48 protein-coding genes and 2 tRNA genes (1 of these 50 only partly in view) are annotated in these 57,671 nt (G+C 43.7%); 39 read left to right on the top strand and 11 right to left on the bottom strand.

Annotation, left to right across the window (positions count from 1 at the left end; translation table 11 throughout):
- The 7 genes from EQO05_RS03160 to EQO05_RS03130 form a co-directional block, all read left to right on the top strand.
- Positions 1-726, top strand: the 3' portion of a protein-coding gene (locus EQO05_RS03160) for a dihydroorotate dehydrogenase electron transfer subunit (RefSeq protein WP_128503662.1). 54 nt of this gene lie to the left of the window's left edge; 726 of the gene's 780 nt are visible here — the last part of the coding sequence; the start codon falls outside the window, past its left edge; it ends in the stop codon at positions 724-726.
- A 73-nt stretch (positions 727-799) separates the two neighbouring features.
- Positions 800-1,534 (top strand): fumarylacetoacetate hydrolase family protein, encoded by a 735-nt coding sequence (locus EQO05_RS03155; protein ID WP_128503660.1) that lies wholly within the window; start codon positions 800-802, stop codon positions 1,532-1,534.
- Positions 1,534-1,839: a hypothetical protein gene (locus tag EQO05_RS03150; RefSeq protein ID WP_128503658.1), complete on the top strand. Its 306-nt coding sequence runs from the start codon at positions 1,534-1,536 to the stop codon at positions 1,837-1,839. Before EQO05_RS03155 ends, EQO05_RS03150 begins: the two co-directional genes overlap by 1 nt.
- Positions 1,840-2,122: 283 nt before the next feature.
- Positions 2,123-3,838: a glutamate--tRNA ligase gene (locus EQO05_RS03145; RefSeq protein WP_128503656.1), complete on the top strand. Its 1,716-nt coding sequence runs from the start codon at positions 2,123-2,125 to the stop codon at positions 3,836-3,838.
- A gap of 1,084 nt (positions 3,839-4,922) precedes the next feature.
- Positions 4,923-6,827: a disaggregatase related repeat-containing protein gene (locus tag EQO05_RS03140; protein ID WP_128503654.1), complete on the top strand. Its 1,905-nt coding sequence runs from the start codon at positions 4,923-4,925 to the stop codon at positions 6,825-6,827.
- A 497-nt stretch (positions 6,828-7,324) separates the two neighbouring features.
- A complete protein-coding gene (locus EQO05_RS03135; RefSeq protein ID WP_240664303.1) occupies positions 7,325-8,269 on the top strand; it encodes a hypothetical protein in 945 nt (314 codons plus the stop codon).
- A 400-nt stretch (positions 8,270-8,669) separates the two neighbouring features.
- On the top strand, positions 8,670-10,562 hold the full coding sequence (locus tag EQO05_RS03130; RefSeq protein ID WP_240664302.1) for a hypothetical protein: 1,893 nt from the start codon (positions 8,670-8,672) through the stop codon (positions 10,560-10,562).
- A gap of 386 nt (positions 10,563-10,948) precedes the next feature.
- Here EQO05_RS03130 and EQO05_RS03125 read toward each other — a convergent pair whose 3' ends face one another.
- Positions 10,949-12,046 carry a nitrous oxide reductase family maturation protein NosD gene (locus tag EQO05_RS03125; RefSeq protein WP_128503648.1) on the bottom strand — a complete coding sequence of 366 codons (1,098 nt, stop codon included), beginning with the start codon at positions 12,044-12,046 and terminating at the stop codon, positions 10,949-10,951.
- A gap of 316 nt (positions 12,047-12,362) precedes the next feature.
- Here EQO05_RS03125 and EQO05_RS03120 point away from each other — a divergent pair, with 316 nt between their 5' ends.
- The 3 genes from EQO05_RS03120 (at position 12,363) to serA (ending at position 16,309) form a co-directional block, all read left to right on the top strand.
- Complete coding sequence (locus EQO05_RS03120) at positions 12,363-13,733, top strand: Single-stranded DNA binding protein (protein ID WP_128503647.1); 1,371 nt, start codon at positions 12,363-12,365, stop codon at positions 13,731-13,733.
- Entirely contained in the window at positions 13,711-14,589 is an 879-nt protein-coding gene (locus EQO05_RS03115; protein ID WP_240664301.1) for a DNA-binding protein, read from the top strand. Before EQO05_RS03120 ends, EQO05_RS03115 begins: the two co-directional genes overlap by 23 nt.
- A gap of 148 nt (positions 14,590-14,737) precedes the next feature.
- On the top strand, positions 14,738-16,309 hold the full coding sequence (gene serA, locus EQO05_RS03110; protein WP_128503645.1) for a phosphoglycerate dehydrogenase: 1,572 nt from the start codon (positions 14,738-14,740) through the stop codon (positions 16,307-16,309).
- 372 nt (positions 16,310-16,681) lie between these two features.
- On the opposite strand, the gene EQO05_RS03105 is transcribed toward serA, so the two are convergent.
- Complete coding sequence (locus EQO05_RS03105; RefSeq protein ID WP_054297840.1) at positions 16,682-17,257, bottom strand: hypothetical protein; 576 nt, start codon at positions 17,255-17,257, stop codon at positions 16,682-16,684.
- 16 nt (positions 17,258-17,273) lie between these two features.
- Positions 17,274-18,377 carry a hypothetical protein gene (locus tag EQO05_RS03100; RefSeq protein WP_054297841.1) on the bottom strand — a complete coding sequence of 368 codons (1,104 nt, stop codon included), beginning with the start codon at positions 18,375-18,377 and terminating at the stop codon, positions 17,274-17,276.
- Positions 18,378-18,803: 426 nt separating this feature from the next.
- Here EQO05_RS03100 and EQO05_RS03095 point away from each other — a divergent pair, with 426 nt between their 5' ends.
- A complete protein-coding gene (locus EQO05_RS03095) occupies positions 18,804-19,307 on the top strand; it encodes a DUF2240 family protein (protein WP_128503641.1) in 504 nt (167 codons plus the stop codon).
- A 162-nt stretch (positions 19,308-19,469) separates the two neighbouring features.
- Here the strand turns inward: EQO05_RS03095 and EQO05_RS03090 are convergent, their stop codons facing one another.
- Positions 19,470-21,098, bottom strand: a complete 1,629-nt coding sequence (locus EQO05_RS03090; protein ID WP_128503639.1) for an alpha-keto acid decarboxylase family protein — start codon at positions 21,096-21,098, stop codon at positions 19,470-19,472.
- A gap of 606 nt (positions 21,099-21,704) precedes the next feature.
- Here EQO05_RS03090 and EQO05_RS03085 point away from each other — a divergent pair.
- From EQO05_RS03085 to EQO05_RS03025, 13 genes are all read left to right on the top strand, one after another.
- Positions 21,705-22,085 (top strand): 50S ribosomal protein L18e, encoded by a 381-nt coding sequence (locus EQO05_RS03085; protein ID WP_128503637.1) that lies wholly within the window; start codon positions 21,705-21,707, stop codon positions 22,083-22,085.
- A 10-nt stretch (positions 22,086-22,095) separates the two neighbouring features.
- Positions 22,096-22,518, top strand: a complete 423-nt coding sequence (locus tag EQO05_RS03080) for a 50S ribosomal protein L13 (protein WP_128503636.1) — start codon at positions 22,096-22,098, stop codon at positions 22,516-22,518.
- A 13-nt stretch (positions 22,519-22,531) separates the two neighbouring features.
- A complete protein-coding gene (locus EQO05_RS03075) occupies positions 22,532-22,936 on the top strand; it encodes a 30S ribosomal protein S9 (protein ID WP_128503634.1) in 405 nt (134 codons plus the stop codon).
- Between the two features lie 4 nt (positions 22,937-22,940).
- On the top strand, positions 22,941-23,129 hold the full coding sequence (locus EQO05_RS03070) for a DNA-directed RNA polymerase subunit N (RefSeq protein WP_128503632.1): 189 nt from the start codon (positions 22,941-22,943) through the stop codon (positions 23,127-23,129).
- Positions 23,130-23,204 (top strand) — tRNA-Pro (locus EQO05_RS03065). It begins immediately after the preceding gene.
- A gap of 112 nt (positions 23,205-23,316) precedes the next feature.
- Positions 23,317-23,499 (top strand): DNA-directed RNA polymerase subunit K, encoded by a 183-nt coding sequence (locus EQO05_RS03060; protein WP_128503630.1) that lies wholly within the window; start codon positions 23,317-23,319, stop codon positions 23,497-23,499.
- Positions 23,500-23,569: 70 nt separating this feature from the next.
- Positions 23,570-24,310 (top strand): 30S ribosomal protein S2, encoded by a 741-nt coding sequence (gene rpsB / locus EQO05_RS03055; RefSeq protein WP_128503628.1) that lies wholly within the window; start codon positions 23,570-23,572, stop codon positions 24,308-24,310.
- Positions 24,311-24,372: 62 nt separating this feature from the next.
- Positions 24,373-25,176 carry an MEMO1 family protein gene (locus EQO05_RS03050; RefSeq protein ID WP_128503744.1) on the top strand — a complete coding sequence of 268 codons (804 nt, stop codon included), beginning with the start codon at positions 24,373-24,375 and terminating at the stop codon, positions 25,174-25,176.
- A gap of 303 nt (positions 25,177-25,479) precedes the next feature.
- A complete protein-coding gene (locus tag EQO05_RS03045) occupies positions 25,480-26,385 on the top strand; it encodes a mevalonate kinase (protein ID WP_128503626.1) in 906 nt (301 codons plus the stop codon).
- A 79-nt stretch (positions 26,386-26,464) separates the two neighbouring features.
- Positions 26,465-27,253 carry an isopentenyl phosphate kinase gene (locus tag EQO05_RS03040; protein WP_128503624.1) on the top strand — a complete coding sequence of 263 codons (789 nt, stop codon included), beginning with the start codon at positions 26,465-26,467 and terminating at the stop codon, positions 27,251-27,253.
- The gene (gene fni, locus EQO05_RS03035) at positions 27,250-28,347 is read left to right on the top strand and encodes a type 2 isopentenyl-diphosphate Delta-isomerase (RefSeq protein WP_128503622.1); all 1,098 of its coding nucleotides are present in this window, start codon (positions 27,250-27,252) and stop codon (positions 28,345-28,347) included. Before EQO05_RS03040 ends, fni begins: the two co-directional genes overlap by 4 nt.
- Positions 28,348-29,318: 971 nt before the next feature.
- Positions 29,319-30,662 (top strand): RNase J family beta-CASP ribonuclease, encoded by a 1,344-nt coding sequence (locus EQO05_RS03030; protein ID WP_128503620.1) that lies wholly within the window; start codon positions 29,319-29,321, stop codon positions 30,660-30,662.
- A gap of 35 nt (positions 30,663-30,697) precedes the next feature.
- Entirely contained in the window at positions 30,698-31,663 is a 966-nt protein-coding gene (locus EQO05_RS03025) for a polyprenyl synthetase family protein (RefSeq protein ID WP_128503742.1), read from the top strand.
- A 573-nt stretch (positions 31,664-32,236) separates the two neighbouring features.
- Here the strand turns inward: EQO05_RS03025 and ppdK are convergent.
- A complete protein-coding gene (gene ppdK / locus EQO05_RS03020; protein ID WP_128503619.1) occupies positions 32,237-34,888 on the bottom strand; it encodes a pyruvate, phosphate dikinase in 2,652 nt (883 codons plus the stop codon).
- A 326-nt stretch (positions 34,889-35,214) separates the two neighbouring features.
- Here ppdK and EQO05_RS03015 point away from each other — a divergent pair, with 326 nt between their 5' ends.
- The 3 genes from EQO05_RS03015 (at position 35,215) to EQO05_RS03005 (ending at position 37,759) form a co-directional block, all read left to right on the top strand.
- Positions 35,215-35,475, top strand: coding sequence for a Gar1/Naf1 family protein (locus EQO05_RS03015; RefSeq protein ID WP_128503617.1), 261 nt, complete (start codon positions 35,215-35,217; stop codon positions 35,473-35,475).
- Between the two features lie 189 nt (positions 35,476-35,664).
- Positions 35,665-36,678 (top strand): transcription initiation factor IIB, encoded by a 1,014-nt coding sequence (locus tag EQO05_RS03010; RefSeq protein WP_128503615.1) that lies wholly within the window; start codon positions 35,665-35,667, stop codon positions 36,676-36,678.
- Positions 36,679-37,102: 424 nt separating this feature from the next.
- Positions 37,103-37,759 (top strand): LysE family transporter, encoded by a 657-nt coding sequence (locus EQO05_RS03005; protein WP_128503613.1) that lies wholly within the window; start codon positions 37,103-37,105, stop codon positions 37,757-37,759.
- Positions 37,760-37,890: 131 nt separating this feature from the next.
- Here EQO05_RS03005 and EQO05_RS15895 read toward each other — a convergent pair whose 3' ends face one another.
- A complete protein-coding gene (locus tag EQO05_RS15895) occupies positions 37,891-38,349 on the bottom strand; it encodes a hypothetical protein (RefSeq protein ID WP_240664300.1) in 459 nt (152 codons plus the stop codon).
- Between the two features lie 305 nt (positions 38,350-38,654).
- On the opposite strand from EQO05_RS15895, the gene EQO05_RS02995 reads away from it, so the two are divergent.
- The gene (locus EQO05_RS02995; protein ID WP_128503611.1) at positions 38,655-39,665 is read left to right on the top strand and encodes a class I SAM-dependent methyltransferase family protein; all 1,011 of its coding nucleotides are present in this window, start codon (positions 38,655-38,657) and stop codon (positions 39,663-39,665) included.
- 147 nt (positions 39,666-39,812) lie between these two features.
- Positions 39,813-39,884, top strand: a tRNA-Thr gene (locus EQO05_RS02990).
- A 232-nt stretch (positions 39,885-40,116) separates the two neighbouring features.
- On the opposite strand, the gene EQO05_RS02985 is transcribed toward EQO05_RS02990, so the two are convergent.
- The gene (locus tag EQO05_RS02985) at positions 40,117-41,448 is read right to left on the bottom strand and encodes an erythromycin esterase family protein (RefSeq protein WP_128503609.1); all 1,332 of its coding nucleotides are present in this window, start codon (positions 41,446-41,448) and stop codon (positions 40,117-40,119) included.
- A gap of 240 nt (positions 41,449-41,688) precedes the next feature.
- On the opposite strand from EQO05_RS02985, the gene EQO05_RS02980 reads away from it, so the two are divergent.
- From EQO05_RS02980 to EQO05_RS02945, 8 genes are all read left to right on the top strand, one after another.
- Positions 41,689-42,240, top strand: a complete 552-nt coding sequence (locus EQO05_RS02980) for a hypothetical protein (RefSeq protein WP_205793667.1) — start codon at positions 41,689-41,691, stop codon at positions 42,238-42,240.
- 656 nt (positions 42,241-42,896) lie between these two features.
- Positions 42,897-43,829 (top strand): M4 family metallopeptidase, encoded by a 933-nt coding sequence (locus EQO05_RS02975; protein WP_205793665.1) that lies wholly within the window; start codon positions 42,897-42,899, stop codon positions 43,827-43,829.
- 66 nt (positions 43,830-43,895) lie between these two features.
- The gene (locus EQO05_RS02970) at positions 43,896-44,213 is read left to right on the top strand and encodes a protealysin inhibitor emfourin (protein WP_128503605.1); all 318 of its coding nucleotides are present in this window, start codon (positions 43,896-43,898) and stop codon (positions 44,211-44,213) included.
- 135 nt (positions 44,214-44,348) lie between these two features.
- Positions 44,349-45,362 carry a zinc metalloprotease gene (locus EQO05_RS02965; protein ID WP_128503603.1) on the top strand — a complete coding sequence of 338 codons (1,014 nt, stop codon included), beginning with the start codon at positions 44,349-44,351 and terminating at the stop codon, positions 45,360-45,362.
- 210 nt (positions 45,363-45,572) lie between these two features.
- Entirely contained in the window at positions 45,573-45,902 is a 330-nt protein-coding gene (locus tag EQO05_RS15755) for a hypothetical protein (protein WP_205793664.1), read from the top strand.
- Between the two features lie 19 nt (positions 45,903-45,921).
- Complete coding sequence (locus EQO05_RS02955) at positions 45,922-47,172, top strand: M28 family metallopeptidase (protein ID WP_240664299.1); 1,251 nt, start codon at positions 45,922-45,924, stop codon at positions 47,170-47,172.
- A gap of 579 nt (positions 47,173-47,751) precedes the next feature.
- Positions 47,752-50,220, top strand: a complete 2,469-nt coding sequence (locus EQO05_RS02950; protein WP_128503601.1) for a PAS domain-containing protein — start codon at positions 47,752-47,754, stop codon at positions 50,218-50,220.
- A gap of 202 nt (positions 50,221-50,422) precedes the next feature.
- Positions 50,423-50,602, top strand: coding sequence for a 4Fe-4S binding protein (locus EQO05_RS02945; RefSeq protein ID WP_128503599.1), 180 nt, complete (start codon positions 50,423-50,425; stop codon positions 50,600-50,602).
- Between the two features lie 111 nt (positions 50,603-50,713).
- Here EQO05_RS02945 and EQO05_RS02940 read toward each other — a convergent pair whose 3' ends face one another.
- From EQO05_RS02940 to EQO05_RS02930, 3 genes are all read right to left on the bottom strand, one after another.
- The gene (locus EQO05_RS02940) at positions 50,714-51,190 is read right to left on the bottom strand and encodes a DNA-deoxyinosine glycosylase (protein ID WP_128503597.1); all 477 of its coding nucleotides are present in this window, start codon (positions 51,188-51,190) and stop codon (positions 50,714-50,716) included.
- Between the two features lie 131 nt (positions 51,191-51,321).
- On the bottom strand, positions 51,322-52,122 hold the full coding sequence (locus EQO05_RS02935) for a winged helix-turn-helix domain-containing protein (protein ID WP_128503595.1): 801 nt from the start codon (positions 52,120-52,122) through the stop codon (positions 51,322-51,324).
- 168 nt (positions 52,123-52,290) lie between these two features.
- Positions 52,291-53,145: a winged helix-turn-helix domain-containing protein gene (locus EQO05_RS02930; protein ID WP_205793663.1), complete on the bottom strand. Its 855-nt coding sequence runs from the start codon at positions 53,143-53,145 to the stop codon at positions 52,291-52,293.
- A gap of 892 nt (positions 53,146-54,037) precedes the next feature.
- Here EQO05_RS02930 and mtaC point away from each other — a divergent pair.
- Positions 54,038-54,814 carry a methanol--corrinoid protein MtaC gene (gene mtaC, locus EQO05_RS02925; RefSeq protein ID WP_128503593.1) on the top strand — a complete coding sequence of 259 codons (777 nt, stop codon included), beginning with the start codon at positions 54,038-54,040 and terminating at the stop codon, positions 54,812-54,814.
- A 10-nt stretch (positions 54,815-54,824) separates the two neighbouring features.
- A complete protein-coding gene (gene mtaB, locus EQO05_RS02920) occupies positions 54,825-56,210 on the top strand; it encodes a methanol--corrinoid protein co-methyltransferase MtaB (protein ID WP_128503591.1) in 1,386 nt (461 codons plus the stop codon).
- A gap of 684 nt (positions 56,211-56,894) precedes the next feature.
- On the opposite strand, the gene EQO05_RS02915 is transcribed toward mtaB, so the two are convergent.
- Positions 56,895-57,539, bottom strand: coding sequence for an HAD family phosphatase (locus tag EQO05_RS02915; RefSeq protein ID WP_128503589.1), 645 nt, complete (start codon positions 57,537-57,539; stop codon positions 56,895-56,897).
- Positions 57,540-57,671 lie beyond the last annotated feature (132 nt).

Below are 57,671 nucleotides of genomic sequence, written 5' to 3'. Positions count from 1 at the left end.
AGGACTTTCTTTTTCGATTATCAGTTTGAGACTATGAAGCCCGGACAGTTTGTAATGGTCTGGGTAAGGGGCGTGGACGAGATCCCCATGGGACTCTCAAGTAAGAATTCCATAACTGTCCAGAGAGTCGGCGAGGCGACCTCAAAGCTCTTTGAATTGAAAGAAGGGGATTCTTTCGGGTTAAGAGGACCTTTTGGAGTCGGTTTTTCCCTGCCTTCGAAGGAAGAAAAAACCCTTATTGTTGCAGGCGGGGTAGGATCCGCTCCTCTTGCTCCTTATGCTGAGGCAGCCAGTGCTGCAGGCTCTGAGATGCACACGGTTCTTGGAGCGCGGAGTGAAGGTGACCTGATTTTTGAAGAGCGCTTTGCAGAAGCAGGGAATGTTTACATTTCTACGGATGATGGCTCAAAAGGAACAAAGGGCTTCGTAACCGATGTGCTCAGCCGCCTCGACCTTTCGGCTTATGATAGAATTGCAGTCTGCGGGCCGGAAATAATGATGGCTTCGGTTTTCAGGCTGCTTGAAGACAGGAAAGTTCTTGCGAAATCTGAATTCAGCCTCCACCGTTATTTCAAATGCGGGATCGGAGTCTGTGGGGCGTGCTGTATAGACCGGTCCGGACTAAGGGTTTGCAGGGACGGGCCTGTGTTTTCAGGCGTGCAGCTTCTTGATTCCGAGCTGGGAAGATACACGCGGGACGCCAGTGGGCGAAGAGTTAAAATTTAAGTTTGAATATATCCCTTTAAAAAATGAAGGGAAGCAGACGAAACCATCCCGAAAAGCAGGAGAAAACAGAGACATGATTGGAAGGTTCAGATCAGGAGATGAGATTTTTTATGGAGAAATCGAAGATGGACGCGTCTATCCGAAGGGAGGGACTCCCGCAGGGATCTTTGAGCTATCGGAACTTCGCGTCCTTCCACCTGCGTCTCCCTCCAAAATCGTATGTGTCGGCCTGAACTACCGGGACCATGCTGAAGAACTGCACATGGAAGTCCCGAAAAACCCTGTTCTCTTTTTAAAGCCTCCGTCAGCTGTTATAGGGCATGAGGACAAGATAATTTATCCGGCATCAAGCTCCAGAGTGGAATATGAAGCCGAACTGGCAGTCGTTATAGGCAAGCGCTGTAAAAATATCTCAGCCTCAAAAGCCGAAGACGTAATTGCGGGTTATACCTGCTTTAACGATGTGACAGCGCGGGATCTTCAGCAAGAAGACGGACAGTGGACAAGGGCAAAGAGTTTTGACACCTTTGCAGCTTTCGGTCCATATCTCGCTTTTCCTGACGAGCTTGATATTACGGATGCAAAGATTGCCTGCAGGGTGAATGGTGAAACGAGGCAGGCTTCCAGCACTTCAAACCTTATTTTTGATATTCCTTATCTTATTGAATTCATCACCGAGATCATGACCCTGGAAGTGGGAGATGTTATTACCACAGGGACGCCGCCCGGAGTTGGAGAACTTCAGCGCGGGGATATTGTTGAAGTTGAAATCCAGGGAATCGGAACACTTAGAAACGAGGTTGTCTGATGCTGCTTGAGCATATCGGAACTGAACTTGACCTTATCGAGCGCCACCTGCTGGTGCTCAAAAAAGTGATTGAAGAAGCTCCTATCGGAATCCTGAAACTTGCAGAAGTTACCGGAATGCAAAACCATAAAGTACGCTACTCCCTCAGGGTTCTTGAGCAAGCTAACCTTATCAAGCCCTCAGCCCAGGGCGCAGTGCCCGGCGATGCTGTTCCGAAATTCCTGGAAAATTTTGAACCGGAGCTTGAGAAAATCAATGAGAAATTATCCCGCATCCGGGAAATTGAAACATCAATTCCCAAATAAAATCCTCTGAAACAAGTTCCCTGGAAAACTATCATGCAAACCGCTGTCCAAAAACCGTTGACCCACGACCATTGATCCGAAACCGTTGCGCCGGTTTATCACGCCGCTTTGCCGGTTTAGATAAAGCATGCGTTTTTGATCAAACTTTTTTGAAAAAGTTTGCGCTCAAGCCTTTTTTGAAAAGGCTTGTGATCATGCGTCGTAATGTTCAATCGTTTTCGATAACCCTTTTCTGAAAAGGGTTGTAATCATTCAATACAGTTTTATTTTTGGAGAAACTCCTATGACTTTAAGTCCTGAAGACCTTAAAACAATTGAAAAATATGCTTATCAAAACGCTGTAAAATATGGGAAAGCTCCCCAGCCCAAAGCTGTAATGGGTAAGGTAATGGGGGAGTGCCCTCAACTCCGATCCGATCCGAAAGGAGTGTCGGAAGCCCTTGAAGCCATTGTTGCTGAGATTAGCAAAGGGAATCCTGAAACATGGGAGTCAAAACTATTGGAAGTTGCCCCTGAGCTTATTGAAGCCCTTAATGTAAAAAAAGAGCCAGACAAAGGCTTAAAACCCCTTGAGGGGGCAGAAATTGGCAAAGTTGTTATGCGCTTTGCCCCGAATCCCAATGGGCCTGCTACCCTGGGCAGTGCGAGAGGCATGGTAGTTAATTCCGAGTACGTGAAGATTTATAAAGGAAAATTCGTCCTGCGTTTCGACGATACCGATCCTGATATAAAAAGGCCTATGCTTGAGGCATATGATTGGTATCTTGATGACTTCAAATGGCTCGGAGTTGTGCCCGACCAGGTGGTTTATGCCTCAGACCATTTCCCAATATATTACGATTACGCAAGCAAACTTATCGAGATGGGCAAAGCTTATGTTTGCTTCTGTAAAGGGGGAGACTTCAAACAGTTCAAGGATGCCAAGCAGGGTTGCCCGCACAGGGATGTCAGCCCTGAGGAGAATCTTATGCACTGGAAAAAGATGCTGGCAGGGGAATATGAAGACCAGCAGGCAGTGCTGAGGATCAAAACCGATATAGAACATAAAGACCCCGCTTTGAGGGACTGGGGAGCTTTCAGAATAAGAAAAATGTCGCATCCCCGCCCAGAGATAGGGAATAAGTACGTTGTCTGGCCCCTTCTTGATTTTGCAGGCGCGATCGAAGACCACGAACTGGGAATGACCCATATCATCCGTGGCAAAGACCTTATAGACAGCGAAAAACGTCAGGGTTATATCTATAAATACTTCGGCTGGAAGTACCCGAGAACAACTCACTGGGGCAGGGTCAAGATTCATGAGTTCGGGAAATTCAGCACGAGTACCCTGAGAAAAGCTATCGAAGCAGGGGAATACAGCGGCTGGGATGACCCGAGGCTTCCCACAATCAGGGCAATCCGGCGCCGTGGTATCCAGGCTGAAGCCCTCAAGAAGTTCATGATCGAGATGGGAGTCGGGATGACCGACGTAAGCATAAGCATGGAATCTCTCTATGCCGAAAACCGTAAAATTATAGACCCCATTGCAAACCGTTATTTCTTTGTCTGGGATCCGATAGAACTGGGAATTATAGATGCCAAACCTGCCGTTGCTAAAGTTCCGCTTCACCCCACTGACCACGCCAGAGGATTCCGGGAAATTGCGGCAGAAAATAAAGTGCTTGTCTGCCAGGATGATGTCGAAAAGCTCGAAGTAGGTTCTATCATCCGCCTGAAGGATTTCCTCAATATCGAAATCACCTCCCTTTCCCCGTTACAGGCAAAGATCTCCGATATTTCTCTTGAAGCCCTTAAAAAAGCAAAAGCAAAGATTATTCACTGGGCTCCGCTTGACGGAATAAATGTGAAAGTACGCGGCCCCGAAGGCGATATCAATGGAATCGGTGAGCACGGAATCGCAACCGAACTTGACAAAATAGTGCAGTTCGAACGCTTTGGTTTTTGTAGAATTGATTCAGTAGATAAAGAACAAGTCGTGGCTTATTTCGCCCACAAGTGATTTTCGGAAAGAAAAGGAGCAGAGAACTGTCCTTTTTCTTCCTTTTTCTTTTATCTGCTTTCGGTTAACTTTTTTATTTTCCCGGCAGTTAGAAAGTATGAATTAATCAGTTTCTTTTTTTAGAACACACATTTGAAGCATGCTAGTATTACTACCCGAATTGTGGAAAACTTGAATTTTACGATAATTGGATTTTTGGTGTTAGTAGAAATATTCAATCAGATCCGATTATTTAATAACTTTCTATCTTTACATGAATTATGCTCTCCAAATTTATCTACAAAAAAGCAAAAATATTTTATAATATAATTGGTATAAATCGTAGTTGTCAACCTGGTAATTATATAATAGATAAATGAAAAGTTTTAAAAAGGGTTGACCCGGCCAGAGGCCGCAATTAGTGAAATTGGAGGTATTGACCAGAAGGAGCAAAGTCCTGTGGTCAGTAACATATTTTAAGTGATAGAAGCCAAAACTTCTAATTTCCGGCTCCAACTCCAATGACTGATCCCTATAATGTGATTGGAGAGTGAGACTCTGTGTGCAAAGTGTCCGCCCCACAAAAATCGCAGAGAACCGAATTGGATAGATTCAAAAATATTACGCAGACGTAATTAGAATCTTGAATTACCGTATAGACCCGGCATAATTAGATATTGGATATAGACTCGGTCTAATTAGATAGTTCGGAAAAACATTACGAGTAACGTAATATGGAATTTTGAGAAATATCTGGGATAAAGTATACAAATCCTGGAGCATTTGAGTTTACTCAAATTCTAAATCCAATCCAGAGGCGATACAATGCTAAAAAAAGAATTCGGGAACCCTATTCCTGACAGCATGTTTTATTTAAAAACCGTATCATCTGTTGGAGAAATACACAATTATCCTGTAGTTTTTTGAGTTTTCTCAAATTCAAGATCCAACCCAAAGGTGATACGATGCTAAAAATGAAGCAGGAAACCCTATTCCTGACAATATGCCTTAGTTTAACAGCCGTATGCGCTTTGGGGAAAAACGTACAATAACTATATAAATTTCTTGAATTTGCTCAAATTCCAACCAACCCAAAGGTGATACGATGCTAAAAAGACAGATAGGAACCCTGTTCCTGGTAACATGCCTTATTTTAACAACCGTACCCGCTGCGTTAGGCGCACAGAATACAGTAACTGTAAATCCGTCTGGGTCAGATGCCCAGACTGCAATTAATAATGCAATAAATTCCGTAGCATCAGGAGCAACATCAAGTAACCCTGGAGTTGTCCTCCTCAGTGCTGGCACTTATAAGATAAGTGCACCTATAGTTTTGAAATCTAATGTAGTACTGAAAGGTTCAGGCGACGATACAATAATCTTTGCCACCGGTTCAGTTTGTAACTCCGAAGGAGCACCTGGATACATATTCGGATCAGGCGTTTCTAACGTTGAAATATCTCATCTTCAATTCCAGAGTACGGCAACCGGACCTAAAGACGGAGGTCACGGAGGATATAGAAACTGCATAAGATTCACGTCTGTGAGTGACAGTAAAGTACATGACATTTTATTCGATCGATATCTGTATGGTGATGGTGTCAGAATCAGTAAAAGCTCCGGAATAGAAGTATATAATTGCAGAATACAGTCCTCAGGACACGACGGTGTATCATTCCTGTCCGGAACTAAAGATTCCAGAATGTATAACAATTATGTTGAGGTTCAGACCAACACAGGTGTCAGGATAGATAATTGCGCAAATATTGAAGTGGACCATAATACCTTTACAGGCAGTGCCGGGTCTGGCTGGTGCTGCGTTGAGCTGGAGAATAAGCTGACAAACGCAAATGTCCACCACAACATTATGCATGATTTCAAAGGATCAAGCAGCAGTGCAGGCATTGGAAATGTTCACGCAAGCGGTTCAATTAGTGTTCATGATAACGTTATGTGGAACGTGTCGCCTTACGTCCAGGTAGGCTCAGGCACAAACATACTGGGACCATCTGACCACAACGTTGAGAACTGGGTAGCAAAAGGATACGGATACGGCTCTCTTGGCAGTTCTTCGGGTACACAGGAGACCACAACCGTAAGCGCTGCATCTGAAACCGATGCTCAGACCGCAACTAATGAAACTGCTGTAACAGAAATAGAAGAAAATGAAGTTGCAGTTAGCAGTAATCAGACAGCAGCCAATGAAACTGCTGTAACAGAAACAGAAGAAAATGAAACTTCTGTATCAACAGCAGTTAATGAGACTGCTGCATCAACAGTAGTCAATGAGACTGCTGCAATAACAGGGGTTAACGAAACTTCAGCATCAACAACAGTAAATGAGACTACTACAACAACCGAAGTTAATGAAACTCCCGCTACAGAGGATGCTTCTGAACAGGTAACTGGAACTGATAACACATCATTTACAGAAGAGAATATTGCAGGCACTGTCATTGACAACAGACTCAAGGAAGCCGCTCCTGATACGGTGTATCAAGACAAAGAATATATTGACATTGGAGACAGGCCTGGAATAGGAAAGTACAGAAACCTGCTTCTGTTTGACCTGAATGAATATAACGATGCTGAGAATATTAGCAGTGCAACTCTGTCTCTCTACTGGCACTACCCGGAACTGGAAAGACCAGAAGATACGGTTATAGAGATATACAGACCAGCTGCAGACTGGAACCCTGAAAGTGTAACCTGGAACAGCAGGGATAATGGGGTGGCATGGACACAGCCCGGTGGAGACTGGTTTGATAGGAATAATGTCTCTCAGGGAGATGCACCATACGCTACAATAACTCTGAACGGAAGCGATATGCCGGATAACAGGTACTACGAGCTGAACGTAACCGATCTCGTAAAAGAGTATATCAGTGGCGAATATGAGAACACAGGATTCCTGATAAAAACTCGTACCGAAAATGCAGATTACGTAGCATTCTACAGTAGCGAGACGGAAGACGAAAACCAGCGTCCGATGCTGACTATAAAAGAGTGAAGCATAACAGAAAATCCGAATTTCAGGAAGAAAACTCAAAGATACCGGAGTTTGAAAGATCACATAAGCTCCCATCCAGATCTTTCAATTCTTCCTGCCTACTTCTTCACACAGGGAGCAACATTAAGAATCCTGCACAGATATACCGTAAAAAAGAAAGTACATGTCAGCTTGACAATTATTATTCAGAGCTTCCGTATCGTTTCATTAATTCTTTTTTGAACTTATCTGACACCTTAAAAATGTCTTTTCCCCATTTTCATAGTGAGAACCAATTATTCCTTAACCTTTCTAATATTTAAAAGATAATTGATCTTATGAACATCATTGAATTTATTTTTATATATTTAGATATTAAAAATAAAAATTTAACTATAGTTTCTAAGACCTTAATAATTGAATTAAATTGTTTAGTTTAAAACTTAGAGATGAGTATAGTGAAGAAAATAAAGACAATTTATAGGGTAAGCTTAATTTCAATAGCTTTAGTCTTGTTTTTGGTTGCCTGTACAGCATCGGCAGTTACTGCGGAAAGCGTTTCACCTGCTGTTACTGAAACATATATAAGTACCAGCGGATTCGCATACAATCCTGCTATCTATGGTGACAAGATAGTATGGCAGGATAACCGCAATGAAAAAACTGATATCTACATGTATGATCTTTCCACTAAAACGGAAACTCAAATAACCAACACTGAACAGACAGACGGAAACCCTGCCATTTATGGTGATAGGATAGTATACTCTAGCTATGGAGATCCGGAAATTTGCATATGTAGTATTTCCACTAAAAAGGAAACTCAAATAAACATTAGTGGATATGCGGAGAATCCTGTAATCTATGGTAACAGGATAGTATACTCCAGTGATCGCAATGGAAACATTGATGTCTACATGTATGATCTCTTAACTAAAAAGGAAACTCAGATTACTTCCAGTCCAGATGCTCAGACATATCCCGCTATCTATGGTAACAGGGTAGTGTGGCAGGACGATGGGGGGGAGGATGATGGTTGGGTAAATCATGGCATCTTCATGTACGATATTTCTACCAATAAAAAAATGAGAATTAGTCCGACTGAATTAGCATACTATCCTGCAATTTACAGTAACAGGATAGTATACGCCAGTACTCGCAATGGAAACACTGATATTTATATATATGATCTCTCCACAAAAAAAGAAACTCAGATTACTTCCAGTCCAGATACTCAGACGCATCCTGCTATTTACGGTAACAGGATAGTATGGGTGGATACTGGTGGAGAGGATGATGGGTGGGAAAATCATGGTATTTTCATGCACGATATTTCCACAAATAAGAAAATGAGAATTAGTAGCAGTGGACATACATCCAATCCAGTTATTTACGGTAATAAAATAGTATGGGGATATTCAGTTGATTGGGGAGCCGACGATGTTTATATGGGCACTATTTAAAACGCAGAACCAAAGCGTATAAAATGTTGAAGATAAAGGGAAGTGGGGACTCATTAATTTAAGATATTCAAGTGAACTTGAGGATCAAGTGAGTTTGAAAAGCCCAAAGTCGTTTGCTGACTATTATTACGGACTTTTAAACGCGTTGGTAACACTTTTTTGAATTTATAAGAGATACTGAAAATTTTCCTTTTACATATTTACTTTATTTTTCTAATAAAGATTTTTTACTTCTGGAAATATTCAATTGCGTAAAGTCAATCTTGCATATAAGCCATCCAATAAATTCAACTTTTATAAATATGAAAGTTAAAAGAAAAAAGTTAAGTATACCGCCTAAATTCGTGGTAATTGAATTAATTTTCCTGAGTTTAAAATAGAGATGAATATAGTGAAGAAAATGAACACATTTTATAGGGCGAACTTACTTTTAATAGCCTTCGTCTTGTTTTTGGTTGCCTGTACAGCATCGGCAGTTACTGCGGAAAGCGTTTCACCCACTATCACTGAGACTCAAATCACTACCAGTGGATCAGCTAGTGATCCACATATCTATGGTGATAGAATTGTGTGGCAGGATGATCGCAACGGAAACTCAGATATATACATGTACGATCTCTCCACTAAAAGGGAGACTCAGATCACCACCAACGGATCAGCACATTTTCCTGATATCTACGGAGACAGAGTAGTATGGCAGGGTGACCGGATATACATGTACGATATTTCCACTGAGAAAGAAACTCAGATCAGCACCAGTGGATCAGCTCATTACCCTGCAATTTACGAGGACAAAATAGTGTGGGGAGATTATAGTGGAGGTTCTGATATTTACATGTATGATCTTTCTACAGAGAAGGAGACAAAGATCAGCACGAGCGGATTCGCAGAAATGCCTGATATCTATGGGAACAAGATAGTATGGGGGGATGCATCTGGAACAGAGATTTACATATATGATCTCGACACCATGCTCGATATTGGCGCAGGAGGCTATGCTAGAATATACGGTGACAAACTAGTATGGGATGATGGACGTCAAGATAATCCTGATGCAGATCCAATCTCTAATATACACATGTATGATCTCTCTACTGAGAAGGAAACTCAGATTACCACCAGCGGATCAGCTAGTAGTCCCGAGTCCCATGGTGATAGAATAGTATACACCGATGCTCGCAATGGGGATGATAATATCTACGTTTATGATCTCGCCGCCAGGAGAGAAGCTCAAATCACCACTAGCGGATCTGCAGTCGCTCCGGCAATCTACGGTGACAGAATTGTTTGGGAAGAATCTCGTAATGGAAACAACGACATTTACATGGCTACCATTACCTGGACTGAAGAGCCGCCTGTTGATGACAATAACACGGATGACAGCAACGAAACTCAGGTCACTATCAGTGGTTCGGCATACAATCCTGCCATTTACGGTGATAGGTTAGTATGGGAAGATTATCGCAGTGGAAACGCAGATATCTACATGTACGATCGTACCACTGAAAAAGAAACTCAGATAACCAGCAGTCCAGATGCTCAGACGCATCCTGCTATCTATGGTAACAGGGTAGTGTGGCAGGATGATGGTGGTGAAGATGACGGATGGGTAAATCATGGTATCTTCATGTACGATATTTCCACCAATAAGAAAATGAGAATTAGTCCGACTGAATTGGCATATGATCCCGCTATTTACGGTAACAGGATAGTATACTCCAGTACTCGCAATGGAAACACTGATGTCTATATGTATGATCTTTCGACCTCCAAGGAAGCTCAGATTACTTCCAGTCCGGATGCTCAGACAAATCCTGTTATTTATGAGAACAGGGTAGTTTGGCAGGATGATGGTGGGGAGGATGACGGGTACATAAATCATGGCATCTTCATGCACGACATTTCCACCAGTAAAAAAATGAGAATTAGTCCTACTGAGTTAGCATACGAGCCTGCTATTTACGGTAACAGGATAGTATACTCCAGTACTCGCGACGGAAACACTGATGTCTATATATATGATCTTTCCACCTCCAGGGAAACTCAGATCACCAGCAGCCCAGATAAGCAGGCAGCTCCAGCTATCTATGAGAACAGGATAGTGTGGCAGGACGATGGTGGTGAGGATGACGGATGGGTAAATCATGGAATCTTCATGTACGATATTTCCACTAATCAGAAAATGAAAATTAGTCCTGCTGAGTTAGCATACCAGCCGGCTATTTATGATAACAGGATAGTATACGCCAGTACTCGCAATGGAGAGTCCGACATTTACATTCGCACTATTTAAAAAGCAGAACCAAAACCACGTGTTGCTGCATTTTCAGCTTCTCCATGATCAGGAAAAGCTCCACTGAAAGTTCAGTTTACTGACAGGAGCGCAAACTACAGTAAAACAGGAGATGTACTGTCAGCTTGACAGTAAAGAACGCAGAATGCAGCAGCACTAAAACAATGTAAGGATATTTTGTGGCAAAATAATGAATTTTTAAGATGAAAAGGGAATAAGAAAATCAGGTTAAGGATAGTGGGATGTCCCACTATCCTTTTCGGAGATCTATAGTTTTCTTTCAACTTTTTTGATTTTTTCTAATTTTATTTCAACATGCTCTCATGAAATTCGTTACTATTGCTTCTCTATCCTTCCGGCTTTACGTCTTTATTATCCTTTCTTCTTTACCTGTTCCGTCTCAGGAAATAAGCCGCGCCTATAGCTACCGCAACAATTCCAGCCCCCGGACCAGGGGATTCAGCTTCTTCCTGAACTTCTTCATTGGTAGTGTTTTCAGTTGCCGTTTCTGCTGTTCCTTCGGTCTCATTTACCGGTGTTTCCGGACGGGTTGCATTCTCCCTGCCAGCCAGTCCCTGCTCATAAGCACCGGGATTCAGTTTGCTCTCAAGAGCTTTAACGGCATTTGGCACCTTCGGGAAAAGCGGGGATTTATCAATTCCTCCGCCTGTGATGTTATATGAGGTGTCGCAAATCCCGTTGCTGTTTTCATCCACGCAGGTCTCGCTGAAGCCTTTGCCTTCAGGGTCAGCCCAGAAATTTCCGGCAATATAAGGACCCCGGACGATATTTTGTCTTGTTACGAGCGGGCTCTGCCAGACATTTTCTGCATTTACGGCTTTGTCTTCAACGTTTTCGGCATTTTTGAAGTAGTTGTTAGAGATAAAGTTCCCGCTGCTCGCTTCAAGGGAGATCCCGGGACCGTAATTATAGGCAATTACGTTGTCCAGGATGTCGTTTGAGTTTGAGCTTTCAAGCTTTATTCCCTTTTCATTAAAAGTGATGAGGTTGTTGCTTATGGTATTTCTCTCGGAACCATTGAGGAGAATACCGTATTCGGCTCCAAGGACCCTGTTGTTATTGACATAACAGCTTTTAACCCCTGTGAGCAGGATTCCTGCTTTCTCCGAACCTTCGATGCTAAATCCGCTGAAAGATGCCCGGTCCACGCTGATTTCAACAGTGCTTTCCAAAGGATTGGCTGCTTTTATGACTGTTTCTTCTGGCTTTCTTGAGTCTGACCAGATCCGAACCTCTTTATTTATTTTAAGGTTCTCAACATACGTTCCGGGGCTTACAAAAATCGTGTCTCCGGCTTCTGCGGCATCTACTGCAGCCTGGATAGAGATATAATCCCCTTCTAGAGCTGAACTTACTTTCAAATTGGAGGCAGAGACAGCCGTGCAGGTGAAGAGAACTGCAAGAATAATCGCAAGTGCTGTCAGCTCAAAAACTCTCGAATACTTTCCTTCTGTTCCTCTCATATTAGTTCTCCCTTAGCTTTTTTAAGTTCCCATTACCTTTAATCAGGTCTTAATTTTTTAGAAAAACAAAATCTCTCTTTATGAGGCTTATTATTGATATTTAGTAAAAATTTCCTCAATACTTTGTCAGGAAAGAGATTTTCTCCCGAAACTAATATACTTTTGGAAATCAAAAATTCTAAACAGCTATCCTTAAATAATAGTTCACTATCCTCTACGATAAAGGAAATTAATTTTCAGTTAAAGCTTAAATACTGTAGAATCCGATATACTCCAAATTTTATCGTATTGTTATTTCTCGAATGGAGGCCTAAAAATGGATGAGAAGTTTGCGCCCCACCTTGAAGAGTTAACCAGGGCGCTTGGAGACATTGAAAATACTGGCATCCGGGCAGAGTTTGAGAAACTCATTGCTTTTCGCGTGCCGCCTGATGTTGCAAAAGAGAGTATTCTCCGCAAGTTCGGAGGGAAAAGGAAAGTTCTAAAAATAAAAGATCTGTCTGCTAACCTTAAGAATTTCGAACTCACAGGCAGGATCCTGGACCTTGGGGAGAAATCAATCCGCCCGCCGGAAGGGGGTAAGGAAGGTCCTTCCAGGCTTTACACAGGAGTTCTTGCGGATGAGACCGGATCCGTCCTTTTTTCTTCCTGGAAAGAACTGCCAGGTTCGATCGGGGATGTGATCAATATTAAAAACGCCTATACCCGCATCTGGCAGAACAGGATCAGGCTTTCTATAGGGGAACAGACTCTTGTGTCAAAAGTTTCTGATTCTGCGCTACCTCCTATCTCCGAACTTTCAGGAAGCCAGGCAAAAAAGTTAATAGAAATAGGAGCTGCAGATTTTTCCATAGATATCGTTGCCTGCGTACTTCAGCTCTCTCACAGGGAAGTGCTTGCAAAAGGACGCCAGTCCAGAGTGATCTCAGGCGTACTTGCGGATGAGACCGGCAGGCTGCCATTTACAGCCTGGATTGAACTGCCCGGGATTGACATAGGAAGTATAATCCGAATTGAGGGAGCTCAGGTCCGGATGTTCAGAGGAATGCCGTCGGTCAATGTCCTGAGCAGCACAAAAGTTTCTTCAGTCGAGCCTGAAGATGCCGCAAAACTTGCATTTACCTTCGAGTCCGCAGCAAGGGATCCTGTGCCCATCCGAATAGAGAAAATCGGATCAAGAGAGAGCATGTTTGACGTGGCTGCGGCAGGCAATGTTGTTTCAGTCAGGCCAGGCTCAGGCATTATATCCCGCTGCCCCGAATGCGGCCGTGTAATCCAGAGAGGAAATTGCCGGGTGCATGGCAAGGTCGAAGGCATAAGAGATATGCGGATCAAAGCCATACTGGATGACGGAACAGGTTCCATGTCAGTTATGTTTCCAAGGGAGCTTGCCGAAATTATCTATGGAAAAACCCTTGAGGAAGCTGAACAGCTGATGTTCTCTGATGTCTCTAAAGATGCAGTTTATGAAGATTTAAGGCGCTTTCTTACAGGTCGTTATCTTGCAGTACGCGGCAACGCTTCAAAAGGCGAATACGGGATTTCTTTTGTAGCTGAAAAAGCCTGGGTACCTGAAGATGACCTTGCAGTCAGGGTAGTAGAACTGCTTCGCAGGCTCGGACCGGATGAAGAGAATGGACATGACGCGTGTTCAGAGATTTCCAATGGGGGAATCAATCTTGCTTAAACGAGAGATTGCGAAGCGGATTTTTGCAAAAGAATTCGAAGCCTGCAGAGAACTAGAAAAATCCGCCCGGTCTGACCCGGAAGCTGCGGATTCGAAAGTTCCGAACCTGCTTATTAGCCCGCTTGGGCTCATTCTTAATCGTGTTTTCGTGGTTGGAGTAGTTACGGAACTTGACAATATCGGAACGCAGGGCGAGATGTGGAAAGCCAGGATAGTTGATCCGACCGGGGCTTTTACAGTATACGCAGGGCAGTACCAGCCTGACGCTTCGATTTTCTTTTCAACGGTGCAGGTTCCTGCCTTCATCGCTCTTACAGGAAAAGCCAGAATCTACGAACCCGAGCCTGATTCGGTTTTTGTTTCTATTCGCGCTGAAGAGGCAAATGTTGTGGATGAGGAAATCCGCAACAGATGGGTTGTGGATACCGCAGAACAGACCGTTGAAAGGCTTGAAGCCTTTTCGGATGCTCTTGCCAGCGGGTATCATGGAGAAGAAGTTCGGGAATACCTTGTCGATAAAGGCATTTCTTCCGAGCTTGCTGAAGGGATCTCCATAGCGCTTGAAAGGGAGCGTGCTCCTCAGGAGTTCGTAAAACTACTTAGGGATTCCATAAAGGAAGGGCTCAAATCTCTGGATTTAGACGGAGGTACAGGCGCCAAAACTGACCAGAAGGAATTTGTGCTCGAATTGCTCAGGGAAATGGGTGGTAACAAAGGAGTCGATTACGCAGCTTTTATGGACGCCGCAGTTTCCAGGGGAATTCCTGAGCAGGTTGTAGAAGAGGTCATCCATGCGCTGCTTGCAGGCGGACAATGTTACGAACCTAAGATAGGAATAATAAGGCTGGTAGGATAATCGTACGGGAAAGGAACCTTAATAGGAACAAAACGAGCAGGTTTGCCTCAGAATATGTGTGATAATGCTTAAGTGTAATCAGGTTGATTGGTATTCTCTATTAAAATTTAAAATCTCATGCTTATCGTATTTATCTGGAGAAATTGACATGAAAGTATTGGTCAGCGACTCACTCTCCAATGAAGGATTGGAGATTCTAAAAGAACACTTTATGGTTGACGTTTCCACCGGGCTTTCGGAAGATGAGCTGGTGAAAAAAATCAAGGATTACGATGCTCTTGTAATACGCAGCGGCACCCAGGTCACTCAGAAGATTATCGAGGCTGCCGACAACCTGAAAGTTATCGGGAGAGCCGGGGTCGGAGTTGACAACGTTGATGTGGATGCAGCTACTAAAAAAGGCATTATTGTGACGAACGCTCCCGAAGGCAATATGATTTCGGCAGCAGAGCACACAATTGCCATGATGATGGCAATGTCCAGGAACATCCCGCAGGCAAATGCTTCCCTGAAAGCCAGAGAATGGAAACGCAGTAAATTCACGGGCGTTGAGGTCAAAGGCAAGACCCTGGGAGTTATAGGGCTCGGAAGAATCGGTTCCGAAGTTGCAAAAAGAGCTTCAGGGCTTGAAATGAACCTCATGGGGTATGATCCTTTTATTTCCGAAAAACGGGCTGTAGAGCTTGGAGTTAAGCTGGCTACAGTTAACGAAATCGCTAAAGAAGCCGACTATATTACAGTGCACACTCCCCTCATCAAAGAAACCAGAAATATTCTTGATGAGGAACAGTTTGCCCTGATGAAACCCGGCGTCAGAATTATCAACTGCGCCCGCGGCGGCATTATTAGCGAAGATGCCCTGGCGAAAGCTCTTGAAAGCGGAAGAGTGGGCGGCGCAGCAATAGATGTTTTCGTCGAGGAACCTCCATTTAACAGCCCTATTCTGAACTATGACAACGTCGTAGTTACTCCTCATCTTGGAGCCTCCACTCAGGAAGCCCAGGTTAATGTGGCAATCGACATTGCAAAGGAAGTAGTATCCGTCCTTACAGGCGGGCTTGCAAAGAACGCAATCAATATTCCCTCGGTAAAGCCGGAAGCTATGGCAATTCTTGCCCCTTACATCAGGCTTGCTGAGATTATGGGCAAGATTGCAGGGCAACTCGTAAACGGAAATTACGAAAAGGTAGAAATCGGATATAACGGGGAGATTTCCGGAAAGGATACAAGACCCCTTACAGTTTCTGCACTTAAAGGGCTGCTTGAAATGGCTCTCGGTTCCGGAGTGAACTATGTCAATGCCCCTACCCTTGCAAAATCCAGAAAGATTGCAGTCGTGGAGAGCAAATCCGAATCTTCCGAGGAATACTCTTCAACTATCAGTATCAGGCTTAGCAGCAACGGGCAGGCTAAACTGGTTGCAGGCACTGTTGTCGGGGACGAACCAAAGATCGTTGCAGTCGATGACGACAGGGTAGATATCTTCCCTGCAGGCCATATGATATTTGCCAAGCACATTAACAGGCCCAATGTTATCGGACCATGCTGCCTCGTGCTTGGTAAAAACGATATCAATATTTCAGGCATGCAGGTAGGCAGGGCAGAAATCGGAGGCGTGACCATGATGGTTCTTAACGTAGACACTGAAGTTTCTGACCCGATCCTTGAGGAAGTCCGGAAAGTTGATGGAATACTCGATGCCAGACTTGTAACTCTCTAATTTCCAATTTCAGGAAGGCTTTACTCCGGCGAAAGTTTAAGGTGAGTATTCCGCGCCGGAGATTCTAATTTTGTAGTCTTTACTTTAAATTTCTTTATTTTCATTTATCTTAAATTCTATTATCTTAGATTTTGTTTTATCCCAAAATTATTTCACTTTTTTTAATTTTTTATATATGGTGTAAATCGAATACAGGGAACTCACTATTTTTACTTCTACTTCAAATTTATTTCATGCTATGTGGTCGTTTCACATCTCTAGATAGAAATGAATTTCCCTCAATGATTAAACTTTTGAGTCATCCGATAGTGTATTATACATCAAACAATGCAATAATTTTTAAACTGAGGAATCACTTCAGGATATAACAAATTAGATGCTCGGCACAATCTCCGATATGTACAATCCCCCCAATAAAGGCCCTATTAATAATAAGAAAGAAAACAACAAAACAGAATTGACCATGCCGTAGTAGCTAATCCCTAATAACTCAATAATAATTATTATGAAAAAAGCTACTACAGGGAATATTTTAAGAACTTTCATGTTTCGTGTGTCTTTGCATCCTACTGAGCGAGCAAATATATAGTAACTTAATGGTACAGCTACCAATAATAATATCAACATAACTGTTTCTTGAATCTGACCATGAAAAAACTCGTAATCACGTCCTAAATTCATTTTCATGTGCAAGAGAATTGCCCAAACTCCGACTATTCCAGAACAAATAAACAAAGGCAGACCAGTGATATTCCTGTTCTTTATAGTCTTAAATCCAATAACTGTCATTGGAAACAGATATATCATACCTACAACAAGATGATATAAATTCAGCTCTGGTACAAACATGTTAACTAAAGTCATTCCAAACATTGACAAACCAAGCCAAATCCAACCAATAAAGAAAAGAGATGCCTCCCATGGCACCTCCTTAAATCTAAACTTCATTTAAATTACCTTTTCCTCACATTATATAATCATATAATCCATGGGTATATCTTGCGCACATTTGGACACACTGGGCAGTATAGTAAGCTACGTAGATATCTGAGCCAAAATTTTGAGGGTCTTCGTACATCTCGGTCCAGATATAGTCAAAATACTGGCTACTATGCTCAGCGTTGTCTTCAACCGCTTCTTCAGGATCATTCACAGTTATTGACTGAGTATTATATTGCACATAATCTTTAAACTTATATCCTGAAGTCCAATTGCTTTTCACATAATTCTCATAGATGCTATGGTATGTGTTTTCATAAGAATCCCAAATGTACTGATCACCCTGTCGGATTACTCCAGCGCTATGGAACGGGATACCTGGATCAGTTAGATAATGACTTGAGTAACCAAATCTCTGATGTGCAGTAGCCCAATCTCCATTATTCACTGCAGAAATGGCAGAATCCGCAAACTCATCGCACCTACCAGGTGCTCCTCCAATATGTAGCAACCCATCTTCATAGTGATTATAATATCTATAGAATGGTTCCGGGTCCATCACACCATTATCTGGGTCGTCGGCTGCATTTTTAGCATAATTCCTATAGGAAGATCCATCGCAAGCATAGTAAGCATAGTCCTGATGTGGGGTAGAAAGCCACATCACGGAGACAAGCTTATAACTTTTCAAAGACTCATTGACTAGCATAGGACCAATCTCACTCATAAATTCATAGTCGTCTTTGGTGATCTTATCTGGATACCTATCCCAGATATCTTTGATACCAGCTTTATATCTGTCTTTCTCCTCCTCAGAGACATTAAAACCATCAATGTACTTGAAGGTGATAGACCTACTTTCCTCCTGAGTGCCAGCAAAAGCAAGCGCTCTATAAGGCATCGCCTTAACGACATCCGGCAAAGAGGTTTGCAGTTCTAAGTAATCTGCAACTTCCTCCATTCCTTCTTCTCCCAGTTTGGCCTCTAAAGCCTCAATTTTTAACTGAGCAGCATCTTTAGTTAGGCTGGTTTGCTGTTCTTCTGTGGAGGCCATTGCTGATGGTATCAACGCCATACTAACTAGCATTGCCAAAAAAAGTATGCTTATTGTAATTTTGATCTTAATCATCTGTTTCACTCCTAATGATTTTAACCCCAGGAGGCAGAATCAGGCAAGCTTAAATAAAAGCAAAGCTAACATAATCCATGCATCTTGGGTAGATTTATAGAGTTTAGGGTGTATTGGGAAAATTACTTCCAAACCCTATAAACTATTTTAATTAATTCTTTAAAAGTTTTTTGTAATCTTTTAAACAATTCGATTTTAACTAATTTTGAGTTTGAAATTATTACTTTATCTCTGACAGTTAGATGATTTAGCCGGAATTATTTTATATGAGCATATCTGGAACAGATTGCTAATAGAAGCGAAATTCAGAATTGGGATAAGGCTTTTTGTGTTGTGAAAATATGGACAAGAGGAAAAGAGTTTCGAAGCGAAATTATTTCAGGATAAAACAACTTCTTACCAATATCAATTTTAAGGGGTTAGTTAATGGAAGAACTTAAACGAGTAGTTTCCGTTCCGTTTAAAAAAACACTTGCATCTTCCCTTTCAGAAAAAGATTTTGAGTATTCCCTGGCTTTTGACCTGAAATGGTTTTCCCCGAAAATTGCCTCAAAGGTAAAGGAAAAAGCTCTTGAAGCAGGCGTTCTCTCCCTTAAAGCCGGAATTCTTGTGCCATGCTTCGATGTGGAAAGTATCCGGCTTCCACATGCTTTCAAGCCATCGGAAGATTTTCTTGAAAACCAGAAAAGTTCCAGAGGAAAAAAGTCAGTGAAAGAAGAGATTTCTTTTGAGCAAGTTCTCGAATATATCTCCGCAGATACCGGGGTAAACCGGCAGAGACTCGTCTCCGAGATTAATTCCATGCAGGACAGGCTATCCTATCTTGTGGATATCCGAATAGTAGCACTTATTGTAGCAAAAAAATACGGATGCGATATCGAGGCGGTTTTCGGGAAGGTTGCCAGGTCTGTTCTCGGCATCTCTATTTAATAAAATTCTTTAGATGAATAAATAAGATGGGAGTGAGATCGCAGCTTTTTAAGCATCCAGGATAAAGTAAGAGAAAGTAAAGATTAAAGTTGCCCTGCCGGACAACATTCTTATAATCCCCTTAATTATTAATTTACCAAATAATGGTTTGATTTACAGCCTTTACAGGTTTTTATGAGCTGCCTCCATAAGCTGGGGAGCCGAGAGTTCTGGCGTAACTATTTCTATATATGCACCGGTTTTGGCAGTATCCAGCTCTCTCATAACCTTATCAAGGTCACCGCAGGTAGTGGCTTTTCTTGTAATCCAGTTATTACAACCAAGTACCTCTGGTAACTTATGGTATTTCCATTCCGGAATGTCATTGTAGCAGTAATCTAATTTTTTAGATAGCATTTTTTCTATCAGGTAGCCGTGATTATTCAGCACGAAAATAATAGGCTTTAGATCGTATCGGTAAAACTGGCTGATCTCCTGAGCTGTCATCTGGTGTGACCCTTCGCCTGTTATGAGGATTACTCGCCGGTCAGGTGCAGCCAGTGCGGTGCCAAAAGAAGCCGGGGTAGCCCAGCCTATAGCTCCCCAGAGCATCTGGATCTGGAACTTAACTCCATTCGGTAAAGGTAAAGGCAGTAACCCGTAGAAGGATGAGGTTGAGTCAACTACGACTATGTCATCGGGCTTAAAAAATTCGGCGTATTTCGCGTATAAATAGTCAGCTGTTATCGGGTCTCCGGCATTTACCTCCGGAGCTACGGGACGCTTTGCTACAGGTCCCTTGATATCTGTGCGCTTATTGAGCCTTCTGGCAAGTTCATCCAGTACATCAAGCATTCTTACATTGATATAATCAGTGTTTCCTATATGGACACTGAAAGGCATAATATTGATAATCCGGGACTTATCCAGGTTTGCAGTGAACATGCCCATATTAATATCGGACAGGATAGTGCCTATGGCAAGTATGCAGTCGCAGGACTCCACAAATTCCTTAATTTCAGGGTTGATAAGCTGTCCCATGTATAACCCCATGTAGGACGGATTGGTTTCATCAAGAATTGACTTATCCAGCGCCATAGTAGCATAAGGCAAGCCCGAAGCATTAATAACAGCCAGAGTCAGATCCTTGAGGCCAAAACGGTCAACAAGAAAACCCGGCATAATACAGGCTTGTTTTGCATTTGAGAGCTTGCCTGAAATAATTGAGACCACCTCCTCAAGAGTCGCAGGGTCACTTTTTAAAGGCATTCTTGCCGGTGCCGCAAGGGATGAAATGTTTGCATGCACGTAGTCATGAGGTATTGCAATGTAAACAGGCTGGCGGTTCTCCAGTGCTGCGTCAATGACACGCTCGACTTCTTCAACGCAGTTTTCCGGAGTAAGCATTGTGCTCGCGCATACAACTAAGGTAGCCATTTCCATAAATATGCTGGCTTCTCCGTCGCCCAGTGAGTGGTGCAGTATGGCATGTTTCTTCTGTACCTGCATCTTCGGCATTCCGACAATATGGAATACCGGATTGTGTTCTGCGTAAGAGCCAGCCATACCGCATAGTGTGGAGAGTTCACCTACTCCGAAAGTAGTGCACAGTGCTGACATACGGTTAATACGAGCGTAGCCGTCAGCAGCATATGCGGCATTCAGCTCGTTGCAGCAACCTATCCAGCGAAGTTCCTTATCATCACATATGGCATTGTTTATAGGAAACGCAAAGTCTCCTGGCACGCCGAAAATGTCTCTTATACCCAGCTGCTTTAATCTATCAAGAAGATATTGAATAACTGTCGGCATAGTAGCACCACCTGGTTGAGTTTACTTACTCACTACATCGATCAGGCCCGATCGTCATCAGTTTTGAGAGTCTAGTTACTGCCTGTTCGCGCATAAAATGCAGGCTCAGCGCGAGATCGCCTGCTCCCCTAATTGATCATTCCCCTGGTGGGGTAATTCGTTTAATATTATAAAAATAGGACTTCTTTCTTAATATGTCCTCATTATATCAATCTCTTCCGGGATTTGCCCTCTAATAAATAATAAACAAAAATACTGGTTTTCAGTAAGCAGATTACACCGGACCTGTACAAGTGCACTTGCTGTTTGTAATGGGACACATGCCATCATAGCTTTAATTCCGGAGCATTACGAAGTACGAGTAGATGGAGAAGAAATAAATATTTTTAGTATATGGATTTTAGCTAGTTGAAAACTACGGATGCACATAATCTTTATGTACTAGAAATGTTATTCACATCATACCAATTCCGACTAATCGCTTGTTCTTTAATTTGCCGTTTTCGGGAGTAATTCCCGCAGAGGCATTTATAGCGATGTTCGAACGCGATAGGGAATTTTTTTCCGCGTGAGTGAGATTGAGCAAATCTTGCGGAGGAACATACATTGGGTAAAAAATCACTGGTAAAACTGACAAGAAAAACAAATCCAAGAATCGTTTCTCTGATTCTTACCCTGAAAGATGGGGCAAATGCAAACATTGCCCCCATCTGGAAGGATATTGCGAAACGTCTTGAGATGCCGTCCAGAAACTATGCGGCTGTGAATATAAGTAAGATCAACAGGCACACTGCACAGGATGATGTGTTGCTTATTCCGGGAAAAGTTCTGGGCGCAGGTCTCCTTGACCACTCTGTAACTGTTGCAGCTCTGACCTTCAGTGACTCTGCCGTTGAAAAGATCACTGGAGCAGGTGGCAAGTGCCTGAGTCTCGAAGAGATAATGGAAGCAAATCCGAAAGGGTCCGGTATCCGGATATTCCGCTGAGGTGTCGAAGATGACGGTTATCGATGCAAATGGGCTTATTCTGGGGCGTCTTGCAAGTACGGTTGCAAAACAGTTGCTTTCAGGAGACGAAAAGATTTATATTATAAATGCTGAAAAAGCCGTAATTTCTGGCTCAAGGGCTACCACCCTCAAAGATTACCGGGAAACCCGGGAAAGAGGAGCTACGGAATTCGGGCCTTACTTCCCGAAACGTCCGGACCGCATTCTTAAGAGGACTATCCGTGGAATGCTGCCCTATAAGAAAACAAGAGGCAGGGACGCAATGTCCAGGCTCAAAGTCTATGTAGGTGTCCCCTATGAACTCAAGGGCGCTGAAACAATCACTATTGCAGATGCCGATATGAGGCTTTTAAGCTCCAGTAAATATATTGAGCTTGGTGAAGTGAGCCAGAAAATGGGTTCAAAGTTCTAAAGGGTGAGTCCTCATGGTCAAAGTAGTTAATTCATCTGGAAAGCACAAGACTGCAACTGCACGTGCAACAGTCACTAAAGGGACCGGTAAGGTCAGGATCAACAAAATTCCGCTCGAGCTATATACTCCAGAGCTTATAATGATGAAGATCTCAGAACCTCTGCTGATCGCAGGAGATGAAGTGGTCTCCGGGCTTGATATTAATGTAGACGTCCGGGGCGGCGGGATTATCGGGCAGGCTAACGCGGTAAGAACCGCAGTTGCCAGAGGTATTGTGGAATGGACAAATGACACAATCATCAGAGATAACTTCGCAAGCTATGACCGCAATCTACTTGTAAGCGATTCCAGGCAGAAAGAGTCAAAGAACTTTGGTGGACCTGGAGCAAGGGCTAAATACCAGAAATCTTACAGGTAAGACTATGATCCCAGTCCGATGTTTCTCATGTGGAAAAGTAATCTCAAACTATTGGGATGAGTATAAAAGACGTGTCGGTGATGGCGAAGATGCTGCTGCGGTGCTGGATGATCTCGGGATCACCCGCTACTGCTGCCGCAGAATGATACTAAGCCATGTTGAGCTCGTTGATGTGCTTTCGCCGTACCAGTAAGGGACCGTAGGGTAGCTTGGTCCATCCTTCGGCGTTCGGGACGCCGGAACCTGAGTTCGAATCTCAGCGGTCCCATTTCCCTATTTCCAGGGTGCTGGTTTAAGGCATGTACTGTAAAATATCAAACTTATCATGATTTTCAATTATCGGAATTCATCGGAGCGTTTTTAAGTTTAAGGGTGATCAGTTGGTCAAGGAAAAGTATACCCGGTTTGAGCGGGCACGAATTGTAGGTGCAAGATCATTGCAGATTGCAATGGGAGCTCCTGTCCTTGTTGAAGACGACGGGCGGCTGGATCCTCTCGGTGTCGCTATTGAAGAGTTAAAGGCCGGAGTTATTCCTATCACGGTTAAACGTAAAATCAGTTGAAAACGCAGTGGGATACATTTTCAGATATCGAATGTGTTTTATTGTTGATTCTATATTATGAGGTGACTTTATGGAGGAAATTGAGCAAACAGGGCAGGAGGAAAACGAAGCACAGCCTGTGCCTGAAGAAAATGTCGCGGCTGAAGCAAAACCTGCACCTGAAAAGGAAGCCGCAGCAACAACCGGACCTGTACCTGAAACCGAGGGTGAAGCAGTTCCTGATAAGGAAGGTTCCACATCCCTTGTGTCCATTGACGAATACCTGGCAGCAGGTGTTCACATAGGTACTCAGCAAAAGACCCAGGATATGATGCGTTTCGTATACAGGGTCAGAACTGACGGATTATATGTGCTTGACATCCAGTCAACAGACGAAAGAATCAGAGTTGCATCAAAATTATTGTCTCATTACGATCCCTCAAGAATTCTTGTGGTTTCCTCAAGGCAGTACGGGCAGCATCCTGCAAGGATGTTCTCCAGAGCACTCGGTACCAAAGCAATGCTTGGAAGGTTTATCCCCGGCTTGCTTACAAACCCTCAGATCCATGGTTTCTTTGAGCCTGATGTTGTAATCGTAACCGATCCTGCAGGCGATGCCCAGGTTCTGAAGGAAGCTTCCAGTATAGGGGTACCTATTGTAGCACTCTGTGATACCAACAACCTGACTTCAAATGTGGATCTTGTAATCCCCACAAACAACAAAGGTAGAAAAGCCCTTTCTCTTGTTTACTGGCTGCTTGCAAGGGAAGTCTCACGGCTTAACGGCACTCCTTTCAATCACGAGTTAACCGACTTCGAGACACCTATGTGATTTCGAAAGGCAGTCCTGCATACTGCAAGGCTATATAAAAATGATCCATATCTTATATGGTGATACAAATGAGACAGCCAGCAGTTGCAGGGCAGTTCTATCCCCTGCGTCCTGAAAATCTGGAGAAAGAACTCAAGCAGTGTTTTGAAGGTCTGGAGATCCGGGAACGAAAGATTCTCGGGGCTGTTTGCCCGCATGCCGGGTATGTCTATTCAGGGAAGGTCGCTGCACATGTCTATGCAGCCCTCCCTAAAGCCGACACATATGTTATTTTCGGTCCCAATCATACGGGATATGGCTCACCTGTATCAGTATCCACGGACACCTGGAAAACTCCCCTGGGAACTCTCGAGGTTGATCGTGAACTTGCAGACGGGCTATCAGGTAGTATTATTGATATAGACGAGCTCGGACACCGATACGAACATTCTATCGAAGTTCAGCTTCCTTTCCTTCAATACCGCTTCGATCAGGATTTCAGGATTCTTCCTATCTGCCTGGGTATGCAGGATGAAGAAACCGCAACTGAAGTGGGAGAGCTTGTTGCCAGCCTCGCTTCCGAAAGCGGGAAAAAAGTTGCGTTCATTGCATCCAGCGATTTTACTCATTACCAGCCTGCAAACCTTGCAAGAGAAATCGATAATGAAGTTATAGAAGCTATCCTTAAGCTGGATGTTTCTGGAATATATGAAAGGCTTTACAGGAGAAACGCATCTGTATGCGGATATGGACCGATTGCTGCGATGTTGACAGCTGCACAGGAGCTTGGTGCGAACCGGGCTGAATTGCTTAATTATTCAAACAGTGGAGATGTCTCCGGAGACACCAGCGCAGTTGTAGGATATGCCGCAATTATTGTGGAATAAGAGAAGATCTGCGGAAAATGGAGCATACTTGTTTTTAATTGAAAGTTCCGGGATACCCGCTTATACCCGAGTAAATTTTTTATGATTTTCACCGCTATTTACTTAATATGGATATGTAAATAAGGTAAACATCCAGAAATAAATCAACTTAACATTCTGAAATAAACTTAAAATGCAGTATAAATAAATTCACTGCCATACTAAAAAAATTCACATTGATACTCAAAAAATCCGCTTTCACATTTAATCATAAACTCATTGCTTTATATACTTCAATTAAATCTGGACTTTCAGAGGAGTAGTATGATTTCATATTCTGCACCCGGGAAAATCTATCTCTTCGGAGAGCATGCCGTTGTTTACGGAGAAACTGCAATAGCATGTGCTGTTGAGTTAAGAACCCGCATCAGGGCAGAAATTAACGATTCTATAGTAATTCAGTCACAGATTGGCAAAACAGGGATTGATTTTGAGAAGCATCCCTATATCTCCTCAGTTGTAGAAAAAATGGCAGAAATTGTCCCGATAAAAGGCGTTTTTCTGGACGTTGACTCCGAAATTCCTGTAGGTTCCGGATTAGGATCGTCAGCAGCTGTGACGATTGCGAGTATAGGCGCCCTCAATGAACTGTTCGGCTGCGGGCTTTCTCTTAACGAGATTGCAAAACTCGGCCACGAGATAGAAATTAAGGTCCAGGGAGCGGCAAGCCCTACCGATACTTATGTTTCTACTTTCGGAGGGGTTGTTACCATCCCTGACCGCAGGAAGTTGAAGACGCCGGACTGCGGAATTGTGATAGGGGACACAGGTGTCTTTTCCTCCACAAAGGAGCTTGTAGCAAATGTCAGGAAGCTCCGTGAAAGTTACCCCGAACTTATCGAGCTCCTTATGGTTTCTATCGGCAGGATTTCTAAAATCGGGGAATCACTTGTCCTTGCAGGGGACTATCCTTCTATTGGCAGGCTTATGAATGTAAACCAGGGACTTCTGGACGCCCTTGGAGTAAATATTCTCGAACTCTCTAAACTAATATATTCAGCCAGGGGAGCAGGAGCTTTAGGGGCGAAAATTACAGGAGCAGGCGGAGGGGGGTGCATGGTTGCCCTTACTGCGCCTGATAAATCCACGCAGGTTGCAGAAGCTATTGCAAAAGCCGGAGGCAAAGTAACCATAACAAGACCCACTGAGCAGGGCTTGAGGTCAGATTAAGCATCCAACCTCTTTAAACTTATTCATTATTCATGATTATCAGTAAAGGAACTATAAAAAAGGATATTAGTGATATGACATGAAAGTCTCAACCGAACCTGTTATCCTGAAACTTGGAGGCAGCGTCATTACTGACAAAGCTGCGGATCAAGGGGTTGTGAGAGAAGCTGACCTCCTCAGGATTGCAAAGGAAATTTCCGAATACCGGGGAAAACTGATTGTGGTACACGGTGCAGGTTCCTTTGGACATACCTATGCCAAAAAGTACGGGCTTGACAGGGGTTTTGATCCTGAAGGTGCTATTATAACACATGAATCTGTCAAAAAGCTTGCATCCATGGTTGTAGACACGCTGAACCATTATGGAGCCCGGGCTGTAGCCGTACATCCTATGGGCTGTACGGTTTGCAGGAATGGGCGTATCGAGAGCATTTACCTTGAAAACATAAAACTCATGCTAGAGAGAGGTTTTGTTCCGGTACTGCACGGCGATGTTGTTATGGATCTTGAGCTCGGAACGTGCGTGCTCTCGGGAGACCAGATTGTTCCCTATCTAGCAAAAGAACTCAGAATTACCCGGCTCGGGCTGGGCTCAGCCGAAGATGGTGTACTTGATAAGGATGGGAAAGCCTTACCTGAGATCACCCCGGGAACCTTTGAAAGTTTCAAGCATTACATAAAAGGTTCGGAAAGTACCGATGTTACGGGCGGCATGCTGGGGAAGGTGCAGGAACTTCTGGAACTTAGCAAAACATCTTGTATAACGTCACATATATTCAATGCCGGAAAAGAGAATAACGTATATCGGTTCTTAAATGGGGAATCCATAGGAACGAGAATCAGTCCGGATAAAAGGGTAGAAGTATGATCAATACGACCTCGAAGCGAAAGATCGAACACCTGAAATTATGTGCTGAAAGCCCGGTTGAATCCCGAAAAGTAAGGGCGGGCTTTGAGGATGTGACCCTGATCCACAGGGCGCTTCCGGAACTCGATATGGATAAACTCGACCTGTCGATAGACTTTCTGGGAAAGCGCCTTCAAGCGCCCTTTCTGTTCGCTTCGATCACTGGAGGACACCCAGATACTATCCCTGTAAACGCTGCCCTTGCCACTGCAGCCGAAGAGCTGGGAGTGGGAATAGGAGTTGGCAGCCAGAGAGCTGCGATTGACGACCCTGCCCAGGAGGAGTCATTCAGGATTGTCAGGGAAAAAGCTCCCAATGCCTTTGTGTATGGGAATGTGGGCGCTGCTCAGATTCGCGAATATGGGGTTGACGGAGTCGAAAAGCTTATCGAAATGATTGATGCCGACGCCCTAGCCATCCACCTCAACTTCTTACAGGAAGCCATCCAGCCAGAAGGGGACAGAGATGCCACTGGCTGCCTTGATATGATAAAAGAAATCTGCTCCGTACTGGGTACGCCAGTAATTATTAAAGAAACGGGAGCCGGGATCTCACGGGAAGACGCCCTTCTCCTCCAGAAGGCAGGCGTGTCTGCAATTGATGTAGGAGGCGCAGGAGGCACGAGCTGGGCAGGCGTTGAGGTATACAGGGCAAAGGAAAGTGGAGATTCAGCCTCGGAACATCTTGGGGAGCTTTTCTGGGACTTTGGGATTCCCACTGTTGCCAGTATTGTAGAATCCAGAGTTTCCCTTCCAATTATTGCAACCGGCGGGATCAGGACAGGGATTGATATCGCTAAATCCATTGCTCTCGGAGCCAGTGCGGCAAGTGCTGCCCTGCCTTTTGTGGGCCCCGCTCTTGAAGGAAAAGAATCGGTTGTCAGGGTTCTTTCCCGCATGCTGGAAGAATTCAGGGTTGCAATGTTTCTCTGCGGCTGTAAGAATATACGCGACCTGCATAACGCACCTGTTGTTGTCACCGGCTGGACCCTTGAGTATCTGGGACAGCGCGGCTTTAACGTAAAAGACTATGCCGTAGCAGGAGATGCTTTTTAAAGCATAGCAGAGATATATGTTACTTTTACCAGTAATCCATCAAAAAGTAGATGACACCGGTAAAGTCTAATAGCAGATGCGTTCATTTAAAAGTTCGTTCCATAACAATATTTATACATGATACGGAAGTAATGTTCGAAATAAATCGTTAACATATCATAATGGTTCGTATTCACGAAATCTCATAGAATTACCTGAGATCGATAAACTAAGGGTTTAATCTCATAGAATTACTGGCAAAATCGATTAAACTAAGAATTAATTTCACACTTACCCAGGCTGAAATTACTCAGTATGAAGTTATTTCGTTACAGGAATAGGAATAATTCATGATAACTTCCAGAACAGGAATTAACTGGTGAGAGTTATCATGGTAGGGATAATTCAATAATCCAGGTAAGAATAGGTTAGTAAGAATCAGCAGGAACAGAACAAAAATAAACCCAGTTATAACAAAGAAGGTTACTGGATAAGCTCTCGAAAAATCGCTGAAATAGAGGACTATATATTTTCAAAACGCTTTAAAAGAGCGGGATCTCTGGACTGATTGGATATAAGGTTCGTGAGGATTACTGGCCAGTAAAGGAAGTGTAAGTAAAGGCTTCTGCTAATCAAATTCATAGCCAGAATCCGTTCAGTCTAACAGGTAGATCCTTTGAAGGAAGATATCTGGAAAATTCTTGAGCATCTATAAGGCATATTAGTATTTGTATACTGAAACAAATATATATATGAAGTGTATATTTGAAGTGGGATTCTTCTGTAAGAGATGTAACCTCAATTGTCTCATCCGGGGGTAGAGTTCTTCCTGCGAGCAGGTCTGAGTAGTGACTGCTTTAAAACTCTGATTCTGTATTAATTCAAATTATGTATTCCATTGACATCATTGTTATAACTTTAAGGTTATCACCTGATCCGTTTTCTGAGGATCAGGGTTCACACGGATAAAAAAACAAATAAGAGGTAAAAATATGACTGAAATAGGAATTGTTGCAGTCGGCGGTTACAATGAAATGGGCCGCAATATGACTGCTATCATTATAGGTGAAGATATTATTATTCTGGACATGGGGCTTCGGCTTGACAGGGTCCAGATTCATGAAGATGTCGAAATTGACAAAATGCATTCACTCGAACTTATCGAGATGGGGGCAATTCCTGATGATACTATTATGAAGGAAATCAACGGGACTGTCCGGGCAATTGTCTGCACTCACGGGCACCTTGACCACATCGGTGCAATTCCGAAACTTGCCCACAGGTACAACGCCCCGATCATCTCTACACCATATACAGCAGCCCTTATCAAACAGCAGATAGAGGCCGAGCGCAAGTTTGAGGTTTGCAACAGGGTTATTCCGTTGAATGCAGGTGGGACTTATCAGGTTACGGAAGATATTTCCGTCGAGTTCATCAACGTCCAGCACAGCATAATTGACTGTGTGCTTGCAGCGGTTCACACTCCAGTTGGAGCGGTTCTTTATGCCTGTGATTTTAAGCTGGACCGCACTCCTACAATGGGAGAAGCTCCGGACTTCGATCGCCTGAAAGCCCTCGGAAAAGAAGGGGTTATCGCAATGATTGTCGAGAGTACGAACGCCGGACGCTCGGGAAAAACTCCTTCCGAACAGATTGCAAAAGATATGGTCAGGGATGTACTGCTCGGAACCGAAGAATCCGAAGTTGGGATGATCATTACAACCTTTGCCTCCCACATACCCAGGCTAAAAGCAATTATTGAAGCGGCCGGGGAAATGGGCAGGATTCCTGTGCTTATGGGCCGCTCAATGGAACGCTATGTCGGGGCTGCGAGAGACACTGGATATCTGGAGCTGCCTTCCAATGTCGAGATGTACGGCCAGAGAAAAGATGTTGATAGGGCCTTCAAACGCATTATTCAGGAAGGGAAGAACAAGTACCTCCCAATCGTCACCGGACATCAGGGGGAGCCGGGTTCCATACTTACACGAATCGCAAACGGGGAGACTCCCTTTACAGTTGAACCGGGAGACAGGGTTATTTTCTCTGCAAATGTGATCCCGAGCCCCATGACTCAGGCTAACCGTTATGCTCTTGAGACCAAGCTCAAGATGCGGGGCGCCAGAATTTACGATAATGTGCACGTTTCAGGACATGCATACAGAGAAGACCACTGGGAACTTCTGCGTATGGTGAATCCTGAACATGTAATCCCTGCTCATGGGGATATGGAAATGCACGGGCACTACATCGAGATGGCGGAAGATGCCGGGTATGTACTCGGAGATACAGTGCACCTTCTCAGAAACGGTGAAGTGTTATATATAGAAGAATAATTGTATAGGAATATATTCCGTGTCTCGTGATGTTTATGATGCTGATTGATGAGATCAAAAAAAGAAGTGTCCATGTTGATGCCGCAATTAATGAACTGCTGCCGGTAGCCCGTCCCGAGGAACTGTACAAAGCTTCTCGCTACCTGGTAGATGCAGGAGGAAAACGCCTCCGTCCCGCAGTTCTTATTCTGGCAGCCGAAGCTGTAGGCTCAAATCTAAAATCGGTGTTGCCTGCAGCAGTAGCCGTGGAACTTGTACATAATTTCACTCTGATCCATGATGATATAATGGATAGAGATGATATTCGCAGAGGGAGACCTGCAGTCCATAAAATATGGGGTGAAGCCGGAGCAATTCTTGCAGGCGACACGCTTTACTCCAAAGCTTTTGAGATCCTGTCAAAAGTCGAAAATGAACCTGTAAGGATTTTGAAATGCATGGATGTCCTCTCAAAGACCTGTACCGAGATTTGCGAAGGGCAGTGGCTCGATATGGATTTTGAGAAGAGGGAGAAGGTTTCTAAATCCGAATACATTGAAATGGTGGAAAAGAAGACCTCGGTCCTCTATGCCGCTGCAGCCAAGATCGGAGCCCTTCTTGGAGGAGCCTCTGATGAAACTGCTGAAGCCTTATCCGAGTACGGACGCCTTATAGGGATTGGCTTCCAGATGTATGACGATGTTCTGGATATGGTCACACCTGAAGAAGTGCTCGGAAAAGTCAGAGGTAGCGATCTTATGGAAGGGAAACACACTCTTATCGTAATCGATGCTTTCGAGAAGGGTGTGAAACTGGACATTTTCGGCAAGGGGGAAGCTACTCAGGAAGAAACCGACGAAGCCGTCCGGATTCTAACCGAGTGCGGATCAATTGATTATGTGAAGAACCTTGCAATTTCGTATATCAACGAAGGCAAAGCAAAGCTGGACGCCCTGGAAGACTGTCCGGAAAAGGAACTTCTCCTTCAGATCGCCGATTACATGATCTCAAGGAAGTACTGAATAAAGTACCGGATAACCGAATGATTACTAGCTAAAGAAGCCCAGAAATAACTAAGGCTTCAGGGAAACTGCGGCTAATCGGAGCCGCAATAACCTTGCTTAATAGTTTACATTTGGATCTATACAAGTTATACGAAATTTATGCTGAGTTTACATTTATACTTAAAAAATCGTTTTTAACAAATCTTTTTTTGATTCATATTAAACTTAACAAATCTTTTTTTGATTCATATTAAACTTAACAAATCTTTTTTTGATTCATATTAAACTTAACAAATCTTTTAACAAATCTGTTTTTACTTTTATAGAATAATAGTATCAACCCTGTAAAAGTAATATTATGTATTTATAAGAGCTGATATTTTCAACTTATTATTTTAAAAATATTACTATTTAGAAAAAGTGATTAGTATATTTGGAAAGAATTATTATTTTTAAAAAGAATTACTATTTTGAACAATATGATCTATATCAAGATTTTCAAAATTGCGGACGCAGATAAGAGTTTCAAAAAAAGTAATAGAGGCAGGATGAGAAACCTGCCTGCTTGAATTGGATTCGATTTTCAGGACCTTATTTTGCGTTTCTCATCTCGATTGTGCTCTGGGCAGCTACGAGTCTTGCAATCGGAACTCTGTAAGGAGAGCAGCTTACATAGTCGAGGCCTATCTGGTGGGCGAAGTGAATGGACTTGGGCTCTCCGCCGTGTTCTCCGCAAATTCCCATTTTGAGATCGGGTTTGGTGGAGCGGCCTTTCTCTATGCCGATCTTCATGATCTCGCCAACGCCTTCCTGGTCCAGGACTGCGAACGGGTCGTGCTCGAGAATTCCTGCCTTCTGGTAGATGGGCACGAATTTGGACACGTCGTCACGGCTGAACCCGAAGGTTGTCTGAGTCAGGTCGTTTGTCCCGAAGGAAAAGAAATCGGCTTCCTGTGCAATTTTGTCTGCAATAATTGCAGCTCTGGGCAGCTCGATCATTGTTCCTACTTTGTAGTCGATTCTCACACCTTTTTCAGCCATGACCGTTTCTGCCATCTTGCAGACTTCTTCCCTGGTAACGGAAAGCTCTTTTACAAGACCTACGAGAGGAATCATGATTTCAGGAACAATCTGCATACCCTCGTTTGCAAGTTCACAGGCTGCTTCCATGATTGCACGCACCTGCATGTCATAGATTTCCGGATAGGTTATTCCGAGTCTGCAACCCCTGTGACCGAGCATAGGATTGAGTTCTTTGAGGGAAATCACACGCTGGATGACTTTTTTTACCTCGTCAATCTTTCCACAGTCTCCTGAAGTTTCAAGTTCCCTGAGCTTTGTGTCCAGTTCTTCCTTGTCAGGAAGGAACTCATGGAGAGGTGGGTCAAGCAGCCTGATAGTTACAGGCAGGCCTTCCATGCTGCGGAAAATCCCAAGGAAGTCTTCCTTCTGCATGGGGAGTAATCTCTTGAGGGCTTTTTTCCTGGATTTCTCGTCTTCGGCCATGATCATTTCCCTTACTGCGGGGATCCTGTCTTCTCCGAAGAACATGTGTTCGGTTCTGCAAAGTCCTATGCCTTCAGCCCCGAGTTCACGGGCAAGACCTGCATCTGCCGGGTTGTCCGCATTTGTCCTCACTCCGAGAGTCCTGATATTATCAGCCCAGACAAGGATCTGTTTCAGGTCATCATTTATCTCGGCATCAATCAGGTCCACTTTCCCGATAATTACACTGCCCGCACTTCCGTCGATGGTAATATAATCGTGCTCTTTGATAGTATGACCATTTACCATGAAGATGTTGCTCTTTGTATCGATTGAGATTTCTCCGCAACCTACAACACAGGGCTTACCCATACCTCTTCCAACGACTGCAGCGTGAGATGTCATTCCTCCGCGCACGGTAAGCACGCCCTGGGCAGCTGCCATTCCTCCGATATCTTCAGGGGAGGTTTCAGTTCTGACGAGAATTGTCTTTTCTCCGATCTCGGCCATCCCTTCGGCGTCTTCGGCAGTAAATACAACCTTTCCTACAGCGGCTCCGGGTGAAGCCGGAAGCCCTCTTGCAATTACTTCCAGTTTTGCTTTAGGATCGATTCTCGGGTGAAGGAGAAGGTCGATATGTTCGGCTTTAACCCTTGTGACTGCGGTTTCCTTATCAATCAGCCCTTCTGCTACCATATCCGTTGCTATTTTCACAGCTGCAGCAGCAGTGCGCTTCCCTGTCCTGGTCTGCAGCATGTAGAGGTTTCCTTCCTGAATAGTAAACTCTATATCCTGCATATCCCTGAAGTGAGATTCGAGCCTCTGACAGATATCAACAAGCTGTTTATAGGCATCTGGGATCTTATTTCCAAGAGTGTCAATATAATCAGGAGTCCGGATGCCTGCAACAACATCTTCGCCCTGTGCGTTGATAAGGTACTCCCCGAAAAACTTCTTTTCTCCAGTAGACGGGTTTCTTGTAAAAGCAACTCCTGTACCTGAGGTGTTTCCTCTGTTCCCGTAAACCATGGTCTGTACATTGACGGCTGTGCCCCAGCTGTCATCAATCTCATTAAGTTTCCTGTAAGTGATGGCTCTCGGATTATTCCAAGATTCAAAAACAGCATTAATTGCCATCTGAAGCTGAACTTTGGGATCCTGGGGGAACTCAAACCCTTTTTCTAGTTTAATTACTCCTTTGAACCTCTCGGCCAGTTCTTTCAGGGCTTTTGCATCAAGATCGGTATCGGATTCAACTTTAAGTTCTTTTTTCTTATCCTCGATGAGGGATTCGAACTTGTCAGAGTCAATTCCCAGAACCACATCTCCAAACATGGAGATAAATCTGCGGTAGCAATCGTAAGCGAATCTTTCATCGTTAACCTTATTAGCTAATCCAATGACGGATTTATCCGTGAGCCCGAGGTTAAGGACGGTATCCATCATCCCCGGCATGGACACCCTGGCTCCGGACCTTACAGAAACAAGTAGTGGATCTTTTGGGTCCCCCAATTTTTTGTTGTTTAAGGTTTCGAGCTTATCGATTGCTTCTTCTATCTGTTTGAGTACTTCTTCAGAATAAATCTGATCTTTTAAATAAAGTACGCAAACCTCGGTCGTTATTGTAAAACCTGGTGGTACAGGGACCCCGAGATTTGCCATCTCTGCAAGGCCTGAGCCCTTACCTCCAAGTAAGTCTTTCATGCTACCTTTGCCATCAGTTACATCCTTTCCAAAAAAATATACGAATTTGGACAATGAGTCTCCTCCCTGGAACGAGATCATTAATCGGAGTTAGTGTGAATATGACCACATTTATGGTCTGAATTGCTGCCAACAATGTCCATTTAATATATAAGGTTGTGGTTGCCCTCTCCTCTATTTTATACTTAACTATCCTAAATTAGTTAAGACTAACGTACAATATAGGTCTTGCGATATCTTTATATATAATGAACGTAGACTACATATGCTTTTCAGTCTATAATATATATTCTTATTTGTGACTGACAGAATAACATGCTCAAAGCCAGGAGATTTTTGCCCTGAGCTGGAGAAATAGCTATTAACTATTCGTGGCTGATATGAAACGACTCGGTAAAGTGCTGCACAGGTCAGGCGTTAGAAACCTGATAATTAGAGGGGATGAGGTAAAACCCGAGAATGTCTCAGGTAGTCTTCCTAAATTGAATTCTGTCGTTGTAGATAAGGCCCTGAATCGGATTGGTACTATAGTCAGCGTTTTCGGACCTGTAAACCATCCATATTTTTTAGTGAAGGGTTTTAAACGAACTCCTGATTCAGATTTTCGGGCTCTCGTTAATGAAAGAGTCTATATTCGGTGAGATCTCTGACATTGAATGCGCGTTTGAATTCTTTATTATGGTTTAACATTAACTGGTTTATATATTTTTTGCTGGTTATAGCGTGATTTTTCTTCTCCGTCCTTTTATATATACTGTAATTTAAGTGGTGCAGCCAAAGTACCGGGAAACATAAACATATGGTCATTTTAATTTGTAAGGTGATATGATATGGTAGAAGTCGAAAGGGTTCGCTATTCGGACACTCTTGAAAGGGAAAAAATACGTGCCATGATCAAAGCTCGCAAAGAGAAGCAAAAGGAGCAAAATTTTGAGACCGAAAAGGCCGTGTGTCCAGAATGCGGTAGCAGGAACCTCGTTCACGACTACGAGCGAGCCGAGCTCGTGTGTGGGGACTGCGGACTTGTCATTGATGCCGATTTTGTGGATGAAGGCCCTGAATGGCGAGCTTTCGATCATGATCAGCGTATGAAGCGTTCCCGTGTGGGTGCGCCCATGACATACACAATCCACGACAAAGGGCTTTCCACAATGATTGACTGGAGAAACCGTGATTCCTACGGAAAATCAATTTCTTCCAAAAATCGTGCTCAGCTCTATCGTTTAAGAAAATGGCAGCGTAGAATTCGTGTAAGTAACGCAACTGAAAGAAACCTCGCATTTGCATTATCCGAACTGGACAGGATGGCTTCTGCTCTGGGTCTCCCGAGAACGGTCAGAGAAACCGCAGCAGTCGTCTACAGAAAAGCCGTGGACAAGAACCTTATCCGCGGAAGAAGCATTGAAGGTGTTGCCGCAGCCGCTCTTTATGCTGCCTGCCGCCAGTGCAGTGTCCCGAGAACCCTTGACGAAATTGAAGAGGTGTCCAGGGTCAGCCGGAAAGAAATCGGAAGAACCTACCGCTTTATTTCCAGAGAACTGGCATTGAAACTTATGCCCACCTCCCCAATCGACTATGTCCCGAGGTTCTGTTCCGGTCTTAACCTTAAAGGAGAAGTCCAGTCCAAGAGCGTTGAGATTCTGAGGCAGGCTTCCGAAAAGGAACTCACAAGCGGAAGGGGCCCCACAGGAGTTGCTGCAGCTGCAATTTATATTGCATCCATCCTCTGTGGCGAGCGGAGAACCCAGCGTGAAGTCGCAGACGTTGCCGGGGTAACCGAAGTTACTATCCGAAACAGGTACAAAGAGCTTGCAGAAGAGCTGGATATAGAAATTATCCTTTAAGTCAAGCCTTTTGCAAAAAATCCTTGACCGCAAGCCTTTTCAAAAAAGGCTTGAGCGAAAACTTTTTCAAAAAAAGTTTGATCAAAAACTCATGCTTATCTAAACCGGTGTAACCGGAGCGTGATCGACCGGCGAAACGCAAGCCTTTTCAAAAAAGGCTTGAGCGAAAACAACGTAGCGGCGTGATAAACCGGCGCAACGGTTTCGGATCAACGGTCGCGGGTCAACGCTTGCAATACAATGGGTTGTAGGATACTGAAAGTGTCCTCTAAATTTTTCTATTTTATCTTTTAGCTGTGGGTTTTCTCTATTATTATATAGAGAAACGTTCTATTTTTGCATTGGTTTTAGTAACCGGAGCTTCCTGCCACACGGAGGTTTATTTTTAAAACGAAATTTAAAAGTTTCAAGTTTTTGATTTATAATGCCAACAGTTGAAATTCTGAAAGCTCTTCTTCTAGGTTTCTCAGTAGGGCTTACAGGCGCACTCGTTCCAGGTCCTATGCTTTTTGCAACTATAGAGCTATCTCTGAAAAAAGGCTGGCTTGCAGGTCCGCAAGTTGTATTCGGGCACATAATTGTAGAAGTCGCGCTCTATATCCTGATTCTTCTCGGGGCTGCTTCGCTCGTCGGCAGCGGCGTTATTTCCGCAATTTTTCTTATAGGAGGGCTTTCACTTCTGGTCTTCGGGCTTTTCACCTTAAAAGATGCCAGAGCCGCAGCTTCTTCTTCAAGCACCTCTCAGGATTCGTCAGGCTTGAGATTGACTTCCAACCCTGTTCTGATAGGTCTGGTTACTTCAGTCTCGAACCCTTATTTCTGGATCTGGTGGCTAACCGCGGGCGGAGCCCTCGTACTTAAGGAATATGAACTGGGAATTATATTTGCAATGGCTTACATGCTCGGGCACTGGACAGCAGACCTGAGCTGGTTTACTGTCATATCCGGATCATTCAGCCGTGGGAAAGCTCTGCTCTCACAAAAAACGCACAGGTATATTCTCTATACCTGCGGAATATTTCTGGTAATTTTTGGGTTCTATTTCATGCTTAATTACAATAATTCAATGCAAATGCTCTAAGAGTTCGGCTTTCCCGAAGTCAGACCGGGCTGCCCTGAATTCCGCCGCAGTTAAGGAATTATCATCAGGGTAATCGATTATCCTGAAATTTACTTCCGTTTTCCTATCTATGAGACCATTTATTCATGGTTTTATAAGCACCTTTTAATTGTAATTCTCCTTTTTATCGGTCGTTTTTTTGCAGCCTCCTTTTTAGAGAACCGTGAGAACATGTAGACTCCCCCACTGAAAGTAGACAGGAACAGGATTACAAGAATTCTCATATTCTTTACAGTTTTCCAGCTCCACCTGTTAGCTACGAATAAGGAACTAAGAGCCAGCGTCATAAGCCCGAAGAGACCATGAATATACAGGATTAGAGGAGCTGCCCTGGCAATTATATGTCTCAGTCCGGAGTATAACATAAACAATAAAGATAAGGCTCCAAGGATATATCCGAAAGTGTTTATCTTCCCGTGCTTCGGGATTCCATCCTTCTTAAAATCGCTTCGCTTCAGTGCAACAAATCCAATCATATAAGTTAGCAGGGTAGAGACCTGCAAACCAAGCGAGATTTTCCTGAGCTGGTTAATGCCCACTCCCATTACCAATTTTAGCACCCCTTAAAGTTAAGCTATGTTTTAGCTATGTTTTTTGCCTTATTTGAAAATAAGGTCCACGCTTAATGATCCCTTTGGAAGCAAAGTTTCTGAGGAATCGTTCGTCAATGGAAAATTCACTCAGGCTTTCTCAAAAACCTGATGTTCAGAGAAAATAGCCGGATAAGTACGCAACAAATAACCGGAAAAATCGCAGGATAGGTAGCCGGATAAATAACCGCATAAGTAGCCGGACAAATTTTGGGAGAGCCTATTAATAGAAGGATAACCTTAGGCTTCCGAAAGGTCGATTATCCATGAAGCGGCAGTGCATAAAAGTCCCTAAAAAAATAGGAGAGCCTGTAAGAAGAATACTCCTTGAGCTTGAGATGCTTGACAATTCCGTGAAAATAAGCGGAGATGAGATGTTTCTCTATCTTCCCCTTACCAGAGAGCCTGCCCCTGAAGAACTGAGTAGTTTCCCTGAAGGAATCGAACTCAATGAATGCGATTTCGAGCTCCAGGAAAAGAAACCTGTTCCTGAGGATCTGCTTGGTTTCAGCCCTGCCTATGAGATTATAGGGGATATCGCCCTGCTGGAAGATCCTGATCTTGATGCGCAGAAAGCCTCAAGAATTGCCGATGCCCTCCTCCGAACCCAGCCAAATGTAAGAACCGTTCTCAAGCCCCTTACGCCTGTAATCGGGGAATTCCGGGTCAGGGAATTTGAGGTTGTTGCAGGCGAACCGAGAACAGAAACCATTCACCGGGAATACGGCTGCCGCTATAAAGTTGACCTTGCGCGGGCTTATTTCACGCCCCGCCTTTCAACCGAGCGTTCAAGAATCCTCTCCTGGGTCAAAGAAGGGGATGTCGTTGTCGATATGTTTGCAGGTGTCGGCCCTTACAGCATCCTGATCGCGAAAAGTAAAAAACATTCAAAGGTACTTGCAATTGATAAAAATCCCGACGCCGTGCATTACCTCATGGAAAATATAATACTTAATTCTGTAAAAAACATTGAAGCAATCGAAGGCGACGCCAGGGAAGTAGCAAGAAAGTTTGCAGGGACTGCAGACCATGTGATTATGAACCTTCCTCATAACGCCTTTGAGTTTCTGGATTCTGCCGTTCTCCTGACTAAACCCGGCGGAATAATTCACTATTATGGGATAACTCCTGAAAACGACCTTTTCGAAAGCTCCATAGAACATATAAGGGCAGCTGCGGAAAAAGCAGGCAGGAAAATTGAGGTTCTGGATAAAAGGGTAGTCCGTTCCTATGCCCCTCACCAGTATAATGTCTGCATAGAAGCCAGGATTATTTAAAGAAGCCAGAATTATCAAAGAGATGCCAGAATTATTTAACAAATATTAGAATTATCCAGGCTCTGCAAAAGCAAACAGCTCCGCCCGAGCGAAATAATTAAATTCTTGATCGCTATTTTAAGTCTGCTTATTATTTCCTGTGCATGTGCCGTCGTGGCTTAGCGGTATAGCGGCTGATTCGTAATCAGCAGGCCGAGGGTTCGAGTCCCTCCGGCGGCTCTCGTTAGTTTTGAGTGATCTTAGCGACTTTGAATATTTTCCTTAATTCACCTACTCTGACTATTTTCTGAACAAAATCACATCATAAGGCAAATCATCTGTGTCTATTACTTGAGAATCCTTACCCCGGAGATATTTATTAAAGAAATCAAGGAGTAGCAAATTCATAATACTTTCAATTCTAGATATCCTAAAATATCGAAGAGTTTTACTGCCTGGGAGGAACGTCCCATTATTGGAGCGGAGGCCCACCGCGCGCGTATGCTGTCGAGTCCAGGACAACCAGCCAGTCAAAATCGGTTAAGCTTTGGGGAGTTAGTGCAAAGTAGCTTGAGTTTTTCATACTGCCCGAACGAGTAGGAAGAGCTACAATTTCCGGGGTTGGTAGCCCCTGACCTTTATGAGTTGGAACGAACCGTACCGATCCCGGCGCATTAGTCAGTCGAGCCTCAAGAGTGCTGTTTTCGGGCTGCGCGATGCCATTCGCCTCAGAGACACCTATTCCCGAACCAATGACGACATAGCGCGGGCCGAAGATTTCATTGAGCTGCGCTCCCGCTGGCCACCATATGAGTAAATCAGTACCCAACTGCCACTGTGCCTTTCCGCGCTGCAGATGGCTGCTGTGAGCAAAGACCAGCACTTTTCCCCGATCACACTCACGGGATACTATGTATGCCAGATTATCCGCCATCATCAGGTCACGAATACCGAGCCCTCTTACAAGCCTTTCGCCAGAATCCGATTTTCGCGCCAGCCCGGCATGATAGTTCAATAACTGCCGTGCAACATTCGCATAATGCATGGCTTCCAGATAGCAACTTTTATCACTTTTAGCCACAAGTTCGGGACGGCGTATGCGCAGTTCCATAATGAGATCCTCCACCTCAATCCGAAGTGTCGTTGCAGCCGGTGATAAGCCTATAAACTTAGCCGGGTCCATCATTGCATCGGGATTCTCCCAATCGGAGTCCTGGCCAAGAAATGCATCGATACGTTCCCTATGCTCCTGGCTGCTAGCAATATCGACCGAGGCGAGGTAATCGAGAACAAAGTACAAAACTTGCCTTGGACTATCGCTAAAAGTCATTTCTGTAGGACTATCGAAACCGTAGAACCGGAGTTTGACTCGATGGGAAGGATCTGCATTGTACCACCTCATCCACTCCACCAGTTCCCAGTTTGCATCGAGCCTGCCAAAACCGTGGCTAAACCCGGAGTCCTGCACAGCCTCATACGATGCAGGACCACGACCAGCTATATACTCATTCACCAGATGTGCCCTGGGGAAACTGCTCTCGATAGCAATTGCACTGTAGCCATGCACCTCAACCAGGCGCTGGAAGAGCCGATTACGGAGTATAAGAATATCTTCGCCGCCGTGAAGTGCTTCTCCGAAGCCGAGCAACTCCACCGAGCCATCAAGTGAATCAATAAGCCTGTCAATGGCAGCGTTGAGGTTTTCAGGCGAATCGATAGAGAAAGGAATTGCTTCGTGTAGAATCCAGTCGTTGAGAGTGGCATACGCCGGATAGGAATTTCTGTGAAACAAGCTTTTTTTCATTTTCCCGAACCTCCTGATAACTCGACCAGTTCAGATATTATTGTTAACCATTGTAGAAAGTTAATTTCAGAATATTACTATTCATGATTGATTCAAAATAACTATCATTTACGATACATCATATAAATATAGTAATTTTTATTTTTTACATTACCTGAGTCTGAGTCTGCGGAACGAGTTTTAAAAGGCTCAATTATCTTAAGAATTCCAGGCTTGCAAGGATCCGAGCTGAAGTTTTTTATGAGGGATAGTACGAGCAAATTACGCATAGCAACCTTCAATCTTGAAAACTTTGATGGCAAAACCAATGAGAGACCAGCATTAAAAGAACACATCCCTCTAATGCAGCTGCAGCTACTCAGGCTCAATACCGATATTTTCTGCCTTCAGGAGGTCAATGGAAAGGAAGCGGCAGGATTTCCTCGCCGCCTGCTGGCGCTTGACGCCCCGATTCAGGAAACGCAGTACGCCGGCTTTCACCGGATATCCACAAAGAATGGGGACGGGACTGGAGTTTATAATGAACACACCCTTGTAATTTTAAGCCGATACGGAATCCTGGAGTCCCACCAGTACAAACACCATTTTACCCCTGATACGTTTTACAAGATTGTAACAGCGGTAGCAATACCAGGCGAAGAACCGAAGGCAGAAAGAATCAGCTGGAAGAGGCCGATCTTTCACGCCAGGATAGGCGTTGGAAACCGGATACCGGACGTTATCAATCTCCATTTAAAATTTCGGATGCCCACAGACATCAAAGGCCAGAAATTCGATACCTATACCTGCTGATCTCAAGAAACCCGTTTGAATACTTTAAGCATTCCGAGGTACACAACGAACTGCTTCATGATGAGACTGTAGCCTTTGCAACGGATACCGAATTCCCGGAGTCGGACCATGCGCCGGTAGTTGCAGAACTGGAATTGCCTTAAAAGTCTGGAATTCTGAAGGATTGCAAATTGCCCTGAGGGCTGGAAATAATCCATAAATTCTTTCCCAATTCCGGATTTGATTCCTGACAGCTAAAATAAAAGTAACTTAGAATAAAAACTTATACAGCAGTTCAGACTTGTGTATTATATCACAGTAATATGCTTTTAAATTATAATCACGTTAAATATTTATTTCCTTAAGATATAACCTTCAGAGAGCATATTAAATTATAAGACTTTTAAAATTATAGACAATTTTTCTTTTTATCAAAGTTATCTTATAAGTCTACAAACTATGCTCTAACAGGGAGATTAAGCAATAAATCAGGGGGGTAAAGCCTGAATTATTTTACGAATCCACGAACTGACAATAAATGTTTCTGCACGTTTGTTCCGCCTTTTATTCTCGAAAACCTGGCAAAGGCAGGAGTTGAGGATGCAACCTTAACACTTCACCAGGACAGGAGCAGCCGCAAGAATAGAGCATCTGAAGTCCCGGATATAGGGGCGCTTATGGGAGTTGCTGCAGCCGCAGGGAAGGCCGCCAGGCATATATATGATTCTCAAAACACGATGGAGTATCGGTTAAAATTAATAATAAGTGAAGGAGGACCCGTTGTAGAAGATGATGCCGTGAGCAATGCTTACGACCATATAGGAAATTTCCGCGATTACTTTAAGGCTAAACTGGGCCGCGATTCCATTGATAACAACGGCATGGATATAATATGTAATGTTCACTTTGGCACAAAATATAATAATGCTTTTTTTAATGGCAAGGAGATTACTCTTGGGGATGGGGATGGAGCGATATTCTCCAGCTTTGCCAGATCGCTTGATGTGATAGCTCACGAACTTGGTCATGGTGTTGTGCAATGGACTTCCAACTTTGAATACCGTAACCAATCGGGTGCATTGAATGAGCATTTCGCAGATGTGTTCGGGACCGTAATTACGCAATATGTTGAAAAATCGGCTGCAGACGATGCCGACTGGCTTATCGGTGATGAGGTTATGGGACCGAAATTGTATGGAGAAGCCCTTCGCTGCATGGCTTCTCCAGGCACTGCATATGATAATGAGCTTATGGGTAAAGATCCCCAGCCTGACCATATGAGGGATATTTACAGAGGTCCTAACGATAACGGCGGTGTACATATCAACAGCGGGATCATGAACAAGGCGTTTTACCTTGCAGCAAGGGAACTGGAAACCGAAAATGCAGCACTTATCTGGTATACTGCATTGCAGAATCTCTGGCCTACAGCAACTTTTAACGACGCAGTAGCACAGATCGTCAAAGCAACGCAGCTTCTGATAAAACGTGAAAGGGTAAGAAGCGGATCCACACAAAAGGTGAGAGCAGCATTCAAAGAAGTCGGGCTACCAGCGAAAGATGAAACCAGTATCCCTAACACTCCTACCGCCAAGATAACGCAGTTTTAATTTTTTTGCCCCACTATATTTTAGAAGTACAGGGCTATTCACAAAGAAACAGGAACCGCTGGTTATATGCACATCGAGTTTGAGATCTCAGGCGGATACGCCAATATTGACCTGACATATCGTGGAGACACTGATAAACTTCCTCCGGAAACTGCAAATAAGCTCCTGGGGCTTATAGAAAGCTCCAGAGTACTTGAACTTCAACAAAGTGAGATCGCTCCCGGTACTGCTGGCCCTCCTGATGTGTTTTATTATAAACTCATAATTTATGAAGGGGGTCAGAAAAAATCATTATCTTTTAATGATGCTACGGTACCAGATCAATTGAAACCGCTATTAGAGTTTTTGCAGGAGCTTGCGTGGGAGCGGCTTAGAAAGGACTGATGGATAGAAAAGACCGGTATTCTGGAGGAAGGCAGCTTAGAAAAGAAAGCCGTCCGGAAAAGGCAAACTTTCGGCAGATAGTTAAATTAAATTTTGAGATTTGCAATCTAGAATAAGTAACGGGGGGATGTACACATGGAAGAAAAATCTGAGAATAAGGAGATAGGGGAAGAGCCTTCTGAAGTGCCAACTCAGCGTAAATGCGGAGCGATGGAAGTTCATCACAGGTTACTGGCGAATGAGTCGTATATGAAAGCGCGTGATCAAATTGAAACTCTTGCACTTGAATATAAAAAAGGATTTCGAGCAATATCCAGGACAGGAATAATCCAGATTCCTGTGGTCGTTCATGTTGTATGGAGTAAAGAAGAGGAGAATATTTCTGATGCCCAGATCATGAGCCAGATCGATGTCCTTAATAAAGACTTCCGTAAGCTGAATTCAGACGTATCGCAGGTGCCTCCTGTCTGGAGTGGTCTTACAGCAGACATCGGAATTGAATTTTTCCTTGCAACGAGAGCCCCGGATGGGACTCCGACTACAGGAATTACTCGCACCCGTAGCTTAGTGACCTCTTTTCGTACGGATGATAAAGTTAAATTCGAAGCTACCGGCGGCAAGGATGCATGGCCGACTGACCATTATCTGAATATTTGGGTCTGTAAGCTTGGAGGAGGTCTACTGGGTTACGCACAATTTCCAGGAGGGCCAGCTGAAACAGATGGCGTTGTCGTTACTTACACAGGATTCGGTACCCTTGGAACTGCCAGACCGCCATTTGATCAGGGACGGACTGCCACCCATGAGATAGGTCACTGGTTAAATCTTTACCATATATGGGGTGATGAACTACGTTTTGAAGACCCGTGTTCACTCTCGGATGAGGTTGATGATACTCCAAATCAGGGCCACCCTAACTATGGGGTTCCGTCATTTCCACATATTAGTTGTGGCAACGGACCAGACGGTGATATGTTCATGAATTACATGGACTACGTTGATGACAAATGCATGGTTATGTTTACTCAAGGTCAGGCGATCCGGGTAAATGCCTGCCTTGAAGGGCCGCGGTCATCGTTCCTTGCCGGAGTGGAAAGCAGAGGGAGAGAAGGGGCATCATCTGAACGTAAAATGCCTATGCCAAAGTGAGACCGAAAGGCAGAGACAGCATTGCCTGGAAACGGAGAGTCCTGCCATCTCGTTCACTATACCGAACCTGGCCTGTACCATAAATAAAGGTATAACTGAAATGGGCTAAATCAGTAACGGATTATGAATAGATGGACGGAGTAAGGGTAAATCCTGATCTGGTACAGGCAAATACGAAGGGCAAAATATGATTGAGTAAAGGGACAAACTATGACCGAATTACCTGATGAGATCTTTAGAAAATGGATACACTCCTTTGAAGAAGACCAGAATGGAGTAACTGTATATAGGCCGGAGGAATACGAATTTCCCCCAGCTCGAGGCAGGGATGGTATCGAGTTCAGGCAAGATGGGGTGTTCATCGATTGGGGAATCGGTCGTACTGATGCCCTTGATGGAATTAATGGACACTGGGAAGCGGAAACTTCCAGACGTGTGCGTATATCTTTTGAGGGGAACGTTCAACCGCCTGGAATCATTGAAATCCTTCATTGTGATGAAAAGATATTGAAGGTGCGGGAGCTGCCAGCATCTTCTTGATCCGTGTGCGGGGGGAGTTATGGGGAAATATGCAGTACTCTCGGATTCAAGCGAAGAACACATTGTTGAGAAATCGGCAGAAGATTTCGGGGCGCATTGGGCCCGCCTGGGGGATAAGACTATAGTCTGGACAGCTACGGAAGAATGGGTTGAATTTACCAGTAAAGCCGGACAGGCAGGCATAAGTCCCGAACACGCCGAAAGTCACGAACTGGAAGGTCGGCTTTATCTCGTTATCCAGACAGGAAGGGAATTCCAGAATATGTATCCTGACGCCCGGATAGTTTTGGAGAAAGGCCGTTACCTTGTAGCCGACCTTCTTCCTGAAGAAGCAAGCCGCCTCGCTGAAAGTAAAGAAGATTGGTGGACAGTGCGCCCGCTGGCAATGGGCAGTGTGATCATGGATATAGCAAGACCTGAAGCCCAGCCTGTCCTGCCCGGCCTGAAGGCAAGTGTTGCGGCTGTATCACAGACCACATACAGTACTTACATGAGCTTACTTGTTGATTTCCAGACGCGCCATTCCTTCAGTTCTCAATTTATCAGCGCTGCACTTTGGGCGGCCAATCAGTTTCAAAATTTTGGTTATCAGGTAGGACAGCAGCCAGTAAATATTCGGAGCGACAGCAGCGCTAATGTCGTGGCAGACCGCCCGGGCAGAGGGAGTGAAAACCGTAAACTTCTGCTTATTACTGCCCATCTTGATTCGATTAACGTAAGGGGGGGAAGAGATGTACCCGCCCCCGGTGCGGATGACAACGCAAGCGGGGCTGCAGGGGTCCTGGAAATCGCACGCGTGCTTGCAGAATATCCGTCAAAACATGATTTACGGTTTATCCTCTTTGGAGGGGAGGAGCAGGGACTTTACGGGAGCAAACAGTATGTAAGTAGCTTGTCGAAAAACGAATGTGACCGAATTTGTGCCGTTATAAACATGGATATGGTTGCGACCCTGAATACCGAGTCCCCGGCTGTCCTGCTTGAGGGGGCACCGATTTCCAGGGCTCTGATGAAGGAACTTGCTCAAGCAGCAGCCACATATACATCACTCATAGTCCAGACCTCAGAGAGCCCATTCAACAGCGACCACGTCCCATTCATTGATAAGCTCATCCCTGCGGTTCTCACTATAGAAGGAACTGACAGTTCAAATAGCAATATCCATACTGTTAATGATACGCTTGATCACATAGATTACGGGCTCGCACTGGAAATTATCCGGATGAACCTCGCTGCGGCTTCGAAATTGCTTGAGATCGAGGATTTGTAAAATATTCTGAGTCTTTCTATGAGAATCAAGAGAAAGTGCCGGTTTGACAGCGACGCTATTAAAAAATCCACATGGATTTAAAATTGGTAAAATTAAAATATCTGCCTGCTAGCGGGTTCATACTTCTCAAAAGCTTCTTTCTAACTCCTTTTTGAGTACTGAACCCGTAAACGTTGCTCAGTCCGGATTTCCGATGGTTAAAAATTTGAGGTATCTTTTTAGAGGAACTGGAATAGGATTAGCACGATTAGCCCGCTATGATTTAACAAACCTGACATGACAGAAAAAACTGTATTATTCTGATTTCAGATGCTTTGCCTGGTCCGGTTCACAGGTGGACTGCAACTGGACTTATACGATTAATTTTACCCAGCTTTTATTCAATGTATATGTATAAATTTATAAAACCCATAGAATAGTTTATGAGAATATCGCATGATGCGGGTAAAAACTTGAAAAGGCTATTTTGCTGAAAAAAATCCCGCGCTCAAACGGACTGAGCGTGCCCGGAAAAATTGGGATTTTTCAATTTAATGCAGCGGCAGAGATTTAAAAAAATCAGGAAAAGGAGCAAGGCAAATGAAAAATAGGGAGCACAAACCTGCCAAATCGGAGGATGAGGACACCGAGAAACTAAGTACTGCAGGCAGGGTATTCCGCAACCAGACTCCAGCCAATAATAGAAAGGAGACTGTAATTCAAAGTGATTTTCATTTTCATAGCGATTTTCATTTTCTTAAAAGTATGCTTGATACAATACTCAATCCTATTTATTATAAAAATAGGAATGGGGTGTATCTGGGGGTCAATAAGGCATTTGCCAGACAGATAATCGGTCTCCCTGAGGAAGAAATTATAGGATTCACCCTACCTGAGGTCTGCAGAAAATTAGTAGAAAAATTTCCCGAAAGAGATACAGTGAGCGGGAGGAAGCTTGCAGAAGTTTGTAACGAATACAATCAGATTGATACAAAACTTCTGAAATCCGGAGGAAGCGAAATTTATGAGCAGGAGATAATACTCGCGGACGGAACAAGAAGAACTTTTTTTATAAATAAATTTGCTTTCAGGGATGAAAAGGGGAATATCTCCGGGCTTGCTACGATTTTCCAGGATATCACTAAACTCCGAGAATCCGAGAAAATCCTTGAAGAAATCGAAGAGAGGTACGGAATCGTTACCGAACAGACAGGGCAGCTCGTATATGATAACGATATCCGGAATAACAGGCTCTCCTGGGCAGGTGCTGTTGAAGAGGTTTTCGGGTACAGTTTAGAAGAGGTTAAAAATTTTACTCTGGAGAACTGGCTTGAGCATATCTATCCTGAAGACCGGAATTACGTGGTTGAAAATTTCATGCAAGCCAGGAAGACCGGAGGAAGAGAGCGTATAGAGTACCGGCTAAGGAAAAAAGACGGGACCTATATTTATGTTGAAGATACAGGCACATATCTCGTTAACAAGGACGGCAATACTTACAGAGTTCTTGGGGTCGTTAAGGATATTACAGAAGAGAAACTTGCCCGCAAGCAAATCGAGAAAGGGGAAGAAAGATACCGCATAGTCGCTGAACAGACAGGGCAGATTGTATACGATTATGATGTAGAACAGGATTACGCTGAATGGGCAGGAAATACTGAGGAACTTACAGGTTTTACATCTAAAAACTTCAGGGACATGGGCATACAATTCTGGTTGGGGCAGATTCACCCTGAAGACCGGAATAATATAGAGAAAAATTACAGACGGTGTATTACAGATGGAGGGACTTACCGTTTAGAATACAGGTGCAGGAGAAAAGATGGAAATTACATTTTTATTGAAGATATCGGGGCCTGCCTGAAAGATAAAGAAGGTAAAGTAGACAGGATTCTCGGAATAATTAAAAATATTACTGAAAGGAAACTTACCCAGGAGAAGCTGGAGAAGAGTGAGGAAAAATACCGTTCATTTATACATAACTTCAAAGGGGTTGCTTTCCAGCTAGATGAGAATCTTATTCCTGAGTTTACTCACGGGACTGTCGAAGAGATCACCGGATATACTGAAGAGGATTTCATGTCTAAGCAGGTTATGTGGATGGATATAATTTATCCGGAAGACCGACCTGCAATCCTTAAGCAGGTAATGAGAATCAAGAATTCTGCCCGTACCCATGATACCGAATTTGAGTACAGGATAATACGTAAGGATGGAAAAATAAAATGGATAAAGGAGCTGTATCAGAAAATTCAGGGAAGAGGGGAAAAGTCGGATAAGTACCAGGGAGCGGTTTACGATATTACAGAGAAAAAAGAGGCAGAGGAAGCCCTGAACGAAATAAAGGAAGCCCGCATAAAGGAGATCCATCACAGGATAAAGAATAATTTGCAGGTTATCTCGTCCCTGCTGGATCTGCAGGCTGAAAAATTTGAAGATGAGAAGGTTAGAGAAGCTTTCAGGGAGAGCCAGAACCGTATCGTTTCCATGGCCCTTATCCATGAGGAGCTTTACCAGGAAAGGAATACCGAGACCCTTAATTTTGCAGCATACCTAAGGAAGCTGGTTGAGAATCTTTTCCAGACTTACAGCGTAGGTCATCCCGGAGTAAACCTGCAAACCTATTTCAAAGAGGAAGTTTTCCTCAATGTTGAGATAGCAATTCCCCTGGGGATTGTTGTCAATGAGCTCGTTTCTAATTCATTAAAACATGCATTTCCGGGAAGAAGAAGAGGGGAAATTGAAATCCGGCTCAGTAAAGAAGAAAAGAGTGAAAGTAAATCCTGGACAGATGAAGATAAAGAGTCTGAAGGCAAGAAACTTGAAGATAAAAAGTATGAAGATAAAGAATATAAGCAGGGTTGTGGGATCACAGAACTTGTGCTAACAGTTTCTGATACGGGGGCAGGTTTTCCTGAAAATGTTGATATCGAAAACCCTGATACGCTTGGCTTGCAGCTGGTAAATGCACTGGTAGACCAGCTTGACGGAGAACTTGAACTTAAGACCGACGGCGGGACGGAATTCGCGGTACGGCTCAATATAGCAGAAAATTCTGAAACAGCCTGATTGTCGGCAAAACCGTTACAGATCTATAAGATCAAGTTTATATATATAAAATACCATAGATAAAAATGGGGTCAGACTAACTTAGATTTCAGACTAATTTAGATTCTAAATCCCGGTTGTGCTTTGAAAATACTGATATGAGCAGTAAGCATAAGGAGCACAGAAAAAGGTATGGAAAAACGCAAGAAAGGAGTTATAAGATATGCCAGCAAAAGTCAACAAAGAAGAATGTACAGGCTGTGGAACCTGCGTAGAAGAGTGTCCTGTAGAGGCAATCATTATTGATGAGGACGAGGGTTGCGCAGTTGTAGACGAAGAAGAATGTGTAGATTGCGGAGCCTGTGAAGAAACCTGTCCCATACACGCTATAGAAGTAAGATAACCTGAAAGAATTCAGATAACCCGAAAAGACAGGAATTATATGTCTTAAATAATACGAACAAAATCCAGTTATTCAGAAGAGTGGGAAGAGAGTGGTAGCCAGAAAGAGCTATCAACGCCTGAAAGCTGCTTCCCATTCTGACTTCCTATTTTTCAGAAATCGCCTGTTAGCTCCGCTTGACGAGGGAAGGACTTTTGTTTCATATCCCATTGCTCTCAGGGTCGGTTCATATTCTCCGGACTTCTTGCCATTAAAAAGAACCAGTTTCAGGTTCGGAGCCATAACTTTCAGCATTGAAAACAGGTTAATTTCTTCGTCCGTTATCTTTGCGTCCTCGCTTCCTTCTCTTTTCCCGGCTTTAAACACGTCCCAGAGTCCGATTTTATTACGTTTCAGGGTTTCAAGCCGGTTTTGATAACTCATACCCTGAAGATCTTCTCCGATAATATTGCCGAGAAGCCTCCAGAAATCATTTCCCGGATGCCCGTAATACTGATGCTTTTTGATAGAAACGTCACCTGGAAGGGAGCCGAGAATCAGGATTTCGGTATTTTCATCAATAACTGCTGGAAAACCCTGCTTTTTCATCGATTCGGAAGCTGGAACTCAAAACTATTTTAAACTTTGGGGATAAAAAATTAAATTTCTGTTAAACCTGAGTTGGATTTCTGTTAACCTCAGTTAGATTTCAGTTAACCTCAGTTAGATTTCAGATAACCTCAGTTAGATTTTAACTCGATTACCTGTTCAGACAGATCTTCGTAATAGTTAAAAAGCTCCTGTCCCCAGACAAGGGCACGTTCCTCAAAGCTCACCATCTCATGATTATAATATCTTCCCTCTTTAGAAATCAAGGACAGGGAAATAAAGCGATCGGTAACGATGCTGGAGGCAAGCTCGATTTTATGGTCACAGACAAAAAGGCGTGTGTTTTCCAGATTTAAAAATTCTTCCGTATCTGCCCTGTAGTCAGAAACCAATTTTTCATAGATCGGCCTTTCCAGAACGAGCGAGACGTCAATACCTCTCTTTGCAAGGTCCAGATAGAGGCTCGGGTATCCAGGACGGAAAAATGAGGAAACCTCCATAACTGTCCTTGAACGATATAAAGGGTCCATGATCTCAGGAGGATAATCAAAAATATGGGTTCTATCTGGCAACAGTTCCTTACAACTGCCAAGTTCTCCAATCCGGTCCAGCAGATGGGGAGGAAGGGTCCTCAAATCCTGTCTTGCCCAGTAATCATGGTTCTCGTCAAAAACCTGAAAAGTCGAGAGAAGAGGCTCCATTTTGGGAACAATAAGCTTTCCTTTTATTGAGAGCTCATAGCTATCTCCCTTCTGCACCAGCAACCCTTCTTTGAGTAAAATTCGGATCTGAGCCATTATAGGACTGGAACTAACGTCAAGCCCGATTTTGATTTCCTCAATTGTCTTTGGCCCTTCCTTCAGGAGCAGAAGCAAATTTTTCCTCTTGTCCGAAAAAAAAATTATGTCTATTAACTGCAGTTCCATACTCATTTAATATAACCTCCGGAAAGTGGCTACGGAGTGATACCCGGAATTTAGTTGGGAACCTGACTCTAAAGTTAAACCTGCGTAACTGCCTTCATACCACAATGCAGGCTTAAAAAGAGTTATTTTTTGAAGCAGAGCACTTTGTAGGCTCTGTGTAACTGCCTTCATACCTCAATGCAGGCTTAACACCATGGATTCCGGAAAAGCTCCGCTTTCGACTGTACAGACAAAATTATCAATGCATTTTTCACTCTCGATCTGCCAGGCTCTTGATTTATAGAATTCAAAAAGCTCCCTTGCCCAGTTTAGGGCTTCAGGCTCGGAGCAGGACATATAATTGTGGTAAAACCTTCCGTTACTGTCAAAGAGAGAAATCATCATCCCACGGTCCGAGACCATAAGCTCGGCAAGCTTGACCCCATCATTACAGACAAAAAGTTCGGCGTTTTTCATTGTAGCTAGTTTCCTTATTTTCCTCTCATAATTATGCAGAATTTTTTCGAGTACCGACTCTGTGAAAATAAGGGTAACCTCAGACTCCATCCTTCCGAGCTTTGTATAGATGGGCAGGAATTCAGGCCTGTAGAAGGACGAAAACACCATAAGATAACTTGAAGAAGAGAAGAAATTCAAAAGTTCCGTGCTTGGCTCAAAAATCTGGCTCGGATCGGCTTCAACCAGTTTACAATCCTTAAGGTCTCCTATTTTATCGAGAAGATACTGAGGAATTCCGCTGAGGTCGTGCTCTATCCAGTAATTGTCTCGTTCGAGCAAAGTAAGGACATTGACAAGGGATTGAACTTTTTTAAACACCTGTTCTCCCATATCTGTCAATTCATAGCTGCCATTTTTTTGAATAACCAGGTCACTGTCTGTAAGCCTTTTGATCTGGGGTAAGATAGCTGTGGGAGAAACATCAAGCAGGGTTTTAATTTCTTCCATTGTTCTTGGTTCCTCTCCCAAGAGTAAAAGGAGATCTTTTCTTTTCTGGGAACGAAATACGACATCTATTAACTCCTGTTGCATTCAAACCACTTCTATCGCGTTTTTTGTAAGTATAAAATATCTGTATCACGTAACACTAAAGTCTCCGCGCAAACACGGATGAAAATTTGATTTCCAGTTCGGTCCTGTACGACCTGAATAGGAAGAAGCGTATACGCCATGTCTAGAGGGTATTCGATATATTCATTTATATAAAAGGATTTGGATGAATAATTTCAAACGTAAGGGAATCCAGAGAACGTAATTTCAGGAGTTCAGGAAAATTCTCAGTTTCCTTAAAAACGGCATCATTGGGTAGAATTAAAATATTCTGCACCCTGACTGGCTGAATAATCAAATTGTGTAAAATTGAGGGAGTTCAACACGAACATTGAAATTTTTGATAGCTATTATCTGAATAATTACATTGTTCAAAGAAAATTGACAAGTTTGGATTCACAAGTCTGTATGAAGTTAAGAAACCCGGCAAATTCCCCTCAAAAATTTAAGGCTTAATTATCAGGAAAGAAGCTAGCAAAAAATTTAGAGATATGAAGTCATGTAATCGGCTCAAAATTTTAGACCTCTTGTTGCCCTGTAAAAACCAGGAAAAAATTTCCATCGGTTATGGTATATGGGATGATTTCCCCTAATTATGCTGTATACGCTTGTTAGCATTACAGACAAGCGAATCACTCAAAAAGGTAAAGTTCTGGTGAAAAGGAGAAAATTTTTTCGCTGGAAGGTTGCTGAGAAAAATCTAGAGATAGAGTCCTGTGGCACGGACAAATTTCAGATATTCCACAGCTAAGTACCACTGAAAGAACTCCACGGAGGAAAAGCCGGAACTTCACGATGCCGAACATCTCCGGGACTGCAGACCCGGGAAAGGTAGCGACCTTTTTGCTAAAAACTAAAACGGAGGTTTAGAAATATGTTGGACTTTACAGAAGCAAGTCTGAAAAAGGTATTAACCAGATACAATGTGGCTCTGGAAAAGGCAATGACGCCTGAAGAAGCCGCAGAAGAGATTTATCCTAAGGACGAATTAATCTACCCGATCGCAAAGGCCATCTTCGAAGGAGAAGAAGATGACGTTATCGAGGGTCTCCAGGCAGCAATCGACGCAGGCAAGGACCCCATTGCACTTATCGATGACGCTCTCATGGTAGGTATGGGCGTTGTCACAAGACTCTATGATGAAGGTATCATTTTCCTTCCAAATGTCATGATGTCCGCTGACGCCATGCTTGATGGTATCGAATTCTGTAAGGAAAACTCCGAAACTGCTCCTGTAACAAAGGGAACCATTGTCTGCCACGTCGCAGAAGGTGACGTTCACGACATTGGAAAGAACATCGTTACCGCTCTCCTCAGGGCAAACGGCTACAATGTAGTTGACCTTGGAAGGGACGTCCCTGTGGACGAAGTCCTTACAGCAGTTGCTGAGAACAACCCAATCATGGTCACAGGTACTGCACTCATGACCACCACCATGTATGCATTCAAGGAAGTTAACGACAAACTCCTCGAGAAAGGATACAAGATTCCATTCGCATGCGGTGGCGGTGCAGTTAACCAGGACTTCGTGTCCCAGTACGCACTCGGTATTTACGGTGAAGAAGCCGCTGACGCCCCCAAGATCGCTGACGCAATCGTTGCAGGTACCACAGATATCGCAGCATTAAGAGAGAAATTCCACAAGCACTGAGGTGAGTTAAATGGCAGCAAAAAGATACACTTCAATGGCATACGCAAACGCAGACGAAATGACCTTCGGCGTATCCAAGTACCCGGTAAAGGCAGGCCTCGGTCTCGAGATCGGTGCAGGCTATACAATTCCTGAAATTAACTATGCCCCAAGACCAGAAGCCGGTGCATCCAAAGAAAAACTCATAAGGGAATATGAGAGGATCACCACCGACATTATGTCAAGAATGGTCCAGGTCGGTTTTCCGGCAGTCATTCTCGAAACCGAACACGTTCAGCAGATGTCCAACAACCCCTCATGGGGAGCAGAAGTTGCACATGCCCAGAAGACCATCATGGAAGAATACCACGATGAATACGGCATAAAGTGCGCACTCCGCCACACAATCGGTGACATCCGTGAGAACAGGGACTTCCTCCAGCTCAGAGGCGACAAGTACTCTGTCTTCCTCGAAGCTTTCGAAGAATGCGCCAAAGCCGGTGCTGACTTGCTTTCCGTAGAGAGCATGGGTGGTAAGGAAGTTTTCGACTATGCAGTTCTCAGGAACGACATCGCAGGTATCCTCTACTCAATCGGCTGTCTTGGCTCCATTGACATGGAACTCATCTGGTCCGACATTGCAGACATTGCAAAGAAGACCGGCACTGTTGCAGCTGGTGACACCGACTGCGCCCAGGCAAACACCGCAATGTTCATTGGCGGCGGGCTGCTTGACAAGAACCTCGCTCACACCCTCGCAATTATCGCAAGGGCAATCTCCGCTCCAAGGTCCCTCGTTGCATACGAAGCCGGTGCACAGGGCCCTGGTAAGGACTGCGGATATGAGAATGTTATCGTCAAAGCCATCACCGGTATGCCGATGACCCAGGAAGGTAAGACCTCCACCTGCGCCCACTCTGACGTTATGGGTAACCTCATTATGCAGTGCTGTGACTGCTGGTCCAACGAGTCTGTTGAGTACCACGGTGAATTCGGCGGTACAACTGTTCAGTGCTGGTCCGAATCCCTTGCATACGACTGCGCCCTCATGAACACCGCTCTTGAAACCAAGAACGATAAAGTTCTCAGGGACCTTTTTATGCTCTCCGACAGATACAGAGACCCACAGGCATATGTGCTTGCATATGACAACGCATACAGAGTCGGTGAATCAATCGTCAAGGACGGAGACAACATCTACCTCAGGGCAAAGAACGCCGCAATCGAATGCTGCAACATCGTCAACGAAGGTGCAGCCGGCAAACTCGAGCTCTCCAGGTTCGAAGCCAAAGCCCTCGCAGACGCAAAGGCAGCTCTCGAAGCTCTTCCAGATGACATGGACACCTTCATGGACAACTGCCTTACAAAATACAAGAGCGAAGTTAAAGTCTTCCTTCCAGAGAACTACGGCTTATAAGCCTTCTGTTCTCTTTTTCTTTTTTAAGATACGTCTGAAACCACAATTTCGTCATATTTTTCATTTTATCAGGCTTTATTTTTGCATAGTTTTTGCATGGCTTTTATCATTTTATTACTCCTCTCTGCCCTTTCATTATTCACTCAGTTAACAGATTGATTAAAAAAGAAAATAATATAAAGAGCAGAAACCAAGTAGACTAGAGAGAAAATTTGTAGAATTACATTAGAGGAATAAAATATATTCCATGAGCACAAGAACAATACTTTATTTAATAATTACATAGAAGAAAAGAAAAATATATATACCTGGGAAGTATATCGATAAATAGTAGCGTGGGACAAAAAAAATATACGAACAGACCAAAAACCGTGCCATCAGTAAGGAGTGTATACAACTCCCCCATGTTACTTCTTTTCCTTTTATTTTGGAATCATTAGAGTGACCCGTTTTTAAAGGTTAATGAATCTTTTTATATAGATTAGACGCTGTTTTAACGCTTTCCTTATAGTTCTTAAAGACCCGATTACAAAAGCTTGCCCGAGAACTGGACAGACCCGGTGCTGTGAGAGATGCTTGAAAAAGAACTCAGAGAGAAAGCGTTCTGAAAAACTTTATCAGTCTCCGTACTTAATGCTTTCGTAAGCCTGGGCTGATTCAAGAAGTGATCAGGAGAAATTGTGATCACTCTGGAATGAGGCTCTTCAGATATTCGAGAAGGTCATTATGATCTTTGAGCACAAAATCCGCATGCTCTACTTTCTCAGGCTCAAGCATACTTGCAACTGCAACGCAGTAAAGCCCTGCCCTTCTGGCGGCAGTTATGCCCAGAGGCGCATTTTCGATTACTATGCACTCGTTTTTTGTCAGGTCAAGCATTTCCAGAGCTTTGAGGTAAGGGTCGGGGTCGGGTTTCCCGCGCTCGAGGTCGCTCCCGGTAATTACTACATCAAAGCAGTTAGAAAAATATTTGTTTACAACCTGAGTTACCGTGTCGACATGTGATCCAGAAACCATGGCGAGCTTGAAGTGCTGTTTCAGCTCCTTAAGACAATCCAGAATCCCTTCAAAAGGTTTTATTTTATCAAACTCAAGAGCCTCACGTTTCTTTTCAGGTAGTTGTTCTAAATGCCAGGGTTCAGGCTCCTTTCCGGCTTTTTCGAAGATCGATTTAATTAATCTCTGGTTGTTTGAGCCTTCGAGTTCGTAAATGTCTTCCCTGGTAATGCTAATACCAACTTCCTTGAAGGTTTTAACCCAGGCATCGGCCTGGTAAATCATGGAATCTACAAGAACTCCATCCACATCAAAAATTATTGCTTTTAACATCAATTAAATAGATTGTTATAATCTATAATAAATATTATGAAAATTAAAGTTCAGTAAAATCTCTATATAGTTTATATCAGGTTGTAATCATATCAGGTTTTGATAGCCAGATTAACTTTCGAGCAGGCTTTT

The sequence above is a fragment of the Methanosarcina sp. MSH10X1 genome, from assembly GCF_004099695.1.
Taxonomy (GTDB): domain Archaea; phylum Halobacteriota; class Methanosarcinia; order Methanosarcinales; family Methanosarcinaceae; genus Methanosarcina.
Note: the sequence above shows the minus strand (reverse complement) of the source record. Positions and strands in the feature narration are given on the sequence as shown.

What these genes read in the sequence shown, in the direction of transcription:
- EQO05_RS03155 (WP_128503660.1), top strand. Translation starts at nt 800, where the DNA reads ATGATTGGAAGGTTCAGATCAGGAGATGAGATTTTTTATGGAGAAATC.
- EQO05_RS03150 (WP_128503658.1), top strand. Translation starts at nt 1,534, where the DNA reads ATGCTGCTTGAGCATATCGGAACTGAACTTGACCTTATCGAGCGCCAC.
- EQO05_RS03145 (WP_128503656.1), top strand. Translation starts at nt 2,123, where the DNA reads ATGACTTTAAGTCCTGAAGACCTTAAAACAATTGAAAAATATGCTTAT.
- EQO05_RS03140 (WP_128503654.1), top strand. Translation starts at nt 4,923, where the DNA reads ATGCTAAAAAGACAGATAGGAACCCTGTTCCTGGTAACATGCCTTATT.
- EQO05_RS03130 (WP_240664302.1), top strand. Translation starts at nt 8,670, where the DNA reads ATGAACACATTTTATAGGGCGAACTTACTTTTAATAGCCTTCGTCTTG.
- EQO05_RS03125 (WP_128503648.1), bottom strand. Translation starts at nt 12,046, where the DNA reads ATGAGAGGAACAGAAGGAAAGTATTCGAGAGTTTTTGAGCTGACAGCA.
- EQO05_RS03120 (WP_128503647.1), top strand. Translation starts at nt 12,363, where the DNA reads ATGGATGAGAAGTTTGCGCCCCACCTTGAAGAGTTAACCAGGGCGCTT.
- EQO05_RS03115 (WP_240664301.1), top strand. Translation starts at nt 13,711, where the DNA reads ATGGGGGAATCAATCTTGCTTAAACGAGAGATTGCGAAGCGGATTTTT.
- serA (WP_128503645.1), top strand. Translation starts at nt 14,738, where the DNA reads ATGAAAGTATTGGTCAGCGACTCACTCTCCAATGAAGGATTGGAGATT.
- EQO05_RS03105 (WP_054297840.1), bottom strand. Translation starts at nt 17,257, where the DNA reads ATGAAGTTTAGATTTAAGGAGGTGCCATGGGAGGCATCTCTTTTCTTT.
- EQO05_RS03100 (WP_054297841.1), bottom strand. Translation starts at nt 18,377, where the DNA reads ATGATTAAGATCAAAATTACAATAAGCATACTTTTTTTGGCAATGCTA.
- EQO05_RS03095 (WP_128503641.1), top strand. Translation starts at nt 18,804, where the DNA reads ATGGAAGAACTTAAACGAGTAGTTTCCGTTCCGTTTAAAAAAACACTT.
- EQO05_RS03090 (WP_128503639.1), bottom strand. Translation starts at nt 21,098, where the DNA reads ATGCCGACAGTTATTCAATATCTTCTTGATAGATTAAAGCAGCTGGGT.
- EQO05_RS03080 (WP_128503636.1), top strand. Translation starts at nt 22,096, where the DNA reads ATGACGGTTATCGATGCAAATGGGCTTATTCTGGGGCGTCTTGCAAGT.
- EQO05_RS03075 (WP_128503634.1), top strand. Translation starts at nt 22,532, where the DNA reads ATGGTCAAAGTAGTTAATTCATCTGGAAAGCACAAGACTGCAACTGCA.
- EQO05_RS03070 (WP_128503632.1), top strand. Translation starts at nt 22,941, where the DNA reads ATGATCCCAGTCCGATGTTTCTCATGTGGAAAAGTAATCTCAAACTAT.
- rpsB (WP_128503628.1), top strand. Translation starts at nt 23,570, where the DNA reads ATGGAGGAAATTGAGCAAACAGGGCAGGAGGAAAACGAAGCACAGCCT.
- EQO05_RS03045 (WP_128503626.1), top strand. Translation starts at nt 25,480, where the DNA reads ATGATTTCATATTCTGCACCCGGGAAAATCTATCTCTTCGGAGAGCAT.
- EQO05_RS03040 (WP_128503624.1), top strand. Translation starts at nt 26,465, where the DNA reads ATGAAAGTCTCAACCGAACCTGTTATCCTGAAACTTGGAGGCAGCGTC.
- fni (WP_128503622.1), top strand. Translation starts at nt 27,250, where the DNA reads ATGATCAATACGACCTCGAAGCGAAAGATCGAACACCTGAAATTATGT.
- EQO05_RS03030 (WP_128503620.1), top strand. Translation starts at nt 29,319, where the DNA reads ATGACTGAAATAGGAATTGTTGCAGTCGGCGGTTACAATGAAATGGGC.
- EQO05_RS03025 (WP_128503742.1), top strand. Translation starts at nt 30,698, where the DNA reads ATGATGCTGATTGATGAGATCAAAAAAAGAAGTGTCCATGTTGATGCC.
- EQO05_RS03015 (WP_128503617.1), top strand. Translation starts at nt 35,215, where the DNA reads ATGAAACGACTCGGTAAAGTGCTGCACAGGTCAGGCGTTAGAAACCTG.
- EQO05_RS03010 (WP_128503615.1), top strand. Translation starts at nt 35,665, where the DNA reads ATGGTAGAAGTCGAAAGGGTTCGCTATTCGGACACTCTTGAAAGGGAA.
- EQO05_RS03005 (WP_128503613.1), top strand. Translation starts at nt 37,103, where the DNA reads ATGCCAACAGTTGAAATTCTGAAAGCTCTTCTTCTAGGTTTCTCAGTA.
- EQO05_RS02995 (WP_128503611.1), top strand. Translation starts at nt 38,655, where the DNA reads ATGAAGCGGCAGTGCATAAAAGTCCCTAAAAAAATAGGAGAGCCTGTA.
- EQO05_RS02985 (WP_128503609.1), bottom strand. Translation starts at nt 41,448, where the DNA reads ATGAAAAAAAGCTTGTTTCACAGAAATTCCTATCCGGCGTATGCCACT.
- EQO05_RS02980 (WP_205793667.1), top strand. Translation starts at nt 41,689, where the DNA reads ATGAGGGATAGTACGAGCAAATTACGCATAGCAACCTTCAATCTTGAA.
- EQO05_RS02975 (WP_205793665.1), top strand. Translation starts at nt 42,897, where the DNA reads ATGGGAGTTGCTGCAGCCGCAGGGAAGGCCGCCAGGCATATATATGAT.
- EQO05_RS02970 (WP_128503605.1), top strand. Translation starts at nt 43,896, where the DNA reads ATGCACATCGAGTTTGAGATCTCAGGCGGATACGCCAATATTGACCTG.
- EQO05_RS02965 (WP_128503603.1), top strand. Translation starts at nt 44,349, where the DNA reads ATGGAAGAAAAATCTGAGAATAAGGAGATAGGGGAAGAGCCTTCTGAA.
- EQO05_RS15755 (WP_205793664.1), top strand. Translation starts at nt 45,573, where the DNA reads ATGACCGAATTACCTGATGAGATCTTTAGAAAATGGATACACTCCTTT.
- EQO05_RS02955 (WP_240664299.1), top strand. Translation starts at nt 45,922, where the DNA reads ATGGGGAAATATGCAGTACTCTCGGATTCAAGCGAAGAACACATTGTT.
- EQO05_RS02950 (WP_128503601.1), top strand. Translation starts at nt 47,752, where the DNA reads ATGAAAAATAGGGAGCACAAACCTGCCAAATCGGAGGATGAGGACACC.
- EQO05_RS02945 (WP_128503599.1), top strand. Translation starts at nt 50,423, where the DNA reads ATGCCAGCAAAAGTCAACAAAGAAGAATGTACAGGCTGTGGAACCTGC.
- EQO05_RS02940 (WP_128503597.1), bottom strand. Translation starts at nt 51,190, where the DNA reads ATGAAAAAGCAGGGTTTTCCAGCAGTTATTGATGAAAATACCGAAATC.
- EQO05_RS02935 (WP_128503595.1), bottom strand. Translation starts at nt 52,122, where the DNA reads ATGAGTATGGAACTGCAGTTAATAGACATAATTTTTTTTTCGGACAAG.
- EQO05_RS02930 (WP_205793663.1), bottom strand. Translation starts at nt 53,145, where the DNA reads ATGCAACAGGAGTTAATAGATGTCGTATTTCGTTCCCAGAAAAGAAAA.
- mtaC (WP_128503593.1), top strand. Translation starts at nt 54,038, where the DNA reads ATGTTGGACTTTACAGAAGCAAGTCTGAAAAAGGTATTAACCAGATAC.
- mtaB (WP_128503591.1), top strand. Translation starts at nt 54,825, where the DNA reads ATGGCAGCAAAAAGATACACTTCAATGGCATACGCAAACGCAGACGAA.
- EQO05_RS02915 (WP_128503589.1), bottom strand. Translation starts at nt 57,539, where the DNA reads ATGTTAAAAGCAATAATTTTTGATGTGGATGGAGTTCTTGTAGATTCC.